The sequence below is a fragment of the Ferrimonas balearica genome, from assembly GCF_019802055.1.
Taxonomy (GTDB): Bacteria; Pseudomonadota; Gammaproteobacteria; order Enterobacterales; family Shewanellaceae; genus Ferrimonas; species Ferrimonas balearica_A.
This window is the reverse complement of sequence record NZ_JAHVHW010000004.1, coordinates 515,528-573,198: the sequence shown is the minus strand read 5'-3', so window position 1 is coordinate 573,198 and position 57,671 is coordinate 515,528. Positions and strand designations below refer to the sequence as shown.

At 60.6% G+C, this 57,671-nt stretch carries 51 protein-coding genes (2 of these 51 running past the window's edge); 29 read left to right on the top strand and 22 right to left on the bottom strand.

Annotated elements, in window-relative coordinates:
* The 3 genes from KUV52_RS03535 to KUV52_RS03525 form a co-directional block, all read right to left on the bottom strand.
* Positions 1–791, bottom strand: the 5' portion of a protein-coding gene (locus tag KUV52_RS03535; RefSeq protein ID WP_222524538.1) for a leucyl aminopeptidase. Its footprint begins 727 nt before the window's first position; 791 of the gene's 1,518 nt are visible here — the first part of the coding sequence; it begins with the start codon at positions 789–791; its stop codon lies beyond the left edge, outside the window.
* Positions 792–975: 184 nt separating this feature from the next.
* Positions 976–4,128 (bottom strand): efflux RND transporter permease subunit, encoded by a 3,153-nt coding sequence (locus tag KUV52_RS03530; protein ID WP_315900183.1) that lies wholly within the window; start codon positions 4,126–4,128, stop codon positions 976–978.
* Between the two features lie 8 nt (positions 4,129–4,136).
* A complete protein-coding gene (locus tag KUV52_RS03525; RefSeq protein ID WP_261389839.1) occupies positions 4,137–5,294 on the bottom strand; it encodes an efflux RND transporter periplasmic adaptor subunit in 1,158 nt (385 codons plus the stop codon).
* Between the two features lie 219 nt (positions 5,295–5,513).
* Here KUV52_RS03525 and xerD point away from each other — a divergent pair, with 219 nt between their 5' ends.
* From xerD to KUV52_RS03500, 5 genes are all read left to right on the top strand, one after another.
* Entirely contained in the window at positions 5,514–6,401 is an 888-nt protein-coding gene (gene xerD / locus KUV52_RS03520; protein WP_222524535.1) for a site-specific tyrosine recombinase XerD, read from the top strand.
* An 82-nt stretch (positions 6,402–6,483) separates the two neighbouring features.
* A complete protein-coding gene (dsbC, locus tag KUV52_RS03515; RefSeq protein WP_222524534.1) occupies positions 6,484–7,218 on the top strand; it encodes a bifunctional protein-disulfide isomerase/oxidoreductase DsbC in 735 nt (244 codons plus the stop codon).
* A gap of 70 nt (positions 7,219–7,288) precedes the next feature.
* On the top strand, positions 7,289–9,016 hold the full coding sequence (gene recJ, locus KUV52_RS03510; RefSeq protein WP_222524533.1) for a single-stranded-DNA-specific exonuclease RecJ: 1,728 nt from the start codon (positions 7,289–7,291) through the stop codon (positions 9,014–9,016).
* Between the two features lie 103 nt (positions 9,017–9,119).
* Complete coding sequence (locus KUV52_RS03505; RefSeq protein WP_222524532.1) at positions 9,120–9,917, top strand: SDR family NAD(P)-dependent oxidoreductase; 798 nt, start codon at positions 9,120–9,122, stop codon at positions 9,915–9,917.
* A 110-nt stretch (positions 9,918–10,027) separates the two neighbouring features.
* Positions 10,028–10,813, top strand: a complete 786-nt coding sequence (locus KUV52_RS03500; protein ID WP_222524531.1) for a ParA family protein — start codon at positions 10,028–10,030, stop codon at positions 10,811–10,813.
* On the opposite strand, the gene KUV52_RS03495 is transcribed toward KUV52_RS03500, so the two are convergent.
* From KUV52_RS03495 to KUV52_RS03485, 3 genes are all read right to left on the bottom strand, one after another.
* Entirely contained in the window at positions 10,787–11,266 is a 480-nt protein-coding gene (locus KUV52_RS03495; protein WP_222524530.1) for a dual specificity protein phosphatase family protein, read from the bottom strand. The genes KUV52_RS03500 and KUV52_RS03495 overlap by 27 nt on opposite strands.
* A 96-nt stretch (positions 11,267–11,362) precedes the next feature.
* Positions 11,363–12,517: a M20 aminoacylase family protein gene (locus KUV52_RS03490; RefSeq protein ID WP_222524529.1), complete on the bottom strand. Its 1,155-nt coding sequence runs from the start codon at positions 12,515–12,517 to the stop codon at positions 11,363–11,365.
* Positions 12,518–12,600: 83 nt separating this feature from the next.
* Complete coding sequence (locus tag KUV52_RS03485; protein WP_222524528.1) at positions 12,601–13,047, bottom strand: MarR family winged helix-turn-helix transcriptional regulator; 447 nt, start codon at positions 13,045–13,047, stop codon at positions 12,601–12,603.
* A 138-nt stretch (positions 13,048–13,185) separates the two neighbouring features.
* Here KUV52_RS03485 and KUV52_RS03480 point away from each other — a divergent pair, with 138 nt between their 5' ends.
* Both KUV52_RS03480 and KUV52_RS03475 read left to right on the top strand, forming a co-directional pair.
* Positions 13,186–13,602: an organic hydroperoxide resistance protein gene (locus KUV52_RS03480; RefSeq protein ID WP_222524527.1), complete on the top strand. Its 417-nt coding sequence runs from the start codon at positions 13,186–13,188 to the stop codon at positions 13,600–13,602.
* Positions 13,599–14,603 carry an NADP-dependent oxidoreductase gene (locus KUV52_RS03475; RefSeq protein ID WP_222524526.1) on the top strand — a complete coding sequence of 335 codons (1,005 nt, stop codon included), beginning with the start codon at positions 13,599–13,601 and terminating at the stop codon, positions 14,601–14,603. The genes KUV52_RS03480 and KUV52_RS03475 overlap by 4 nt, the downstream gene beginning before the upstream one ends.
* 612 nt (positions 14,604–15,215) lie before the next feature.
* Here KUV52_RS03475 and ggt read toward each other — a convergent pair.
* Together ggt and KUV52_RS03465 are read right to left on the bottom strand one after the other, a co-directional pair.
* Entirely contained in the window at positions 15,216–16,880 is a 1,665-nt protein-coding gene (ggt, locus tag KUV52_RS03470) for a gamma-glutamyltransferase (protein WP_222524525.1), read from the bottom strand.
* 116 nt (positions 16,881–16,996) lie between these two features.
* Complete coding sequence (locus tag KUV52_RS03465) at positions 16,997–17,428, bottom strand: Lrp/AsnC family transcriptional regulator (protein ID WP_222524524.1); 432 nt, start codon at positions 17,426–17,428, stop codon at positions 16,997–16,999.
* 113 nt (positions 17,429–17,541) lie between these two features.
* Between KUV52_RS03465 and yjeH the strand changes: the two genes are divergently transcribed.
* Positions 17,542–18,795 (top strand): L-methionine/branched-chain amino acid transporter, encoded by a 1,254-nt coding sequence (gene yjeH / locus KUV52_RS03460; protein WP_222524523.1) that lies wholly within the window; start codon positions 17,542–17,544, stop codon positions 18,793–18,795.
* 7 nt (positions 18,796–18,802) lie between these two features.
* Here yjeH and KUV52_RS03455 read toward each other — a convergent pair whose 3' ends face one another.
* The gene (locus KUV52_RS03455; protein WP_222524522.1) at positions 18,803–19,711 is read right to left on the bottom strand and encodes a cation diffusion facilitator family transporter; all 909 of its coding nucleotides are present in this window, start codon (positions 19,709–19,711) and stop codon (positions 18,803–18,805) included.
* Between the two features lie 123 nt (positions 19,712–19,834).
* Here KUV52_RS03455 and KUV52_RS03450 point away from each other — a divergent pair, with 123 nt between their 5' ends.
* The 4 genes from KUV52_RS03450 to KUV52_RS03435 all read left to right on the top strand — a co-directional run bounded on the left by KUV52_RS03450 (position 19,835) and on the right by KUV52_RS03435 (position 22,172).
* The gene (locus KUV52_RS03450) at positions 19,835–20,533 is read left to right on the top strand and encodes a pseudouridine synthase (protein ID WP_222524521.1); all 699 of its coding nucleotides are present in this window, start codon (positions 19,835–19,837) and stop codon (positions 20,531–20,533) included.
* Positions 20,534–20,676: 143 nt separating this feature from the next.
* Entirely contained in the window at positions 20,677–21,168 is a 492-nt protein-coding gene (locus tag KUV52_RS03445) for a YbjN domain-containing protein (protein ID WP_222524520.1), read from the top strand.
* Positions 21,169–21,312: 144 nt separating this feature from the next.
* The gene (locus KUV52_RS03440; protein WP_222524519.1) at positions 21,313–21,768 is read left to right on the top strand and encodes a YbjN domain-containing protein; all 456 of its coding nucleotides are present in this window, start codon (positions 21,313–21,315) and stop codon (positions 21,766–21,768) included.
* Positions 21,769–21,875: 107 nt separating this feature from the next.
* Positions 21,876–22,172: a hypothetical protein gene (locus KUV52_RS03435; protein WP_222524518.1), complete on the top strand. Its 297-nt coding sequence runs from the start codon at positions 21,876–21,878 to the stop codon at positions 22,170–22,172.
* Here KUV52_RS03435 and KUV52_RS03430 read toward each other — a convergent pair.
* From KUV52_RS03430 to KUV52_RS03405, 6 genes are all read right to left on the bottom strand, one after another.
* On the bottom strand, positions 22,162–22,905 hold the full coding sequence (locus tag KUV52_RS03430) for an NRDE family protein (protein ID WP_222524517.1): 744 nt from the start codon (positions 22,903–22,905) through the stop codon (positions 22,162–22,164). The two genes, KUV52_RS03435 and KUV52_RS03430, sit on opposite strands and share 11 nt — an antisense overlap.
* On the bottom strand, positions 22,896–23,336 hold the full coding sequence (locus tag KUV52_RS03425; RefSeq protein WP_222524516.1) for an acyl-CoA thioesterase: 441 nt from the start codon (positions 23,334–23,336) through the stop codon (positions 22,896–22,898). Before KUV52_RS03425 ends, KUV52_RS03430 begins: the two co-directional genes overlap by 10 nt.
* A gap of 85 nt (positions 23,337–23,421) precedes the next feature.
* A complete protein-coding gene (locus KUV52_RS03420) occupies positions 23,422–24,303 on the bottom strand; it encodes a hypothetical protein (RefSeq protein ID WP_222524515.1) in 882 nt (293 codons plus the stop codon).
* Between the two features lie 130 nt (positions 24,304–24,433).
* The gene (locus tag KUV52_RS03415) at positions 24,434–24,655 is read right to left on the bottom strand and encodes a hypothetical protein (RefSeq protein WP_222524514.1); all 222 of its coding nucleotides are present in this window, start codon (positions 24,653–24,655) and stop codon (positions 24,434–24,436) included.
* Between the two features lie 51 nt (positions 24,656–24,706).
* Positions 24,707–25,987, bottom strand: a complete 1,281-nt coding sequence (locus KUV52_RS03410; RefSeq protein WP_222524513.1) for a DEAD/DEAH box helicase — start codon at positions 25,985–25,987, stop codon at positions 24,707–24,709.
* 62 nt (positions 25,988–26,049) lie between these two features.
* A complete protein-coding gene (locus KUV52_RS03405; RefSeq protein WP_222524512.1) occupies positions 26,050–26,814 on the bottom strand; it encodes a ribonuclease H family protein in 765 nt (254 codons plus the stop codon).
* Positions 26,815–26,965: 151 nt separating this feature from the next.
* Here KUV52_RS03405 and KUV52_RS03400 point away from each other — a divergent pair, with 151 nt between their 5' ends.
* On the top strand, positions 26,966–28,051 hold the full coding sequence (locus KUV52_RS03400; protein WP_222524511.1) for a GGDEF domain-containing protein: 1,086 nt from the start codon (positions 26,966–26,968) through the stop codon (positions 28,049–28,051).
* Between the two features lie 3 nt (positions 28,052–28,054).
* Here KUV52_RS03400 and KUV52_RS03395 read toward each other — a convergent pair whose 3' ends face one another.
* On the bottom strand, positions 28,055–28,594 hold the full coding sequence (locus KUV52_RS03395) for a porin family protein (RefSeq protein ID WP_222524510.1): 540 nt from the start codon (positions 28,592–28,594) through the stop codon (positions 28,055–28,057).
* A 214-nt stretch (positions 28,595–28,808) separates the two neighbouring features.
* Between KUV52_RS03395 and KUV52_RS03390 the strand changes: the two genes are divergently transcribed.
* The gene (locus KUV52_RS03390) at positions 28,809–29,924 is read left to right on the top strand and encodes an alkane 1-monooxygenase (RefSeq protein WP_222524509.1); all 1,116 of its coding nucleotides are present in this window, start codon (positions 28,809–28,811) and stop codon (positions 29,922–29,924) included.
* 92 nt (positions 29,925–30,016) lie between these two features.
* Complete coding sequence (mltC, locus tag KUV52_RS03385) at positions 30,017–31,114, top strand: membrane-bound lytic murein transglycosylase MltC (RefSeq protein ID WP_222524508.1); 1,098 nt, start codon at positions 30,017–30,019, stop codon at positions 31,112–31,114.
* On the opposite strand, the gene KUV52_RS03380 is transcribed toward mltC, so the two are convergent.
* From KUV52_RS03380 to KUV52_RS03370, 3 genes are all read right to left on the bottom strand, one after another.
* A complete protein-coding gene (locus tag KUV52_RS03380) occupies positions 31,111–31,584 on the bottom strand; it encodes a methylated-DNA--[protein]-cysteine S-methyltransferase (protein WP_222524507.1) in 474 nt (157 codons plus the stop codon). The two genes, mltC and KUV52_RS03380, sit on opposite strands and share 4 nt — an antisense overlap.
* Positions 31,581–32,945, bottom strand: a complete 1,365-nt coding sequence (locus KUV52_RS03375) for an AlkA N-terminal domain-containing protein (protein WP_222524506.1) — start codon at positions 32,943–32,945, stop codon at positions 31,581–31,583. The genes KUV52_RS03380 and KUV52_RS03375 overlap by 4 nt, the downstream gene beginning before the upstream one ends.
* A 106-nt stretch (positions 32,946–33,051) precedes the next feature.
* Positions 33,052–33,465, bottom strand: a complete 414-nt coding sequence (locus tag KUV52_RS03370; RefSeq protein WP_222524505.1) for a hypothetical protein — start codon at positions 33,463–33,465, stop codon at positions 33,052–33,054.
* Positions 33,466–33,759: 294 nt separating this feature from the next.
* Between KUV52_RS03370 and KUV52_RS03365 the strand changes: the two genes are divergently transcribed.
* Positions 33,760–34,737: a zinc transporter ZntB gene (locus KUV52_RS03365; RefSeq protein WP_222524504.1), complete on the top strand. Its 978-nt coding sequence runs from the start codon at positions 33,760–33,762 to the stop codon at positions 34,735–34,737.
* 57 nt (positions 34,738–34,794) lie between these two features.
* Positions 34,795–36,018, top strand: coding sequence for a sodium/glutamate symporter (gene gltS, locus KUV52_RS03360; RefSeq protein ID WP_222524503.1), 1,224 nt, complete (start codon positions 34,795–34,797; stop codon positions 36,016–36,018).
* On the opposite strand, the gene KUV52_RS03355 is transcribed toward gltS, so the two are convergent.
* Entirely contained in the window at positions 36,015–36,380 is a 366-nt protein-coding gene (locus KUV52_RS03355; protein WP_222524502.1) for a cupin domain-containing protein, read from the bottom strand. The genes gltS and KUV52_RS03355 overlap by 4 nt on opposite strands.
* A gap of 220 nt (positions 36,381–36,600) precedes the next feature.
* Between KUV52_RS03355 and KUV52_RS03350 the strand changes: the two genes are divergently transcribed.
* Complete coding sequence (locus tag KUV52_RS03350; protein WP_222524501.1) at positions 36,601–37,488, top strand: class II glutamine amidotransferase; 888 nt, start codon at positions 36,601–36,603, stop codon at positions 37,486–37,488.
* 129 nt (positions 37,489–37,617) lie between these two features.
* Positions 37,618–38,265 carry a response regulator gene (locus KUV52_RS03345; RefSeq protein ID WP_222524500.1) on the top strand — a complete coding sequence of 216 codons (648 nt, stop codon included), beginning with the start codon at positions 37,618–37,620 and terminating at the stop codon, positions 38,263–38,265.
* Here KUV52_RS03345 and KUV52_RS03340 read toward each other — a convergent pair.
* Entirely contained in the window at positions 38,232–41,663 is a 3,432-nt protein-coding gene (locus KUV52_RS03340) for a PAS-domain containing protein (RefSeq protein ID WP_222524499.1), read from the bottom strand. The two genes, KUV52_RS03345 and KUV52_RS03340, sit on opposite strands and share 34 nt — an antisense overlap.
* Positions 41,664–41,885: 222 nt before the next feature.
* Between KUV52_RS03340 and KUV52_RS03335 the strand changes: the two genes are divergently transcribed.
* From KUV52_RS03335 to KUV52_RS03300, 8 genes are all read left to right on the top strand, one after another.
* On the top strand, positions 41,886–42,926 hold the full coding sequence (locus KUV52_RS03335) for a DcaP family trimeric outer membrane transporter (RefSeq protein WP_222524498.1): 1,041 nt from the start codon (positions 41,886–41,888) through the stop codon (positions 42,924–42,926).
* 73 nt (positions 42,927–42,999) lie between these two features.
* On the top strand, positions 43,000–43,794 hold the full coding sequence (locus KUV52_RS03330) for an ABC transporter ATP-binding protein (RefSeq protein ID WP_222524497.1): 795 nt from the start codon (positions 43,000–43,002) through the stop codon (positions 43,792–43,794).
* Positions 43,795–45,756, top strand: coding sequence for a long-chain fatty acid--CoA ligase (locus KUV52_RS03325; protein ID WP_222524496.1), 1,962 nt, complete (start codon positions 43,795–43,797; stop codon positions 45,754–45,756). It abuts the gene before it with no gap.
* Entirely contained in the window at positions 45,753–46,646 is an 894-nt protein-coding gene (locus tag KUV52_RS03320) for a branched-chain amino acid ABC transporter permease (RefSeq protein WP_222524495.1), read from the top strand. The genes KUV52_RS03325 and KUV52_RS03320 overlap by 4 nt, the downstream gene beginning before the upstream one ends.
* Positions 46,647–46,679: 33 nt before the next feature.
* Entirely contained in the window at positions 46,680–47,753 is a 1,074-nt protein-coding gene (locus KUV52_RS03315) for a branched-chain amino acid ABC transporter permease (RefSeq protein WP_222524494.1), read from the top strand.
* 85 nt (positions 47,754–47,838) lie between these two features.
* Complete coding sequence (locus tag KUV52_RS03310) at positions 47,839–49,071, top strand: ABC transporter substrate-binding protein (protein ID WP_222524493.1); 1,233 nt, start codon at positions 47,839–47,841, stop codon at positions 49,069–49,071.
* Between the two features lie 55 nt (positions 49,072–49,126).
* A complete protein-coding gene (locus KUV52_RS03305; protein ID WP_222524492.1) occupies positions 49,127–49,948 on the top strand; it encodes an ABC transporter ATP-binding protein in 822 nt (273 codons plus the stop codon).
* A gap of 9 nt (positions 49,949–49,957) precedes the next feature.
* Positions 49,958–51,187, top strand: coding sequence for a phenylacetate--CoA ligase family protein (locus KUV52_RS03300; RefSeq protein ID WP_222524491.1), 1,230 nt, complete (start codon positions 49,958–49,960; stop codon positions 51,185–51,187).
* Between the two features lie 545 nt (positions 51,188–51,732).
* On the opposite strand, the gene metH is transcribed toward KUV52_RS03300, so the two are convergent.
* A complete protein-coding gene (gene metH / locus KUV52_RS03295) occupies positions 51,733–55,425 on the bottom strand; it encodes a methionine synthase (protein ID WP_222524490.1) in 3,693 nt (1,230 codons plus the stop codon).
* Between the two features lie 182 nt (positions 55,426–55,607).
* On the opposite strand from metH, the gene KUV52_RS03290 reads away from it, so the two are divergent.
* On the top strand, positions 55,608–57,065 hold the full coding sequence (locus KUV52_RS03290; RefSeq protein WP_261389838.1) for an alpha/beta hydrolase: 1,458 nt from the start codon (positions 55,608–55,610) through the stop codon (positions 57,063–57,065).
* Between the two features lie 190 nt (positions 57,066–57,255).
* On the top strand, positions 57,256–57,671 hold the 5' portion of the coding sequence (locus tag KUV52_RS03285; protein ID WP_222524489.1) for a multiheme c-type cytochrome. It continues 1,423 nt past the right edge of the window; the window shows 416 of its 1,839 coding nt (coding positions 1–416); it begins with the start codon at positions 57,256–57,258; its stop codon lies off the right edge, out of view.

Here is a 57,671-nt window from a genome sequence, read left to right as displayed (position 1 = left end):
GGGGCGTCTTCGCTGCCCTGCCAGTGGGCCACCACCAGCTTGGGCTCGCGCTCACTGCCTTTGCCGACGCCAATCAGGGCACCCATATTGAGTTTCTCCAGATCGGCACGGTCCAGAACCTTTACCTTCACGCCCAGTTCACTAAGGCCTTTGGCCTCTTCCGCAAAGCTGCCCGGGTACATATCTCCGGCGGTGGCGTTGGTCATGTCACGGGCCATAAAGACGCCCGCTTCCACTGCCTGCAGTGCCTGGTGGCGCTGGTTCGCCACTTCGGCGTTGTCCAGAATCACCTGGTAGTGTTTGGCTTCACTGGTGCTGGGCTTATAGCGGGCGTAGCGATAGCTTTTCAGTTCGACCCCATGGGCAAACTGCGCGGCAAAATCGGCGCCATTCGGTACACCCTGGGCAAGGATGCCCACCTGTTGCTGGGGCTTTGCAGCCAGCTTGTCGGCCAACTTGCCACCCAGGGCGTTGATCTCACCTTCGGTGAGGGCATCGTCACCCAGACCGATCACCACCAGACGGCTGGCTTTCAGACCATTGGGGGCCAGGATCTCAAGCAGTTGTCCCTGCTTTCCGGTGAACTGGGCGGCCTCGGCGGCACGCAGGATCTGGTTGTTGGTGCTTTGGGCCAGGGTGTTCTGACTGTACAGCTCGCCATCCTGCTGCTGGAACAGCACCAGGGTCGTGGGATCGTCCTTCAGTTGGGTGTCGAAGTGAAAGGTCTCAGCGGCGGCGGGCATGGCCAGAGCGGCAGCCAGCAGGCTCAGGGCAAAGGGGGATTTTGTCATTTCCGTCGACTCTTTATTGTTATGAGTTTTATTGGGCTTTGCGTTGTTAGCGCGAGGCAGAATAGCAAAACTGTGTCGACCCGGTTAAGCAGAGGATGGTCTCATTAACAATGCGTTACAGTTTGAGAGGGCGCGCTTAACGGGGTACCAAAAGCAACGCCACCTTGCGGTGGCGTTGGCTCTGTCAGGGCTTGATGGTGGTCTCGGGTCGACGCAGCGGATAGGGCTGGCCACCAGGACGCCACCACCATTTCACCAGACGCTTAATGTCATCCAGGATGAGGTAGAGCGCCGGGATCAGCACCAGAGTCACCAGAGTGGCAAACAGGATGCCGAACGCCAGTGATACCGCCATCGGAATCACGATCTGAGCCTGCAGGCTGGTTTCAAAGGTGATCGGCACCAGACCCAGGAAGGTGGTCAGTGAGGTCAGTACGATGGCGCGGAAGCGCTCGGTACCGGCTTTAACCACCGCCTCCTGCAGCGCCATGCCATCGGCTCTGGCCCGGTTGATGAAGTCCACCAGAATCAGCGAGTCGTTCACCACAACCCCCGCCAGGGCGATGATACCGAACATGCTCAGCATGGAGAGGTCCAGCCCCAGCAGCAGGTGGCCGATAACGGCGCCAATCATGCCAAAGGGGATCACCGACATGATGATCAGCGGCTGAGCATAGGAGCGCAGCGGCACGGCCATCAGGGCGTAGATGGTGAACAGCGCAAAGAAGGCCCCCTGGATCATCTTCAGGTTGTTCTCTGCGTCCTCCTCAGCAGAGCCATCCAGTGCCGTGGTGATCCCTTCGTACTTTTCGGTCAGCTCAGGCATGAACTCCTTGTTGATCTCGCTGATCACCTTACCCGGCTCTACCCGTCCCTTGTGCGCATCCGCGCGGACGGTGATGGAACGCACGCCGTTGGTGCGGCTGATGGCGGCATAGCCCTGAGCCAGTTCAACCGTGGCAACGCTGGAGAAGGGCACCTCGGTACCGGCAGGGGTACGGATACGCATGTTCTCCAGATGGCCAATGGTGCGGCGCTGTTCAGCGGGGTAGCGCACCATCACCTTCACCTCCTCCTTGTCACGGAGGATGCGCTGAGCCTCGTAGCCATAGAAGCCCCAACGAACCTGACGGGCCAGATCCGACAAGGTGATGCCGAGGGCTTCCGCTTCTGGCTTCACCGCCAGACGCACTTCCTGACTGCCGGAAGTGAAGTTGTCCTGGATGTCGTACAGGCCATCGTAGGTGGCGAGTTTGGCTTTCAGCTCATCGGCGGCAGCCACCAGCTGCTCCAAATCTTTACCATTGAGACGGAACGCCACATCGCCACCGCCACCGTTGGTGGAAGCGTTGATTTCCAGCACCTTCACACCAACCAGCTCCGGCATGGCGTCACGCCAGCGGGCGGCGATCTCCACGCCATCGATGGGGCGTTTTTCGCCCTTGATCAACTCGATGGTCATGGACGCGTTGGTGCGTGAGCCAAGCCAGACAAAGCTGTGGCGTACCACATCGAGACCGATCTCTTCAGCGATGGCGTCGTTGGTGGCAAACAGCGCCTCCTCCATCTGCTGAACGGCGCGAAGGGTCTGCTTTTCGGACACCCCATTCTCCATCTCCAACTGAACATTGATGAAGTCAGAGGGGATATCCGGGAAGCTGACGGTACGGACCAGACCAGAGGCGATCAGACCACCACAGAGGATCATCATCCCTAGGAAGAAGGCGAGTACGCTGTAGCGCCATCTCATCAGCTTGCCGATGGTGGGCTTGTACTTTTCATGGATCACCCACTGCACCCCGTCATTAAAGCGGGTTTTGAGTCGCAGCCATGGCCCCCAGCCCTGACCAGGCTTCGGTGGCTTCATATGGGCCAGGTGAGCCGGCAGGATCAACTTGGATTCCACCAGGGAGAAGAGCAGACAGAGGATCACCACGCCAGCGATGGAGCCCATGATGGCGCCCATAAAGCCGGAGACCATCATCATCGGGATGAAGGCGGCGACGGTGGTCAGTACCCCGAACGTGGCGGGCATTGCCACGCGCTTGGCCCCCTTAATCACGGAGTCCGTACTGTGCCCATCCTTCTCTATCTGGGCATAGGACGACTCCCCAATAACGATGGCGTCGTCCACCACGATCCCCAGCACCAGAATAAAGCCGAACAGGGTGATCATATTGATGCTCAGACCCACCGGCGCCATCGGCATCACCATCAGGGCGGCAAGGAAGCAGATCGGCAGACCCAGCATCACCCAGAAGGCCACTTTCAGTTGCAGGAACAGGGCCAGGACCAGGAACACCAGGGCGGCACCCTGAACCATGTTGGTCAGCATCAGGTTGAGACGGTCGGAAAGGAACTGAGTCAGCTCACCCCAATACGCCACGGTGACGGTGTCCGGCAGGCTCTCCTGCTTCTTGGCCACATAGGCTTTAACGGTTTTGGCGATTGCCAGCGCGTTCTGGTTGTCCACGCTGTTGACCTCAATGCCAACGGAGCGCTTACCGTCAAAACGGGCATAACCCAGACGTTCCTCAAAGCCGTCAACAATGGTGGCAACGTCGGAGAGGTAGAGACGGGAACCGTCCGCCTGACTGCGCAGGACAATGCGCTCAAACTCTTCGCCGGTGTAAGCCTGACCGTCGCTTCGCAGCAGGATATCGCCATCTTCAGCGCGGATGGAGCCTCCGGGCAGATTGATGGAGGAGCGTTGCACCGCTTTCGCCACATCATCGAAGGTGAGGCGATACTCACGCAGCTTGCTCTCGGAGACCTCAATGGCGATCTCGTAATCCCGGTGACCAAACAGGCTGGCGCGGGTGACGCCGGGTAGGGCGGTAATCTCATCCCGGATGGTTTTACCCAGCTCCTTCAGTTCACTGAGGCTGAGTTCATCCCCGGTGATGGAGATCCACATCACTTCCGGAGTTGGCTTGAGTTGGTAGATGTTGGGTTGCTCAATGCTGTCCGGGAAGGTGGAGATGGCATCGACACGAAGCTTGATCTCGTCCAGCACCTCTTTCGGCTCGTAGTCATCCTTCACCTCAACGGTGACCGATGCGCTGCCTTCGGTGGCGGTGGCGCGGATCCGTTTGATGCCATCAATATCCCGGATCTGCTCCTCGATCTTAATCAGGATCCCCTCTTCAATCTCCTGGGGAGCGGCACCGGGGTAAGCCACCTGAACGATGACCCGGTTCAGTTCGAAGGTGGGAAACACCTCTTTATTGATGATAAAGCCGGAGATCACGCCCCCAATCATCAACACCCACATCAGCAGGTTGGCGGCCACACTGTTGCGGGCAAACCAGGCGATGATCCCTGTCTGGGTATCCACTCGTTCCATTATTGCGCTCCGCTAATCGCCAGTTGCGCGGCGCCATTGGCCTCAGGGTTGGGTTCTTCACCCAGCACTTTGACCTTACGGCCAATGTCCACGCTGTCCATGGCGTTAAGGCTGATGCGCTCACCCTGCTCCAGGCCACCCTGAATGTAGACGTGCTCCAGATCAGCACGAACCACATGCACCTGACGCAGTTCTACGGTGTTGTCCGCCTTGATGATGGTCACCCGATCATTGCGCACGGCGTAGCGGGGCAGGTTAACCAGGTCCTCAATGTAGCGGCCAGCAATGCTGGCATTAACGAAACTGCCGAACTTCAGGGGGTGGGGGCGATCCACGTTGATGCCGTAGGGATCGCGGATTTCAGCTACCAGATACACCATCCGGTTGTCGTCGTTGACCACACCCTCGGAGCGAACCAGTTTGGCCTTCCAGGTCAGTTCATGGTCGGCCAGGCTCTGGGTCAGAATCACTTCGGCGCCATTGAGGGAATCCAGGAACTCCAAATCCTCCGGCGGCACCGGCAGGCGAACCTCGGCGATATCGCTGCCCTGTACTTCACCCAGCTGGTTGCTGACATTGATGTACTGACCCAAATCCACACTGCGGGCCACGATCAGACCATCGAATGGGGCACGGATAACGGTACGTTCCAAATTGCGTTGAGCCCGGGCGAGAACCGCCTGGGCACTGCGGACATTGGCTTGCTCTTTGGCCAGTTGCGGCTTACGCAGACCCAACTCCGGCGGGATGCCGTCCAGCACGCCCTGCCACTCACGCTCCGCCACCTTTCCACGGGCGATCTCCTCCTGAAGCTGAGCCTCAGCCTGGGCCAGGTTGGCCTCCGCCTGCATCAGGTCGGCCTGGTAATCCGCCGGTTCGATGCGCGCCAGGATCTCCCCTCTGGTGACCCACTCTCCACGGACAAACTTGTCGGAAAGCTCCACCAGGCGGCCACTGACCTCAGCCACCAACTGAGTACGGTGCTTGGCTTGAACCACGCCGTAGGAGCGCAGTTGAACCTGAAGCGCGCTCTTCTCAATTGCCATCACCTCAACAATGGGCAGCGATTCGGTCTGAGCTTTCTTTTCAGGGGGTTGACGCAAACTGGCAAGAAACACCGCTGCACCAATAAACAGCAGCAAAATCCATAGGGGCATCGTGCGTCTCAGCAACAATGGCATAACAAAATCCTTATTGGTATGTGGGCGCCGGCCACCTTGCCAACAGCAAGACAACTCAGGGCTTTGATAGCGTAAGTTATCAGGCCGTGACCGAATGTTAATCAGTCAATTGTAAAGGGTTATATCCAAAATTGACATTGACCGGAATGGTCCGGGTAACTAGGGTGTCAGCAACTCTTTGATACGCTGATATTGATGGAAAACGATCAAATCATCGAGCGCTTTTGTGATGACCTTTGGGCACAGCGAGGGCTCTCTGACAACACCCTGGCGGCCTATCGCTCCGACCTTGCCCGTTTTGCCGAGTTCCTCGCTACCCGAGATTCTGTGCTGCGTGATGCGGACAGCGACGACATCCGGGCGTATCTGGCCCACCGAAAGGCTCAGGGTGCCGCAAAAACCAGTACCGCACGCTGCCTGACCTCCCTGCGTCGCTTCTACGCGGACCTGATCCACCGTGGTGAAAGGGAGCAGGATCCTATGGCGCTGATTGCCCAGCCCAAACTGAATCGCAAGTTGCCGGATACCCTGACCGAAGCGGAGGTGGAAGCGTTGTTGGAAGCGCCGGATATCGACGAGCCGATTCAGTTGCGCGACAAGGCGATGCTGGAACTGCTCTATGCTACGGGCCTTCGGGTCAGCGAATTGACCGGACTGCAGATGGAGCAGGTCAGCCTGCGCCAGGGGGTGGTGCGCGTTGTCGGTAAAGGGGGCAAAGAGCGCCTGGTGCCGATGGGGGAGCAGGCTCAGGCCGAACTGGAGAACTATCTGAAGCAGGGTCGGGCGCTGCTGCTGGGGCTGAACCGTTCCGATGTATTGTTTCCCAGTCAGCGGGGTGTGCAGATGACCCGCCAGACTTTCTGGCACCGCGTAAAGTACTACGCTCAGGTGAGTGGGATCACAAAACCCCTTTCACCGCACACACTTCGACACGCTTTCGCGACACACCTGCTGAACCATGGCGCGGATCTCAGAGTCGTACAGTTACTGCTTGGACACAGTGATTTGTCTACGACACAGATTTACACTCATGTGGCTCAGGCACGCTTGACGGCGCTCCATCGGGAGCATCACCCCCGTTAATGGCGTCGCTGCATGATTTGCGGTAAGTTTTTCCGGCCCGGTCGGGTCTAGCTGATAACGAATGTGAAACAGGAACCCCATAATGAGACTCTTTACCCCGCTGCTTGCTGCAGTGTTGCTCACAGTCAGTGGCGCCAGCCTGGCCAGCACGCCGGAGCAGGCGGTCACTGAAGCCCTGAAACAGAAACTGGGCATTACTGCAGATAGCGTTACCGTGTCTCCGGTGAGCGGACTCTATGAAGCTCTGACCTCCCAAGGGATCTTTTACGTTACTGCCGATGGCAGCAAGCTGATCCACGGTCAGATCTACGATCTCGACAGCGGCATGAAAAACCTGACCGAAGCGCGCATGAGCAAGGTGCGTCTGGACCTGCTCGATCAGGTGAAAGGCACCGCCATCGAGTTTAAGGCCAAGGATGAGAAACACGTTGTCTATGCCTTTACCGACATCACCTGTGGCTACTGCCGCAAGCTGCACAACGAGATTGAGCAGTACAATGATCTGGGTATCACCGTGCGCTACCTGGCGTTCCCGCGCGGTGGTGAGCGCAATCGCATGGGCCAGGTAAACCCGTCCTGGAAAGACATGCAGAACGTCTGGTGTGCCAAGAACCCCCAAGCCGCGATGACCGCAGCCAAAGCCGGTGATAAGGTGCCGGATGTCACTTGCGCCAGCGGTGAAACCGTGCAGCGTCACTACGCGCTGGGTAACACCATGGGTGTGACCGGCACTCCGGCTCTGGTACTGGATGACGGCACCATCCTGCCGGGCTACCTGCCGCCGAGCCGCTTGCTCCAGGCCCTGGAAACCCAGTAACCTCTCTGGTCTGCCACCGTATTCCCACGGCGCGGTTCTCCGCGCCGTTTTTATTGCCGGAACCGCCAAATTGCCGACTGTAAAGATTACCCGCCGTCCCTTGGTGGACGACAGCCACCTGCCTGAGCATCTGCCACCCCTGCTGCGCCAGATCTACGCCCGTCGTGGTGTGAGTGGCGCTACCGAACTGGTGACCGAGCTGAAAGGGCTGCTCAATCCGGCCACCCTAAGTGGTGCGGCGGAAGGGGCGGTGCTGCTGGCGGATGCGCTGGAATCCCAGCGACGGATCCTGATTGTCGGTGACTTTGATGCGGACGGGGCCACCTCCAGCGCCCTATGCATGCTGGCGCTCAGAGCCCTGGGCGGGCAGCACCTGGATTTCCTGGTGCCCAACCGTTTTGACTTCGGCTATGGCCTCAGTCCGGAACTGGTTGAGGTGGCCCAGGAGAGGGGCGCAGAGGTGCTGATCACCGTGGATAACGGCATCTCCGCCCATGCGGGGGTGGAGGCGGCCAAAGACGCCGGAATGACGGTGATCGTGACCGACCACCACCTGCCCGGCGAAACGCTGCCGGACGCCGATGTCATCATCAACCCCAACCGGGATACCTGCCCGTTTGCGTCCAAGTCGATGGCGGGGGTTGGGGTGGCCTTCTACCTGATGCTGGCACTGAGGGGAGAACTCCGCCGCCGCAACTGGTTTGCCCAACGGGGTGTGGCGGAGCCCAATATGGCCGAGCTTCTCGATGTCGTTGCCCTGGGCACGGTGGCGGACGTGGTGCCGCTGGATGCCAATAACCGACTGCTGGTGCATCAGGGGATGCAGCGGATCCGCTCCGGCCGGTGTCGACCGGGGATCCGGGCACTGCTGGAGGTGGCCAACCGGGAAGCTTCTCGTCTGGTGGCGTCCGACCTCGGCTTTACCGTAGGGCCGCGGCTCAATGCGGCCGGGCGTCTGGACGATATGGCACTCGGCATTGAGTGTCTGCTGACCGACAACATGATGGAAGCGCGGCTGATTGCCAGCCAGCTTGATGCCCTAAACCGTGAGCGGCGAGAGATTGAGCAGGGGATGCAGGAGGAGGCGATCCGGGTACTGGAGCGGCTCGATCTCGGTAAAGATCTGCCGTGGGGCGTAGCGCTCTACCAGAGCGACTGGCACCAGGGGGTGATCGGCATCCTGGCGTCCCGCATTAAGGAGCGTTACCACCGTCCCGTTATCGCCTTTGCGGATGCGGGTGGGGGTGAAGTGAAAGGCTCCGCCCGCTCCATTCCCGGCCTGCACATGCGTGACCTGCTGGAGCGCATCGATACCCAGAACCCCGGTCTTATCCTCAAGTTTGGCGGGCACGCCATGGCGGCAGGCCTCAGTCTGAAAGAGGCGGACTACGAGCGCTTCGCTCAACTTTATGATGCGGAAGTGCGGGTGCAGTTGGATGAAGCGGCCCTGACCGGAGAGCTGCTCTCCGACGGCGAACTGGGCGCGGCGGAACTCTGTCTGGATACCGCCCGGATGCTGCGGGAAGCCGGTCCCTGGGGACAGGGCTTCGCCGAACCCCTGTTTGATGGCCGTTTCCGGCTGCTGGACCAGCGTCTGGTGGGGCAGAAACACCTGAAGATGGCCCTGGAAACCGAGTGCGGGACGCGCCAGTTGGACGCCATCGCCTTTAATGTCGACCTGGGCACCTGGCCCAATGGCGCGGTGCAGTGGGTGGAGCTGGTCTATAAACTGGACGTGAACCACTGGCAGGGTCGGGACAGTGTGCAGTTGCTGGTGGAGCACCTGGTTCCCGCCTGATCATCACGCCACGTTATTAAAATCATCATCAGGAATCATTTCCTGCTAAGAGATCCGCCTCCTACACTCAGCCTCCAAATCCCTGTTCGAGTTTGGAGGCATGATGGATCTGGAACTGCAAGGTAAGCGGGTGCTGGTCACCGGTTCCACCGGTGGCATTGGCAAAGCGATTGCCACTCACTATCTCAATGAAGGCGCCGTTGTGATCATCAATGGTCGCGACCAGGGCCGCTGCGACGCCGTGGCGGCTGAGCTGGCCGAGGCCTGTAATGCTCAGGGTCGTGCCCTGGGGATGGCGGCGGATCTGGCGGATGCGGCTCAGTGCGAAGTGCTGATTGAGCGTCTGGCGGAGCAGGGTGGCGTGGACATTCTGATCAATAACACCGGGATCTTCGAAGTGAAGGCGTTTGAAGCGATCGAAGACCACGAGTGGATGCACTACTTCAACGTCAACGTCATGAGTGCCGTGCGTTTGGCCCGGGCCCTGCTGCCGGGGATGCTGGAGCGTGATTTTGGCCGCATCGTCAATGTCTCCTCCGAATGCGCCATCAAGCCCCTGGGCCAGATGGTGCATTACTCCGTCACCAAGACCGCATTGGTCTCCCTTTCCCGTGCACTGGCGGAGCTGACCAAGGGCAAGAACGTCACCGTAAACTCCGTGCTGCCGGGGCCGACCTGGACCGACGGGGTGGAGAACTACTTCGACACCCTCTCGGCCAAAGAGGGCAAGCCGGTGGGGGAACTGACCGAAAACTACTTTGCGGACCACGAGCCCACCTCGCTTCTGCAGCGCTTTGTCGATGTGAACGAAGTGGCGAAAGCGACGGTGTACCTCACCTCCAACCGTGCCATGAACGGTCAGGCACTGAGGGTTGAGGGCGGGATCATCCGCGCACTCTGATTGTTACCGCAATGGCTTCATCCCTAACAAGAATACAGACCACGGTCTGTATTTTTTTTGAGCTATTGCTCGGGTAAGGTGGGAGGGTGGCATCTCAGGGAGGGGGCAAAATGAAACGGGTGGTTTTCAATCAGAAGGGTGGCGTGGGCAAATCCAGCATCAGTGTGAATCTGGCCGCCATCAGCGCTGAACAGGGCTATCGAACCCTGCTGGTGGATCTGGATGTGCAGGGCAACAGCAGTCACTACCTGGGCTGGGATGGCGAAGGCCCGTCCGTGGCCGACCTCTTCAAGCATACGGTGGGCTGGTTCGGCAGTCTGCCGCAGCCGGATGAGTACCTCTACCAAACCGCATGGCCAAACCTGAGCCTGCTGCCTGCCAGCGACGCGCTGGGACCGTTGGAGCGGGAACTGGAGATGCGCTACAAGATTTTCAAGCTTCGGGACGCGCTGGCTGCCCTGGACGATCAGTTTGACCGGGTCTTTATCGACACCCCGCCAAACTTCAATTTCTACTCAAAAGCGGCGTTGATCGCCGCCGATTCTGTGCTTATCCCGTTCGATTGTGATGGTTTCTCCGCACAGGCCATTACCCGGCTGATGGACAACCTTCTGGAGCTTAAGAGTGATCACAATCCGGAACTGGCACTGGAGGGCATCATCGTCAACCAGTTCAATCCTCAGGCTCGCCTGCCCAGGCAACTGGTGGCTGAGTTAGTGGATAAGGGGTTGCCGGTGCTGAAACCGGAACTGGGCAGTTCGGTCAAGCTGAGGGAGTCTCATCAGGCGCAGCAGCCGCTGTGCCACAGCGCGCCAAAGCACAAACTGACTGAGCAATTTCGCGCGCTTTGGCACACCTTAGAAACGGAATCAGTGGTGGGGAGCGAGGCGCTCTAACACCGTCAGTGTCAGGGCTTCCCAGCCCTCGGCTGAGAAAGCGATGGGGCGCACCTGGCGAACCCGGGCCATGGCGGCCTTGGGGGAGAGCCCCTGACGCACCACCAGCAGATACGCCATCAACATGCCGGTGCGATCCTTACCACTGCGACAGTGGATAAGCACCCGCTCACCCTGCTTCAGGGCGGGGTTGAGCCGGGCCAGTGCCTGAGGAAGTCGCAGCATGCAGGCTTCCTCATCCTCCGCCCGGGGTGGGATTTCACCCGGCAGGGCCACATGGTGGTGATGAATCCCTGCCTGGGCCAGCGCCGCCGGATCCACATCGGCGGCGTCATTGAGGGAGAGTACTGTGCTGATACCCGCCTGCTGCAACTCATCGGTTGTCCAGGGATCCTTGTTGGGTCCACTTCGCCCTGCGATTTGGCCGGGCTCAAGCCAAAAAAGGTGTTCCATTTCTGTCACTTCCGTTCATCTCGCGCGCAGACTAACAGAGCAACACCGAGATTGCTAAGCCCATTGGTGTGAACGGCGCACCGATCGCAAAACCGCTTAACTCCCCAGTTCCCGTTTTACCAGTTCGCAGAAGTAGGCAACACCGGTCGGCAGGATGGCGTCATTAAAGTCGTAACGGGGGTGATGCAGGAAATACTGGTCCTGCTCGGTGCCCCGGTCGTTACCCAGCAGAACATAGCAACTGGGGACCTGTTCAGCGATAAAGCTGAAGTCTTCACTGCCGGGCACCGGATCCGCATCGGAATTGACACCGGCCGCGGTGGCCCGTGCAGCCGCCAAAGCGATCTCGGTCGCCTCCGGATCGTTGATCACCGCTGGGTAACCGATATGGGCGTCCTGGTTCAGCGCCACCTCCGCCGTGGCCCCGAAGGCTTGAGCGGTGTGGCTGGCCAGGGTGGCCATCTGTTCGCCGATGCGCGCCCGGTCTGCCTGGTCAAAGGCGCGGAAGGTGCCCTCCAGAACGGCGTGGTCGGGAATCACATTGGTTGCTTCCCCCGCCTTGAGGATGGTGCAACTGACCACGGCGGGGCGGATCGGGTTCTGGCTGCGGCTGACCAGGCTTTGCAGCGCCACGACGATGTGCGCGGCCACCAGCACCGGGTCCACCGCCAGATGGGGCATGGCGCCGTGGCCCCCCTTACCCTGAACCCGAATGCGGAATCGGTCGGAGCTGGCCATCATCGGGCCGGGACGCAGGTGGATGTGCCCCTGTGGAATGCCGGGAAAGTTGTGCAGCGCGTAGGCGCGCTTCATGGGGTAGCGCTTAAGCAGGCCATCTTCGATCATCGCCTGTGCGCCGCCGTGGCCTTCTTCCGCAGGTTGGAAGATCAGCGCCACCTCACCCCGGAACTGACGGTTCTGACAGAGCTGTTCAGCGGCGGCCAGCAGAATGGTGGTGTGCCCATCATGGCCGCAGCCATGCATTTTGCCGGCGTGGCAGGAGACGTGCTCAAAGGTGTTCTCTTCGGTCATCGGCAGGCAGTCCATGTCCGCCCGCAGGCCAATGCGTTCGCCCGGACCCAACGCCCCGCGAATGATGGCGACCACACCGGTTTTTCCCAGCTCGGTATTGATCTTATCCACCCCGCAGCGCTGTAGATGTTCCGCCACGATCCGTTGGGTGCGGTGCTCCTCAAAACCCAGTTCCGGATGGCGGTGAAGGTCGCGGCGAAGGGCGGTGTAGTCGGTCATGAGCGCTCCTGATAGTGGGTAACCGGTTCAGTCGAACAGCATAAAAGCCGGGCGATGGCGCATCAAGACTGAGAATTTATGGGTTATTTCATCAGCTTGTTGTTGATCTGATCCAGCAGGCTCAGGCACTGCTGGCGCAGAGACTCCAGCGCCTCCCGATCCGGGTCCATGCTCTCGTAAAGACAGCGATGTGCGTCGAACAACGGGGCTTTGATTGCTCTTCCCGATTCGGTGAGTTCCACCAGTTTGACCCGTTCGTCCTGAGCCGTGCCCTTGCGTTCCAGCAGCCCTTTTGCTTCCAGGCGTTTGACGATGGGAGTGATGGTGCCGGGGTCGAGGCGCGTGCGCTGGGAGAGCGCCTTCAGTGGCACCCCTTCCTCCTGCCAAAGGGCCAACATCACCAGGAACTGTGGGTAGGTGAGGTCGAACGGCTCCAGCAGAGGGCGATAGAGCCGGATCACGGCGTTACTGGCGCTATAAAGCGCAAAGCAGAGCTGGTTGTCGAGAGTGGGCGTATTGCGTTGAGTCATGGGGCCTCCGTATCTGGCGCCAGTATAGCGGTTTGGTGCCCTTGCCCAAATATTTACTCAAAAAATGTTTGCGCGCAAACAAAATGGCGGGTAAGGTGAATTTACTTTGCGCACAAATAAAACTGCAGGAGTGAATTCATGTCCCTATATACCGCCACCGCTCAGGCCTCCGCCGGGCGAAACGGGCAGGCTCGCAGCGATGATGGGTTGCTGAACCTGGCCCTGACTTACCCCAAAGCATTGGGTGGGTCCGGTACCGGTACCAACCCCGAACAGCTTTTTGCCGCTGGCTATGCCGCCTGCTTCTCCAACGCCATTCTTTACGTGGCCAAAGAGCAGGGCATCGCTTTGGCCTCGGCGCCGGTTACAGCCCAGGTGAGTTTGTTGCCTCAGAAAGTGGGCTTTGCCCTGGGCGTCTCGCTGGCGGTGGAGCTGGCTTTGCCCCAAAGTGAAGCAGAAGCGTTGGTGATGGCCGCGCATCAGGTGTGCCCCTACTCCAATGCGGTACGAAACAACATTGACGTGGCGATCGAGATTAAGGGGGAAGCGCAATGAGCGTACAGGCAACCGGTTGGTCACTGATTCACTATCCCCAGGGCTTGCCCAATGCCGACAGCGTGCGGCTGGAGCAGAAAACCTTGCCGGAGCTGGAGACAGGGCAGCTTCTTATCCGAAACCAGTGGCTCTCTGTGGACCCCTATATGCGGGGTCGGATGATTCCCGTTAAAAGCTATGTGCCCCCTTTTCAACTGGGAGAGTGGATGGAGGGGGGCGCCGTTGGGGAGGTGATCGCTTCCAACCATCCCGATTTTCAGGTTGGGCAGACAGTGCTGCACATGTTGGGTTGGCGCGATCTGGCCCTGTCTGATGGCACTGGCGTCACGCCAGTGGATCCCCAACTGGCACCGGCGCAATCTTATCTTGGTGTGCTGGGACTGACCGGTCTGACCGCCTGGGTTGGGCTGAACCGCATTGGCGAAGTGAAGGCCGGAGATACCGTCTTTGTCTCCGGTGCAGCCGGCGCGGTCGGCACCATGGTTTGCCAACTGGCCAAACTGAAAGGGGCTCGGGTTATCGGTTCGGTGGGCTCACCGGAGAAAGCCGCTTATCTGACTGAAACCCTCGGCGTTGATGGGGTGGTTCAGTACAAGACCTGCGGTGATCTCAGTGCTGCCGTAGCGGCGCTGGCTCCGGAGGGGATCAGCCTCTATTTCGATAATGTCGGTGGTGACCACCTTGAGGCAGCACTGGCCAATATGCAGGAGAATGGCCAACTGGTGATCTGCGGCATGATCGACCTCTACAACAGTGATGGGCAGCGCCCCGGGCCCCGCAACCTGACCGAGGTAATTCGCCGTCGCCTGCGGATCCAGGGCTTTATCGCCTCAGACCATATGGCGGATTACGGTGCCTTTGTCCGTGAAGTGGGCCCGGCTCTGGCCAGTGGTCAGGTTCGCGCTGAGGAGACCGTGGTTGAGGGACTGGAGGAGGCCTTCGAGGCGTTCCTGGGGCTCTTCAGTGGTGCTAATACCGGCAAGATGCTGGTAAAGCTGTAACCCGCTTTCCTGTGAACATAAAGAGGGGCCCGACGGGCCCCCTTTGTTTGTCAGTCTTAAACCACCTCCTATGGAGGTGGTGATCGTTTCCTCGGGGCTCTGCCCGTAGAGTTGGGATTTCTAAATATTTTCGTGTGAACGAATAAGTAAAAGTGCCGCGAAATCAAATCCATTTTGATGTTATCCGCCGGTCTTTCACGGCGAATGCCGTCCCCCTTCGCCGACTCGCGGCGCCGAGCGGGAGCGACTGGGAATAAAGCCGAGGGCCAGGGAAGGCCCGAGTGGCCAGCCGAGCATGGGTGAACGCCGATAGGCGTGAACGCGGAGCCATGGAGGGCGGAGCCGGCTTTTTGGAAAGGGTATGGATAGCCTTTTCCAAAAACGAGTCTGGCCAGAGCTGAAATGGAAAGGAGAGGGAGCGAGGGGCTTTCGTCGCGCCGGAGGCATAGGGTAGTCCAGAGGGGCGTTAGCCCTTCTGGCGGCCGCCGGGCCGCTCCCGGCAAAGGGGGTAATGATACCTCTGAAGTCACATGCCTGTGGCATCCCCATAAACCAAAAAGCCCCCTTGAAGGGGGCTAATCAAAGCCACCTGCTATGCAGGTGGTTTTTTACTTATTCGTTGAATTCGGTTTCAACCAGAATCACTGTGCCCCGTCCTCTTGGGTCAGCGGCGCCCTGCCAGCCGTTTTCCTGGCGCTGGAGCACCTGCACATCTCCCAGATCCCAGTCCTGAACCACCAACTTGTAGCCCATCCGTTCCAGCTGTTTCTGATCCTCCGGTGCCAGTGAACCATAGGGCTCCTGACGGATCTCATTGGCGGGCCAGAGTTGGTGATGGAAGCGGGGCAGCGCTACCGCCTGCTCGGGTGTCATTCCCAGGTCATAGAGGTTGCTGATTACCTGGAACACCGAGGTGAAGATGGTGGAGCCTCCCGGGGTGCCGATCACCAGCTCGACCGTCTTGTCCTTTACCAGCAGGGAGGGGCTCATGGAGGAGAGCATCCGTTTGCCGGGGGCGATGGCATTGGCGTCACCGCCGACGACGCCAAAGGCGTTGGGCACGCCCGGCTTGGCGGAGAAGTCATCCATCTCGTTATTGAGCAGAAAGCCCGCTCCCTCAACGACCACACCAGAGCCGAACTCCAGGTTCAGGGTGGTGGTGTTGGAAACCGCATTACCCCAGGCGTCCACCACCGAGTAGTGGGTGGTCTGGTGGGACTCCAGTCCCGGCTGGACCGACAGGGTGGGGGAGAGGCTGTTGGGCTTGACCTCCTGGGCGCGCTTGGCCAGATACTGCGGGTCCAACAGACGCTCAACCGGAACCGGGTGGAAATCGGGATCGCCCAGGTACTCGGCGCGGTCGGCAAACACCCGCTTCTCAATCTCCGCTACCAGGTGAACGTACTGTGCCTCATTGGCGGACAGCCCGGCAAAATCCTTCAGGCGTTCTGCCTTCAGAGCCAGCAGCTGGGCGAGGGCGATCCCGCCGGAACTGGGGGGCGGTGCGGTGACCAGCGTGAACCCCTGCCAGGGAAACTGAATCGGCTGACGCCATTTGGCGCGGTAGTTGACCAGATCCTCCAGACTGATCAAGCCGCCGCTGTGCCCCATCTGCTCCACCAGAAGCTCTGCCGTCGTTCCCTGGTAGAAGTCGTCCGGTCCCTGCGTGGCGATCCGTTTCAGGGTGGCCGCCAGTTGCAGCTGGCGGAACGGTTTATCCGCTTCCATTGAGCCGAAGTACCGGGCAAAGTTGGTGCGCTCGCCAAAGTGACTCAGCCCGTCCTGCTTAATCTGATACAACGCCTCGCCCGGCACAAACCCCTGCTCCGCCAGTTGAATGGCGGGAGCCAGCAACTGGGCCCAGGGCAGTTGGCCAAAGCGCTGATGCGCCTCCCACATCCCCATCACCGAGCCCGGCACCCCAACCGCTTTGCTGCCCACCAGACTGAGGTCAGGGATCACCTCACCCTGCTCATCCAGGTAGAGGTCTCGATGGGCAAGGGCGGGCGCGGTTTCCCGGTAGTCGAGAAAGTAGGGATGGCCTTCGAACCAGAGGGTCATAAACCCGCCGCCACCCAGGTTGCCCGCTTCCGGATAGGTGACGGCCAGGGTGAAGGCGGTGGCGACGGCGGCGTCCACCGCATTGCCTCCTTGCGCCAGGATGGCAGCACCGGTTTCGGCGCCGTAGCGGTCCGGTGCGGCGATCGCCCCCTGGCCGGCGCTTGCCGGCAGGGTGATAAGCAGCAGAATCAGTGTCAGAAGGCGTCGTGCCAGCATGGGGTAACCCTCTCCTTGGGATGACAGCCTTTTAACTTAAAAGGGTTATCCGGACATGAAAAGGCACAAACGGAGGCAAATGAGCGAGTCCGCAGAACACCCTGCTGCGCAGAGGGTCAGAACCACTCACTCATCACTACGTGGGTGACGATCTTGGTGATGGCTGGATTGGCTTCAATGCTCTCCCGGATCTGGTGAAGCCGCTGCATCGACTCTGCCCGTACCAGCACCAGCAGGTCGATCTCGCCGGTGATGCCATGGCAACTCTGCACCTCCGGGATCTGCTTCAGCTTGTCCGCCAGGTTTTTGCACTGCTTCTGGTTATGGCGGATCTCGAAATAGGCACTGACGTCCGTTCGGGCGCTGGGGCGGAGCAGCACTCGATAGCCGCGGATCACACCGCTCTGTTCCAGCCGTTTAATCCGTTCCGATACGGAGGAGCGGGAGAGATTAACCTGCTGTGCGATGGCAGAGATGGGCTGACGGGCGTTCTGGCGCAGGGCGGTGATGATCGCCTGGTCAAATTTATCGAGGTCCTGTGAGTTCATCCATGAGATCCGGTTGGGGGCGGATGCCGACGATCCGTCGGCCAATGGCGACGACCTGTTGGCCGTCCTGTGCGTACACTAACGCATCGGTGTTTTATGGCCAAGGAACTGCAATGACCACCCTGAATCCCTCCATTACCCGCTGGCAAGGCGTCGGCCTGCTGGCCACCGCTCTGTTGGGCACCAGTGTCTTTATTCTGCCCCAATTGACGGTGTCGATGGCGGGCGCCGGAGCCCTCTGGGCCTGGGGGTTGCTGATCCTGGCCATGCTGCCCATCACTCTGGTGTTTGCTCAACTGGGACGACGCTTTCCCAATGCCGGTGGCCCGGCCTATTTTGTCGCCAAAGCGTTTGGAGAGCGGGCAGGAGCCAGTGTCGGACTGGTGTTCCTGTTTGCTGCCCCTGTGGGGTTGCCCGCAGCGATGATGATGACCTTTGAGTTTGTGCATAGCCTGGTGCCGCTGGGGACGTTGGGCACTCTGCTGGCGCAGTTGGGGGTGCTGGCGGCGATGGTGCTGCTGAACCTCAAAGGGGTGCAGCTGTCGGGTCGGCTGCAGTTCGGGCTGACCCTGGTGATTTTGGCAGTGATGGTGGGGATTGCCGTGGTGTTGTTTGGCACCACAGAGGGCTCGTTTAAACCTCTGGCCGGGCCCTGGTCCTGGGACCCGATGCTGGCCGCCGCGGGCGTGGCGATCTGGAGTTATCTTGGTGTGGAGGCGATGAGCCACCTCTCCGCCGAATTCAAGTCACCTGAGCGGGACTTTGTGCCCGCCATGCTCTGGGCCACTCTGCTGGTGGGGGTGATCTACCTGTGCGGCACCGTGCTGATCCTGATGATGCCGGGGGAGAGCCGTCTGATGATGGTGGATCTGTTTAACGCTGCGGTCGGGGGCGGTGGCGCCTGGGTCATCGGGCTGTTGGGGATCCTGGCGGGCATCGCCACCATGAATACCTATCTGAATGCGATGTCCCGGTTGATCTGGAGCCTCAGCCAGCAGGGCTATCTTCCCGCCTCGCTGGAGTCGTTGAACCGCTACCGGGTGCCGCAGCGGGCGTTGCTCAGCCTGGCCACCCTGTTGGCCCTCTCCCTGATGGTGGCGCACTGGGCGGCATTGGATTTTGATCGGCTGCTGCCCTGGGTAAACGGCCTGTTTGTGGTGGTCTATCTGCTCTCCATGGCGGCCGGTTATCGCCTGTTGTCCCGCCGCTACCGCGCTCTGGCTATGACAGGCGCGGCCCTGACCGCCCTGCTGGGGTTCGCTCTGGGGCCCGCGCTGCTGTATGGCATTGGGGCCATCGTGCTGGTGCTGGGCTGGATAGCCTGGCTGCAGCGGCGGGCCTTGTCCCGCCCTCGCCAGCGAACCTGACGTCCTCTCAGTCCGCCAGATCCGGCTCGAAGAAACGCCAGACCACCTGGGGGAAGGCGGCCTTAAAGGCCGCTTCCACCTCGTTGATCTGACCCACCAGCGCTGCGGCGTCCCCCTGAGCGTTCATCTTGAGTTTTACCGCCACCATCACGTCTGCGCCCAGTTGCAGGGTCAGAAGATTGAACACCTTATCCACCCCCGGCTGGGACTCCAGAAAGGCCACCATCTCCGCCTTAATGCGGGGCTCCACTCCCTGACCGATGATCAGGGATTTAATCTCAATGCCGATAAAGAGGGCGATCAGCACCAAAAGAACACCGATGCTGATGCTGCCGTAGGCGTCCCAGGTGGGATCGCCGGTGATCATGGTCATCGCCACAAAGAAGAGCGCGAGTACCAGACCCAGAAGCGCCGCCAGGTCCTCACCAAAGATCACCAGCAGGGCACTGCTGCGCGTCTCCCGGAACCAGCGCCAGAAACTGCGCCCATAGCGCTCCTTATTCACCTCCTGGATGCAGCCGCGCAGAGAGAGGCCCTCGGCGATGATGGCAAACACCAATACCGCAATGGCGATCCAGGGACTGTTAAGGGGATGAGGGTCCATCAATTTGTGCCAGCCTTCATACAGGGAGTAGAGCCCCCCCATACTGAACAGCATGATGGCGACGATGAATGACCAGAAGTAGATGGTTTTGCCATAGCCCAGGGGGTGCTCCGGCGAAGGGGGACGGCGTGCGGTCTTAAGCCCCAGCAACAGCAGCAATTGGTTGCCGGTATCCGCAAAGGAGTGAATCGCTTCCGCCATCATGGAGCCCGAATGGGTCACCAATGCCGCCACCAGTTTGGCGATGGCGATGGAGAGGTTGGCCGCGAGGGCATAAAGAATGGAACGCAACGGGTTGGCGGCACTGGCCATAAGCTGACTCCGTCCTGTTGAGGCTTGCGAGCTTATAGGTCTAGGCGGTGATCCCGCTGAAAGCCATCGCCAGTCGGGAGAAAAAGCCCGATAATGGCGCAAATTTTCCGAGGTTCGTTTTCCATGCGTCTAGATAAATACCTGTGCAGTTGCACCGATCTCACTCGCTCCACGGCGAAAAAACTGCTGCACAAAGGGGAAGTACAGTGCAATGGCGAAGTCGTAAAGGACCCGGGATTTAAGGTAACCGATGAAACTCGGGTGGTGCTGGAAGGGGTACCGCTGGGACCGGTGGCCACCCGCTACATCATGTTGCATAAACCCGCGGAGTTTCTCTGCTCCAATGTGGATGAACTCTACCCCTCGGTGTTGAACCTGATTGAGTTGCCCAAACGGGAAGCGCTGCGCATCGCCGGTCGCCTCGATGTGGACACCACGGGCCTGCTGCTGCTCAGCGAAGATGGGCAGTGGTGTCACCAGATCACCTCTCCTCGACGTCAGTGCAGCAAGCGCTACCGGGCCTGGCTGGCTGAACCTCTTGTGGGGGACGCCGAGCAGCGCTTCGCCGAAGGGGTGCAACTGCATAACGAAGATGGGCTGACCCGTCCGGCGGAACTGGTGCGGATCTCCGATACCGAAGTGCTGCTGACCATCGAAGAGGGCAAGTACCATCAGGTGAAGCGGATGTTTGCCGCCTTAGGCAACAAGGTGGTGGCCCTGCACCGCGAAGCCATCGGCGCCATCGAGCTGGATGAGACGCTGGAAGCGGGTGAGTGGCGCATGCTGACCGAGGCGGAAGTGCAGTCCGTGCGTAACGGCTGACGGTTCGAACCGGCATCGCTGCGGGGTAGGTCACGGCGTCGACGGTGACCATCCACTATCATCCCATCGTTTTTGAACCGCTTTATCTATCAACCATTTAGTTGATGTCAAGGTGGTTTTTTTACTTGTCATAAGGAATGACCATGAAACTACCCCGCATCCTTCTCGGCCTGGCCGCCGCGCTTACCCTGGCCGGTTGTGCCAGCACCAGCAACGAGCCGGTGGAGGCCGCGAACGACCCGAAAGCCATCGTCGACGCCACGAACCCCGAGGTGATTGTTGAACTGGCCCGCGGCTTTGGTTCGGCCAATCTTGAGGTTGATAGCGAAGGCGATCCCATGATCGTGGGGCGCATCAACGGCACCCAGTACGTCATCTATTTCTACGGTTGTGAAGAGGGCCAATCCTGCCGCGAAATTCAGTTTGCTGCCGCATGGGCCGATGCCGAAATGGATAAAGATGGTGTCAACCTCTGGAACGAGGAAACCCGTTACGGCAAAGCCTATATCGACTTCGAAGGTGACCCGGTGCTGGAGTTCACCGTTAACCTGTTTGAGGGTGTGACTCGCGCGAACCTGGAAGACACCATCGACTGGTGGAAGGTGGCGCTCACCGCTTTTGAAGAGCGACTGTAAGCTCAGCAATACCGAGGGGCGTCGAACGGCGCCCCAAAAGAAAATTCTGAGTTGGGGTTGAATGGTGGTCGGACAGGTTTCACAATGGCCATGGAGTGCAGTTAACTCATTTTATTCAACTTTAACTTGACCAAGGAGCCGGTCATGACCCTCATCCGTGCCCTGGCCGCCACAGCCCTGTTGGCGACCGCCCCTGTATTGTCCGCACCTCTGGTGGACGCCACCGACCCGTCTGAAATCGTCAATCTGGCTCGGGGCTTTGGCTCTGCCAACCTGGATACCGACGGCGAAGGGGACCCGATGATCATTGGCCGAATCAACGGCACCAAGTACGCCGTGTACTTCTACGGCTGCGATGATGGCCGCCGTTGTCGTGAGATCCAGTTCACTGCCGCCTGGTCCGGCAGCGACGTGACCATGTCAGAGATCAACGAGTGGAACGTCACCACTCGCTACGGTAAGGCGTACCTGGACGAAGACGGCGATCCCAACATCGAGATGACCGTGAACCTCTACAAAGGGGTTAGCCGGGAAAACCTGGAAGACACCATCGATTGGTGGAAGCTGGCGATGGAGACGTTCGAAGAAAACATGCTTTGAACCGTTTCGCATCATGACAACGGGGCCGACTGGCCCCGTTGTCATTTCTGGCGGGGAGCCATTGATCCGTCTACCTTTTCTTCAGGTCACTGAAGGAGAATCTGTTCATGGCAACGGTCCGCTACTCCCCCCTATGCGCCGCGTCCATACTGCTGGCGCTGTCCTCTGTCGCTTCCGCTTCCGAAGCTCCCACGCTGCCCAAAGCCACCATTGCGGCTTGTGAGGGTATGAAAGCGGGTGACAACTGCACCATCGTTGGCCCCACCGGCATTGAGACCGGTGGTCTCTGTCAGCATCACCCCAAGACGGAGCAGCTTTTCTGTCAACCGGAGGGGATGCCGGAGAGCATCATTCTGGAGAAGCCGAAGCAGGGGCAGGAAACGCCGCCGGATCCTAACCAATAGGCCGCATTAACCGGCCCTGAAGTTGGGTTTGTGCCAGTGCGCCCTCCGGGCCATAGCCTTGCTCCAGCCAGTCGAATCGCCCATCCGACGTCAGGGTTAACACTGAACTGCTGCGGGTGCCGTAAAGGGGGCTCTGGATAAAGATGGGGCCCAGCAGGCGTTCCCACTCCAGGCCGATGCCGGTATCCGGCAGATCGGCATCAGCGGGTTGCAGCCGATCTCGCAGATAAGCCAGAGCGTCGGTCGATGCCACGGCGGGTGCCATCAGGGATTTGATCCGGTTCAGCTTGGGCCAGGGGGTATCCAACGAGGCGTTACTGAGCCCGTACCGGCCCGGCTCAAGAAGGCGCGACTCAACACTGCGGTTGGAGCCAAACACCAGCTGGTCGCCATAGCCGAGCAGCAGGTTCACGCCGCTGTAGTCTTCAGGCGACCACTGTTGAAAGAACGCCCGGGGCGTCAGGTCGCTCAACAGGAACTCGGTAATTAACTCCCCTCTGGAACGTGGGCCGGGCGGTGTGCCCGGCTCACGAACATTGGTGAGCGCCGCCCAGGCTCCCCGCTCCGATAACCCCAACCAGGTACCTCCAGCCTGCAGATCGCGGCCTGCCCACAGGCCGTTATCCCAGCGATGCAGCGGCTCGGTGGGCCGGGCATAGAACTCGTCCCGGTTGGCCCACAGCCGCAGAGGGGTGGAGGAGCCGGGGCGCCAGTCAAAGGCGATCAGGCACATTCAGGGGCCGTCAGGTAAGCCGAGAGCTGCTCCCGCAGCGCATCGGGAATGGCGCACTTGCCACCGGCCCGGGCGTCAAACGCCACGATCTCCGCTTCGCCCAATGTGGTGACGGTTTGCTGCTGCTGGCTGAATACCGCGTACTCCATGGTCAGCCGGTCTTCCGCCAGGCGGGTGATCCGCGCTCCCACCAGCAGGGAATCGGGAAAGGTCACCGGGCGGCGGTAGCGGGCACGGGTTTCGCTGAGCACCGGGGCAATGCCCGCTTGCTTGAGCGATTCCATCAGACCCAACTGCTGGAAAAACGCGATACGCGCCGTCTCGAAGTAGCGGAAATAGACCACGTTATTGACGTGCTGAAGGGCATCCATCTCCCCCCAGGCCACGGTGATGGGGGTATGGAAGGGGTAGGCTTGCTGAAACGACTCCATGTTCAAACACCTGTTTAGATTTGGTGCTTCAGCGTAGCAGGGCGGTTGATTGAGGACAACCGCCCCGAAAAAGGTCTCAGAAAGGCTAACTGGCCAGGAGTTTGCGGCGATCTTTCGCCTCTGCTTTATGCTGACGGATCTTATTCAGGTTTTTCAAAGACCACCGAAGTCGATGGTAGTGGATCACCCGTTGGGCTTTCTTGGAGTTGCGGCGCCTGGCCGCATTCTTCATCTGCTGAAAGTAGATATACAGGGTGCGCCGTTTCCGAAGCTTGCTGAAAAATGCGGCCCGATCAATCCGGCCTGCGGCAAATTCCAGGCAGACCGATTTCAGCATATTGAGTTTTAACAATGACTCCGGAACGGAGTGGCCTATGCCAGGCATTGGCATCAGATCGAGCTGAAGTTGGTGCTCAAAGCGCCGCACATGGCGCCTGTCCAATTCATACAGTGGGTCATAAAGAATGGTGAGGGGAACCCGGCAGTGGATGCTGTCGTTCATCGGCCCAAGCCAGTCCAGTCCGCGTTCGGCAGTTCGTGACCGGGCCTTGGTATCCCACTCAACAATCCGGGGATCCGTGCTGGTTGCCGGTGCAAACAACATGGCGTGGTCCAGCCCCAGTTGGTTGCCGTAGGCTGCAACGCCGAAACCGCCCATGCTGTAGCCGTATCCAAGCCGCTTGGGGAAGGGGGCCAACCAGCCTCTCAACTGATCGCAAAAGTCAGACAGTGCTTCGGACTGGTACCAGTTTTCTTCGTCAATTGACGCAAAAGCCACGACGTTGATGCCGTTTTTTTTCCAGAAGTCGTAGGACCAGGGAGAGTGCCCTGCGGCGATCTCAGAGTGGCTCAGAGAGCTTGCCGCACAGGCAAACGAAACGATCACCGGTTGGCTGAAGTCGGTGATGAAGTATTTGACGACAACATTGTCGACGATCGTGACCACCTCTTGGTGTAACTCAAACACAGCTAACTACCACCATTGACTCATTACAGACTGCGATTTTAAGTCCGGGGCCAGGAGATGATCAGTACCAGGCTCAGTTTTCGGATTAATGATTCCAGAAGTTGAAGGTTACTCACAAAAAAAAGCGGGCTCAGGAGGGGGATTCCGGCATCTCACTCCAGCCGCTGTCCATGATGATGCCACTCATATGGCGCAGGACATGGCCGCAGTTGTCGCAGCGGAATTCATGCTCGGAGAAGCCACCGTCTACGGTGCTCGCTTCGTGATAGGCCACCTCATGAAGTTGCTCATGGGGCTGGTCATTCTGATTTTTCAGCAGGCTTTGGCACTTTTGGCAAAGGGGTTGGCGCATAACAATACTCCCAAGGGTGGTGGCCTTGGGAGTAAGTATAGGAGGTGAGGATTAGCGCTGTTTCAGACGGGCTTTGACCGCCTGACGCAGGCGCAACTGACGCTCGGCGCTGGACTGGTCTGCGCCACGGTTGGTGCGGCTCTTGCGGTCACGGTAGGTGGCTTTGTTGTGCAGCTTATCCACCAGTTGCTCCCGCTGTTTGGCCTCGTAACCGGGCTGCTCAATACGGCGAATCCGTTGGCCGATCAGTCGCTCAATCTGCAGTGCGGTCAGTTCATCCTCCCGCCCAACCAGAGAGACGGCGTGACCCTGCAGACCGGCGCGGCCGGTTCGGCCGATGCGGTGCACATAGTCTTCCGCCAGGAACGGCAGGTCGAAGTTGACGACATGGGGCAGCCCCTGGATATCCAGGCCACGGGCCGCCACATCGGTGGCCACCAGCACCCGCAGGGCGCCCTCTTTGAACTCCTTGAGCGCCCGACGGCGGTTGCCCTGGCTGCGATCACCATGGCATACGCCGGTGGAGAGGCCGTCTCGGTTGAGCTCCTCGGCGATGGCGTCGGCGTGCTCCTTGTAGTTCACAAACACCAGCACCTGTTGCCAGTTCTTGCGCCCGATCAGTTCCGACAGCAGTTCGATCTTGCGATCCTCATCCACCGGGTAGAACACGTGCGCCACGGTATCCGCAGTGCGGTTCTCTTCACCCACTGCCACGATCTTGGGCTTTTTCAGCAGTTCCGCCGCCAACTGCTTCATCTTGGGCGGGTAGGTGGCGGAAAACAGCATCGATTGGTGGGGCAGCTTGATCTGGGCGCGGATCCGCTCGATGTCGCCGATAAAGCCCATATCCAGCATCCGGTCCGCTTCGTCCAGCACCAGGTATTCCACCTTGGCCAGACTCACCATGTTCATCTCCATCAACTCCTGAAGACGACCCGGCGTGGCCACCAGAATATCGACACCCGCTTCCAGCGCCTTGGCCTGGCTGGTCATCTTGACGCCACCGTACGCTACCGCAGAGGTGAGCGGCAGGAACTGGTGGTACAGGGCGACGTTGTCTGCCACCTGCTGGGCCAGTTCACGGGTGGGGGCCAGGATCAGACCACGGACATGGCGACGGCTGCGCGGCTGGGGATGATCCACCATGCTCTGGATCATCGGCAGCGCAAAGGCGGCGGTTTTACCGGTGCCGGTCTGGGCGTTGGCCAGGATGTCGTGCCCTTTACGGGCCAGGGGGATCGCCTTCTGCTGGATGGGGGTCATCTTCTGATAACCGCACTGCGTCAGCGCCTGAACGATCTCGGGGCAAAAGCCCTGTGAGGCGAAACTCATGAGTTGGGTAACCTTGGAAAAAATCTTTGCAGATTATAAGGGATCCGCGGGGCCGGGGCACCTTAACCGGCGCGCATCGCCAGCACTTCGGTGAGATCGATGGGGTCGGGGTAGCGGATAAATCCCGTCTCCTTCCGGTCCACCGCGTAGACCGACATCCGGTCCGCCAGTTCGTTGCCTTCGATCCCGGCATGACCGGGCACATGGCCCAGGGTGATGCTGCCCTTTAGCGTCTGCCACAGCGCGAAAGCGGTCTGGATCAGCGCCAGGTTTTTGATCGGGTCGCCTTTGCGGGTCCAGCCGTTGGCGGCCCACCCTTCGGCCCATCGGCTGACGCAGTTGATGGCGTACTGGGAATCGCAGAGTACGGTCACGGAGGCGCCCTGCTGCTGCCCCTGTTGAGCCAGTCTGAGGGCTTCGATCAGGCCGTTCAGTTCGGCGGTGTTGTTGGTGCCCTGCGGGTTATAGAGCCCATACCACAGCTCGGCGATCTGCCCTTTACGGTAGAGGGCCAGACCGGTGCCCGCCTGCCCGGGGTTGGGATCGCAGGCGCCGTCAGCGTAAATCACCCAGTCGCTGTCGGGGAACGGCATCGGCTCCGGGCGCGTGGCAGGGCGCTTTGCGGTTGCGGGTTTGGCCGGGGTTTTCCCCGCCGCCAGCGCACGCTGGTAGCCCATTTTCAGGGCGGCCTGCGCCTCCGCTTCGGTGGCGTAGCCCTTGTATTTGGCCCCGGCAACGCCACTGACCGCCGCCTGGGTGCTGGGCCAGTCGGTGAAGATGCCGGTCTGGCGCCCTTGCCATACCACGTAAAAATGTTTCTTGGCCACGCTGGCGTTTCCTGTGCAATTGCCGTGGCACGATGATACGGCAAAAGCGATTCAGATCGAAAAAGCTGAGCCGGTTTCTTCCCCGTTACCGTTTTACTCCAACAGAAGCGCCAATGAAGGCGATATCGGTTAATGGAAAAGGACTCTTCTCATGCGTCACCTGGCCTGGGGCCCCGCGAGACGGCTGGCCCGTTCAGCACCTCATACGCCGCTTTGGGCTGGCGCGGTGCTGATGATCTCTGCGCCGTTGGCCTTTGCTGCCGTTGCCCCTGAAACCACCGGGCAGGGTTGGGGCATCGGGCTGCCGGTGCTGGCGCTGACTGTGCTGCTGATGTGGTGTCGCAATCTTCAGCTTAAGCGCCAGGGCGCCATGATGACCCAACTGCTGGACCACACCCCGACGCCGCTGATGGTGCTGGATGCCATGGGGCGTATCCAGGGCTGGAATCAGGCCGCTGCCCGGTTGTTCGGCTGGTCCGCTGAGCAGGTGATGAATGAGCCGATGGCGACGTTGCTGTTTGCTGAGGTGGATCAGCGTCCGCTCGGGCGGATCCTCTCCCGCTTGTTGAAGGAGGGCACCAGCTTGTCGCTGGAGCAACCCAATCACACTCAGGAGGGGCGCCTGCTGGTGTGCCAGTGGCAGTTTCAAGTATTGGCGGGACAATCCGGTGGTCAGCCGCTGATTCTGGCGACCGTCAACGACATCACCCAGCAGAAAGCGTCAGAACTGAACTGGGCCCGCCTCGCCTCTACCGACCCCCTGACCGGTCTGGCCAATCGCCGTCATTTCCAAAGCCACTGCAGCGAGGCGTTAACGCGTAGCCGGGAGAACGGCACTCCTCTGACCCTGCTCTACCTCGATCTGGATGACTTCAAACGGGTCAATGACCGTTATGGTCATGAAGCGGGAGATGCGGTGCTGGCGCAGGTGGCCAAGCGTTTGCAAAGTTGCATGCGAACCCAGGATCTTCTGGCCCGCATCGGCGGTGATGAGTTCGTGGTGGTATTGGAGAGCACCGATTTTGAGCAGGCCGAGTTGCTGGCACAGCGGATTGAAGAAGCGATGTCGCAACCGATGTCACTGCCCAAAGGGGACAACGTACGCCAGGGAATGAGCATTGGCGTGGCCAGCTATCCCCAGGATGGCAGCGATGCGGAGGCCCTGGTCAACTCGGCTGACCGACAGATGTATCAGGCCAAACAGAGCAAAGTGGTGGCGCTGGTTCAGGTCAACTGAGCCTTAGCGCAGCCCCAGACTGATCACCGCCGATTCAGTGGCCCAGTTGTACCCCGCGCCAATCACCAGGTGCTGTCCCAGATTCAGCCTCAACCCCAGTTCCGCACCCCAGGTGTAATCCTTATCTTCGGTCCAGACCGGACCACAATCAGTGCACAGCGGTGTAATGCCGTTGGTGTATCGGGTTTCGGTCATGTGGTAGGTGGCGCCACCGTAGAGGTAGATTGACTGGGTCAGGCCGTAGCTCAGCCCGAACCGCCCCAGATACTGGGAGACTTTGCCCTGTTCCGGTTCCGGCAGATCCAGCCGTTCACTCGGGCCCCAGGCAAAGCCCGCATAGTAGCCCCAGGCCGGGTAGGCCGGATCGTAGTGCGTGGGCGCCAGTGTCACGCCCCAGAGCGCTTGTTCCGCAGCAATATAGTCCAGGGTCAGAGCAGCATGAGAGGCCGCTTTGGGGCCGGCTGTACCTGGTTGCGCAGCAGGAAACTGAGCCAACGCCGGAGCGCAAAACAGCAGGGGAAACAGGGCGATAGTCAGGCGCATTGATTGGGCCAAAGTAGATTAAGTGTGCAGATTCTGACTTTCTGGCTGTTTACGCTCAAAGCGGAGAAGCGGAACTGCCGACACGATCACAGCGTGCGCCCAAAGCCGTATGGAGGTGGCGGGGGTTCAGCTTCGGTTTTGCCTGCATCAGTTAGGCTGGCAGCGGACCGAGGGGCTGCAATACTTGAGATCAGATTAAGTGGGAGTGAACGGAATGCACTACCTCAAATTTTCTCTGATCTATCTCCTGGCCCTGCCCCAGTGCATCGGGTTACTGATGGGTGGAGAGGGTCTCTATCTTGGCCTGACGGCGATTCTGATTGTGCTGGTTGGCGGAGATGCTCTGCTTGGGGATGACACCTCAACCCCCCAATATCACCACCCCCAATGGCTGGACCGGATGCTCTACATGGCAGTGCTGCCGGTGGGACTTGTGGTGCTGTTTCAGATTTGGAGCCTCGCTTCGGGAGATCCTATCGGCATCGGTGCGGCGATTCAGAGCCTGACCGGCTACGATGCCGTGTCGGCAAAAGCAAACAACAGCGCGCAGCAAGTGATGATTAGCCTGGTGGGGAGCGGTCTGCTGGTGGCGGCGCTAGGCACCATCGTAGCTCATGAACTGGTCCATCGAACCTGGGATCCCCTGGCGCTGTTTATCGGTCGTCTGCTGCTGGCGTTCTCCTGGGACACCGCCTTCGCCATCGAGCACGTGTATGGCCACCATCGTTATGTGGCGACGCCGGAGGACCCCGCTTCAGCACCTCGGGGGCGTACCGTTTATCGCCATATCTGGCTGTCGACCCTGAGGGGCAATCGCAGCGCCTGGCAGATTGAGGCCCGGCGTCTGGCGCTTCAACGCCAGCCGCTGTGGAGCCACCACAACCGCTTTCTGACCGGTCAGTGCTACTCCCTGGCCCTGACCCTGCTGGCATTCTGGATTGGCGGTATGGCGGGGGGGCTGGGCTTCCTTGCCTGTGCGGGAATCGCCAAATGCTTTCTCGAGATCGTTAATTACATGGAACACTATGGGTTGGTGCGGGCACACAACTGCCAGGTTCAGCCCCGTCACAGCTGGAACAGCAACCGACGAATCTCCAGTTGGGCCAGCTTTAACCTGACTCGCCACTCCCACCATCATGCTACGGCGCAGAGACCTTTTCAGGCGCTGGAGCCGATGCCCGAAGCCCCGACCATGCCTTCAGGCTACCTTTCCACGATACTCCTTACCCTCGTGCCCCCTTTGTGGTTCCGCTTGATGGCACCACGGTTGGCTCATTGGGACGCGCACTTCGCCAGTGAGGAGGAGCGGGCGCTGCTCACTCAGAAGTGACGCTGTTTTTTAATCGGAAACAGAGGGGATAGGGTACACTGCGAGCCTGAATAAAAGGCTGCCATACCGGCGGTCTGCCAACGCCCGATACCATGAGATCCCTGCTTCGAGTTCTTCCCTTTGCATTGCTCACCCTGCTGGTGGCCTGCAGCACCGCGCCTTCGCCTGTCGAGTCCGCCTCTCACCAAGCACCCCAGCGGGATGAGCAGGCGTTTGAAGCCCTGATCCAGCAGTTCTCCGCCCAGGTGAAAGCGCAGTGGGGGGAGGGGGATTACCTGGAAGCGGGCAAGCACGATTACGTAAAGTACATCGACGGTTTTCGTACCCGGGCCCACATCAACTTCGATGAGGGCAAGATCTGGGTCAGCACCCTGGCTCAGAATCAGCCTAGGGAAAAGCTGAAACAGGCGATCGTGGAAACCCTGTTGATGCCGGCCGATCCCAGTTCTGTGCATATGTTCAGCGATGAACGGGTGGAGCTTAAGGGCAAGCCCTTCCTGCTGGGCCAGGTGGTGGATCAGGACAACCAGCCCATCGAATGGGCATGGCGGGCCAACCGTTTTGCTGAGCACCTGATCGCCACCGAATTGAAGGAGGAGAGCCGGGCTCGGGGGCGCACCTACTACGTTGAGATCGACATGGTGGCCAACCACCTGAGTCAGCGGGAGTACCAGTATGCGCCTCTGATCCGGGCTGCGGCGCAGCGTTACAACCTGCCGGAGGATCTGCTCTACGCCATCATCAAAACCGAGAGCAGCTTCAACCCCTACGCCGTCAGTCATGCCGGGGCGTATGGGCTGATGCAGGTGATCCCCAAAACCGCCGGCGCCGACGTGTTTCGTCTGGTGAAGGGGCGTAACGACATCCCAACTCAGGCGTACCTGTTTAATCCCGCCAACAATATCGACACCGGCGCGGCCTACTTCCATCTGCTAAAAACCCGCTATCTGCGGGAGGTGCGTCATCCCACCACGCTGCACTACGCCATGATCTCCGCCTATAACGGCGGTACTGGCGGGGTGCTGGCCACGTTCGACCGGGACCGCAAACGGGCGATGCGGGATCTGAACAGCCTGCAGCCGAACCAGGTCTATTGGGCATTGACCAACCGTCACCCCAAGGCCGAGGCGCGCCGTTACCTGCAAAAGGTGCTGGCGTTCCAGCAGGCCTTTAACGAGGGGCAGCTTTAGGGCTGGATCTGGCCCTGCTCCAGCGCCAGCAGCCAGGCTTTGCGATTCAGCCCCCCGGCATAGCCGGTCAGTGAACCGTTTTTACCGATCACCCGATGGCAGGGGATAAGAATGGCGATGGGGTTGGCGCCGTTGGCTGCGCCGACCGCCCGGACCGCCTTGGGGTTGCCCATTCGGTCCGCCTGCTCGGCATAGGAACGGGTTTCGCCGTAGGGAATGGCGCACAGCGCTTGCCAGGCGGCCTGGCGAAACGGTGTGCCAGTGGGGGCGAGGGGCAGATCAAAGGCCTGTCGATGACCCGTAAAGTACTCCTTCAACTGGGCCCGCGCCCGCTGAGTCAGGGCACTTTCCGGCAGGGATGAGGGCGTGGTGTCGTCAACAAATTGCACCGCCTGGATCGCGCGCTCATCCGCCATAATCGCCAGCGGCCCCAGCGGGGTCTCCATCAGGCTCAGGTATTGAAAGCTCATAGCAGGTTCCACAGTTGAAAAGTCAGGTAGCTGCGCCAGGGCGCAGCCTGCTCCGGGTCCAGATCCAAACCTCTCTGGACCAAAGCCTTTTTGACCCCGAGATCGCTGCCCAGAAACACATCGGGCTCCGACAATCCCCGCAACCGCACATAGTCGACGGTCCAGGGGCCGATACCCTTTAGGGCCAGCCAGGAGGTGGGGTCGGTCTGCTCCCCCTGCTCCGCAATGTGAGCGGCAAACCGGCGCAGAGTCTGGCGACGGCTGTCCGGCATCCGCAGAGATTCCAGTGAGGAGGCCGCCAGAGTCTCTGCAGTGGGAAACTGGCGCAACTCCCCATCATGTTCACCATGCTCATGCACCAGTTGTTGCACCAGGTTATGGGCTGCAGCCACGCTGACCTGTTGCCCTAATATCGCCCGGACACCCGCCTCAAACGGGCGCCAGATCCCCGGCAGCCGCAGGCCCGGAGTCAGGTGTTCCGCCAGTCCGGGCAGGGAGGTCAGGTGGGCGTCGATGGTGGCGATCTCCGCGTCCAGATCCAACACTCGCCGGATCTGCCGGATGATAGGCAGCAGTGGTACCGAACGCGCCATCTGCAACTGCACCTGGAATCCGTGCTTCTGTGGCTGATGCACTGCGGTAAAACGGCCTCGGATGCCGTCCGCGGTGATCAGGGTACGGCCATAGTGGTCGGTGCCGACCCACTCCAGTCCCGGGATCCGCCGTAACGCCAGAAAGTCGCGCAGGGGCTGCCAGGCGTAGGGGGGACGATAGCTGAGAAACAGGGAAAGCCCCTCCTGAGGATCTCCACTGGCGCGGCGGATCTGGCTCGGCGTGAGTTGCAACTGACGGGCAAAACAGTCGTTAAAGCGTCGCACACTGCCAAAACCCGCGGCCGCGGCCACCTCTGCCATCGGCAGTGCGGTATCGTGCAGCAGCTGCTTGGCCAGCATCAGTTGCTGATGAAGCGCATAGTGCTTGGCGCTGGTGCCAAGGCGGGATTGGAACAACTTGTTGAGGTAGCGGGAGGAGATCCCGAGCCGCGCCGCCAGGGCCGGGATGTTGCCATCCACCAGTGCGCCCTCGTCGATCAGACGGATCGACCGCTCCAGCGTCGTGTCGGTGCCGCGCCAGGCCCAGGAGCCGGGGGCACTGTCCGGGCGGCAGCGCAGACAGGGACGATAACCGGCATTGGCCGCCGCAATGGCGCTGTCGAAGTAGGTGACGTTCTCCTCTTTCGGAGGCGTTGCGGGGCAGATCGGGCGGCAATAGATCCCGGTGGTACGCACCGCCACGAAAAAGCGACCGTCAAAGCGGGGGTCCCGGGCCAGCCGGGCTTGTCGGTATTGGTCGTGTTCCATGGCGAAGATTCCGGGTCAGTGATGGCGCCAGTGTAACCTGCCCACGCCATCGGATTCGCCATTTTCGGAACTCAATGCTGACAGAGCCCGGTTCGCCCTCCTGAGGCTACTGGCATTGCCCCTGGATCAGGACGCCGCGCTCAGTGGGGCGCCACTGGGTGATGTGGTAGCCCTCGGGACACAACTGGCGCTGGTCCAACTCCTGCTCCAGCAACGCCAGCAATACGCTGTCCTGCTGGGGTGGGGTGGATGCAGAGGGGGTGGAGTCTGCTGGCCGCTCCCCCCGCGATTTGCCGGCACGCTGCCCGCCGCCGCGCTGGCCTTTTGCCGGGCGCTCCCCGTTGGGAGCCCGTTGTACACCGGGCGTCTCATCCGCCTCGTTAAAGTGCACCAGGGTGAATGTCATGCCCTGCTCGCCGGTTTCCGTATAGAAGCGATGGTCCGGTGTGGGATTGCTGGCGCAGGCGGTGAGTAGGGGCAGAGTGGTCAGGGGAAGAAGCCAAATTCGAGTGAGTCGCATAACACCTCCAGGTTGTGTTTTGCTGCTTGTGAGTGGTGAAGCGGCCATAAGGTTGCGGGCTTTACCTGGCTTTACCCGGTTTGACGAAAGCTGAAAAAACGCGTCGTTTATCGGGGCGCTGTCGTCCGTTCCTGAGGATTGAGATATCAATGCGTTAACTGAGTGCAAAAGCATCAATGCGGTGTACTATCAAAACAGTTTGTTGGCTGAACTGGCGCGGTTTTTTGTCGACCTTAACCCACCTTGATGGAGCCAGTGACTTCCCCGCGTTTCCGCCTGATTAAAGGAGACACCATGACCGACGCATTACCCGGATTGTTGCACGCCCTGCTGCTGGATGGACGCGGCGGTGCCCGTGCGCTGAGCTGGCCTGAGGTGGAGGCCTGGCAACCGGCTCAGGGGGTGCTTTGGATCCACCTGGATTTCTCGGTGCCGGAGGCGCGAAACTGGATACTGGAGCAGGGGGGATTGCCGCCATTGGCCGCGGCTGCCCTGGTGGCGGAGGATACCCGCCCCCGCTGTACACCGATGGAGGAGGGGATCGTTCTCTCTCTGCGTGGCATCAACCCCAATCCCGAATCCGACCCGGAAGATATGGTGTCACTGCGTCTCTATCTCTCTGAGTACCGATTGGTCAGCGCCCGGCGCCGGCCTCTGGAAACCACGGCCAACATCATCCGCCAGCTGGAGAAAGGGAGTGGTCCCAAGGGCAGCATGGCCTGTGTGGTGGCGCTGGCCCAGGGGATGGTGCAGCCGCTGGAATCATTGGTGGACGCTTTCGAAGAGCAGATAGACGACATCGAGGAAGCGCTGGTGAGTGTTCAGGGCGAGGTGGATCGCAATGCCCTCACCGGGTTGAGGCAACAAGTGATTGCGCTGCGCCGCTATCTGGCGCCCCAGAGGGAAGCGCTCTCCCGACTGGCGACGGAGCGCCAGTCCTGGATCCCGCCCAAGCACCAATTGTGGCTGCGGGAGGTGCTGGACCATCTGACCCGCCATATTGAAGGGATTGATGAGGTACGGGAGCGAGCGGCGGTGGTTCAGGAGGAGTTGCTGGGCCGGGCGTCGGAAGAGCTGAATGGCCGCATGTACATGCTCTCCATCGTCGCGGCGATCTTCTTGCCGTTGGGGTTCTTTACCGGCCTGCTTGGAATCAATGTCGGAGGGATCCCGGGCGAGGGTGAGCACTGGGCCTTCTGGGCCGTAGTGGGCGGCATGTTTCTGGTTGTCGTCCTGCAACTCTGGTTACTGCGCTGGAAGCGCTGGCTGTAAAAATGGCTTAATTGGTCTAGGGTTAACGGAGATTTCTGGTCCTCCAGGGGGGAAAGGATGCCATCCACACCCATCGTTATTCAGATAGAGGGGTTTGTCGCATTCACCATCGCCATCCTGCTGCTGTTTGTGGGCAAGGCGATCACTCAACGCTCCTCGCTGCTGCGTCAGTACTCCATTCCGGAGCCGGTGATTGGCGGCTTTGTCTGCGCGGCGACTGTCGCGGTGCTCTATTACGGCTTTGGCCGCCAGGTGATGTTCGATCTGGAAGCCCGCGACGCTCTGTTGCTCTATTTCTTTGCGGGCATCGGGCTGAGAGCCGATATCGCCACCCTGATAAAAGGGGGGCGACCGCTGTTTGTGCTGCTGATACTGGCCTCCAGTTTTATTGTGTTGCAGAACCTGCTGGGCATGGGGGTGGCGGGTGCCTTTGGGATGGATCCGAAAGCGGGGCTGTTGTCCGGCTCCATCAGTCTGACGGGGGGCGTGGGCACCACGCTGGCCTGGGCTCCCACCTTTGTTGAGGAGCTGGGCATTGCCAATGCCATGGAGTTGGGGGTCGCCTCCAACACTGTGGGGCTGATCGCCGCCTGTGTGATTGGTGGTCCTATCGCCCGCTACCTGATGCAACGCCACAAGATCCAACCCTCCGGCGATGCGGATCTGGACATCGGTGTTCGGCATGATGCCGACCACACCACTACGCTCTCCTACTATGGCGTGCTCTGGGCCTGGCTCTGGCTGAATGTCTGCCTGATCCTGGGCTACAGCCTGAATGAGAGCCTGGAGGAGGCGGGGGTCAAGTTGCCGATGTTTGTCAGCTGTCTGATTGCCGGGATCGTCGTGGGCAATCTGGGACGCTGGTTGGGTCGCAATCGTGAGCGGCGATGGGAAGCGGAGGGGCAGCAGGGCCTGGCGCTGATCTCTGACATCTGTCTGGGGATGTTCCTGACTATGGCGTTGATGGGGCTGCAACTGTGGGAACTGGAGGGGTTGTTAGCGTATCTGTCTGTGGCGATGGGGCTGCAGATCACCCTCTCTATTCTGTTCACCCTCTTTCTGGTTTACCGCCTGATGGGGCGGGACTATGACGCGGTGGTGGTCAGTGCTGGTTTTGGCGGCATTACGCTGGGGTCCACCGCCACAGCGATCGTCAATATGACCGCCGTGACCCAGCAGTATGGGGCCAGTCACCAGGCGTTCATCATTGTGCCGCTGGTGTGCGGCTTCTTTATCGATATCGTGAACGCGCTAGTGATCGGCTTCTTTGTGGGGCTTTAGGTTGCGGGCTCAAAGATCACGTAGATCTTCTGGCAGGTCTCCACCACTTCCCACTCTCCCTCGAACCCGGCGGGCACCACGAAACGGTCGCCCGCTTTCAACTCCTGCTCGTTGCCATGCCGATCGCGCACGATGGAGCGGCCCTCCAGGATCTGGCAAAACTCGTGCTCGCTGTAGCTGACTTTCCAGCAGCCCGGCTCTGAGCGCCACACCCCGGCATGGAACTGGTTGCTGGGGTCGGAGTAGTGATTCCAGAGTTCATTGACCGGGGCGCCTTTGATCCGCTTCTCCTCCGCAGGCTGGTAGCGCTCGTAGTCCCCCTCCTGGCCATCAAAAAAGACCCATTCCCTGAGTGTGCTCATCGTTGCTCTCCATGATTAAAATACTAAACGCATGGTTAATATAGCGGCTTATTGCAGTGAGATGCCATGCTGTTGTTTATCCCCGCTGTTCCCACTGATTTGGCTGCAGGATTCAGCGGAAAAAACCGCTTGCCGGTGCGGTATGAGTGGGGCAAGCTTTCCGCACCGGCGCAGCCGGACCTGTACTGTGCGGGGCACAGTCCCCTGGAGAGCTCAATTCGTGTGTCGCTTTATTCTTTATCGGGGTGCCGAGACCCTGATGTACCCGCTGCTTTACGACGCGGAAAACGGTCTGGTCGCCCAAAGTAAAAATGCGCAGAAGCGCAAAAAACCACTGAATGCCGACGGTTTTGGTCTGGGCTGGTACACCGGCCATGGCGATCCGGAACCGGCCACCTTCGTGAACGTGGATCCCGCCTGGAGCAACCGCAACCTGGCGATGATCGCGAGTAAGGTGCCTACCCATCACTTCTTTGCCCATGTTCGGGATGCGTCGGTGGGGATGCCGGTCAGTCAGGCCAACTGCCACCCTTTCAGCCATGGTCGTTACCTGTTTATGCATAACGGCCGACTCGATCGGTTCGACACCTTCAAGCGGGCGCTGCAGAAAGAGCTGTCGGACGAGGCGTTTTCCCTGATTGAGGGCAATACCGACTCGGAGCACGCCTTTGCCCTGTTTATGGATACCATCGGGTTTAAAGAGCAGTGCACGCCGGAAGAGATGGAGCAGGCCTTGCTGCACACCATCGAGAAGATCATGTGGCTGCGCCAGCGTGCGGGTGCCGACACCAACGCCTTTATCAACTTCGCCGTGTCAGACGGGGAACATATGCTGGCCACCCGCTTCAACAGCAACCATTCGGTTCAGCCCGCCTCCCTCTTTATGGCGGGGGGCGTCAGCCTGGCTGCGGGAGAGGAATTTGCGTTGCGACCCGCAGAGGAGGGGGAGGTACCCTCGGTGCTGATCTGCTCCGAACCCCTGACGATGCAGAAGTCCCTGTGGCAAAAGGTGGAGCGTAACCACCTGGTCCGCACGCTGCCGGATGGCAGTGTGGAACAGGTGCCGATGACGCTGCCACAGCAGTCGGATCTGCGCCGTTACTGGTAAGCCGACCGACAGCGGACAAGCGCCAGTGTCTCTCTCCCTTTAGACCAAGCGGGGATTGAGGCGCTGGCGCTTTTGTTTTAGGTTCGTGGCATGAACCGGGGCGGGACGCCCATCAAGGACAAGGAATTCATGCATCAACCGGAACGCATTGTGATCGCCGACGATCACCCGCTCTACCGCCAGGCGCTGGCGGATCTGCTGCGTCGCCACTATCCGGAATGCACTCTGGATGAGGCGGAGGGCACCGAGGCGCTGGAACAGGTGCTCAGCAGCGGCGTTGAGCCGGACCTGCTGCTGCTCGATCTTCATATCCCCGGTGCTCAGGGCTTTCATACGCTGCTTCAGATCCGCCAGGATTATCCGGCTCTGCCGGTGGTGGTGATCTCCGGGCAGGAGGATGAGGCCACCGTGGGCAGAGCCCGTCAGTGCAGTGCGGCAGGGTTTGTCCCCAAGTCCCGTCCCGTGACCGCGATTCTGGAGGCGGTCTCTGCGGTGTTGCTGGGGCAGCAGTGGTGGCCGGAGTCCCTCGGCCCGGACAGCAACGATGAGATGGCGGGACGCATCGCGAGCCTTTCGCCCCGCCAGCATAAGATCCTGATGCTGTTTGGTGAGGGGCTGCTTAATAAGCAGATCGCCCAGCAACTCGGGGTGTCCGAGGCCACCGTCAAGGCACACGCCAGCGCCATCTTCCTCAAGCTGGGCGTGCGTACCCGAACCCAGGCGGTGATCGCGCTGCAATCCCTTCAGCCGGAGCGGTTGGAAGGCTCCGCCACGTAGTTCTGTTTCCACTCCCGCACCAACAGCGCGCTCATCGTGGCGCGCAGCGCGGCGGGTTTGATCAGTTTGCGCAGAAAGCCGTATCCCTGTGAGCGAGCCTGGCTCACCACTTGTTCATCGGTGGTGGCGCTGATCAGAATGCCGGGCATCGGGTGGCCCACCTGAGCCTGCAGCGACGCCATCAGACTGAGCCCGTCGTCCCCCCGGTCCAACTGGTAATCCACCAGCATGATGTCCACCTCGCGGTTGCGGCACCACTGTTCGGCAACGGCCCGGTCCGGCGCGCTCATCACTTCACACTGCCAGCTGTTCAGCAGTTCGGTCATTCCTGCCAGCACTTCCGGATCGTTATCCACACAGAGCACTTTTACGCCCTGCAGCGTGATGGGATCCGCCTTGACGGGGGCCGCCTTCGGCACCGGCGCCACCTCCTGCAGTGTCAGAGTAAAGCGGCAGCCCTGACCTGCGGCGCTTTGCAACCGCAAACCGTGGCCCAGCAGATCCGCCAGTCCTCGGGCGATATTGAGGCCCAGTCCCAGCCCGGTGCTGGCGCTTTCGTCCAGCCGGGTGAACTGTTCAAACACCATTGTCTGCTTCTCTTCCGGAATGCCGGGGCCGTTGTCGATCACCTCAATGGAGAGCGGATCGCCACGGCGACAGCCCAACAGCAGGGTGCTGCCCGGTGCGTGGCGCAGCGCGTTGGCCATCAGGTTTTGCAGGATGCGCCTCAGCAGGGCCCGATCGCTGTGGACCCAAACCCGGCTGCGCACACAACGGAAATGCACCTGACTGGCGGGGGCCAGTGCGGCGAACTCCTGGGCCAGATCATCCAGCAGCGCCTGCAGCGGGAAGGGCTCCGGCTTGGGGGTGATGGCACCGCTCTCCAGCCGGGCGATGGCGTTCAGGTCCAGCAGCAGTTCGTTGGCCACCTGAAGAGAGCGGTCCACCCGCTCTATCTGGGCCCGTTGTTGCGGCTTCAGCTCCTTGTCCTCCATCAGGGTGGAGGAGAACAGCCTGGCGGCTGACAGGGGCTGCAGCAGGTCGTGGCTGCACGCTTTCAGGTATTGGCTCTTTTGCCGGTGTGCCGCTTCAGCTTGCTCATGAGCAGCGGCCAGTTTGGCGTTGGAGCGGGCCAACTGGGCATTGGCTTTGGCCAGCTTGTCGCTGCGCTCCGACACCAGTTGCTCCAGGTCCAGGTTCTTCTCGGTCAGCAGGGCTTCCGCCTCCCGGTAGACGGTGATGTCGGTAAACAGCATCACAAAGCCGCCACCGGGCATCGGGTTGCCTTCAATGCGGATCACCGTGCCATCGGGCATCTGCCGCTCCGAGCTGTGGCGACTGCCCTGACGCAGAAACGCCAGCCGGCGCGCCACCTGGTGCTCAATCTCCGCCTCGTCATCCAGGGTCTGCGCCAGGTTGTAGGCGATCAGATCCGCCACCGGGCAGCCGGGGTAGAGCAGGGAGGTGGGGTATTGAAACAGCTTGAGGTAGCGATCATTCCATGCCACCAGGCGCAGATTGTGGTCGGTGACCGAGATCCCTTCCGAGGCGTTCTCAATGGCGCTTTGCAGCACCTCCCGGCTCAGGGCAGTGCGCTGGCTGGAGGCGTCCTCCACCAGCTGAGCCACCTCCTCCAGCGCGATATTGTGTCCCTGCAGGGCGCAGGAGATCACCAGTCGGGCAGAGGCGGAGCCCATCACCGTCGCCAGCAGTTTTTCGGTGTGAAGCAGCAGAGATTCCGCGTCACTGTCTGCGGTTGTTGTGGCAAACGCCCGTTGTGCTTTCTCCTCACCGACAAAGCGGGCGGCCAGCAGTTCCAGCTCCTTCGCATCAACCCGGCGGGGGAGTGGGGTGCCACCCGGCCCCCGCTCCGGTCGCTCAAAAAAGTGCGCCATCTGGATCTGCTCCCGCACCGAGGGGCGGCGGGCCACCGAGATCCCCCACATTAGGGTCGCGTTCACCGCCAGTCCCAGCAGGGTGGAGACCGTGGTGGGGGTAAAGCCACTGTTGGCGAAGGGATGGCCGTAGAGCCCCAATTGCGGCAGCAGGTTCAGCACCAGCCAGAGGGAGAATCCGGCACTGATGCCACTGAGTACCCCCGCGAGGGTGACACGTCGCCACAGGAAAGCGGCGAACAGTGGGGGGCCAATTTGGGCGATGGCGCCAAAGGCCACCTCTCCCAGCGAGGCGAGGGTATGGGGTGGCGCCACCAGAAACATGCCATAGGCCAGGGCGATGACCGCCACTACCAGCGCTTTTCGCACGCCAAGCAGTTGAGTGCGGAAGCGCTGGAAATGGGTGTTTTCCAGATCGCTGTGACGGAACAGGGTGGGGAAGATCACCTCGTTGCTCAACATGATGCTGAGGGCCATGGTGGAGATGATCACCATGGCGCTGGCGGCGGAGATGGCACCGAGAAAGCTGAACAGACTCAGCCAGTCGTGGCCATGGGCCGCTGGCAGAAACAGCACATAGGCGTCGGTGGCCACCGAGTCGCCGTAGAGCAGTTTGCCCGCCAGCCCCAGAGGGGCGGCAAACAGGGCAAACACCGCCACGTAAGCGGGGAACAGCCAGCGGCTCAGCCTGGCCTGCTGCGGCGATTTGAGCTCCACCATGGTGACCTGGAACTGGCGCGGCAGACAGAGAAAGGCGCACACCACCACCACTGTCAGCCCCGCCATGGAGATCAGGGCATTGGGCGTTGGGCTCAACAGGGCGGGGTCGGCAGCGCGGGTTTGGGCGAGGATCTCGGCGGGGGAGTCAAAAGCCACAAAGCAGACAAACAGCCCGACCACCAGGTAGGCCACCAGTTTGAGCAGGGACTCAAAGGCGATGGCCACCATTACGCCGGGATGGCGCTCGGTCACATCGATGGTGCGTACCCCAAACACGATGGTAAAGCCCGCCAATACCAGGGCCACCACCAGCCCCAGCTGCCAGGGGGTAAGCATCGGGTCCTGCCGGAGAATCAGGTAGGAGTTAACGATCGCCTTCAACTGCAGGGCGATATAGGGCAGGGTGCCGATCAGCGCCACCAGAGTCACCAGCAGGGCGAGGCGTTGGGATTTACCAAAGCGGGCGGCGAGCAAGTCGGCGATGGAGGTGATGTTAAGTCTCAGGCTGACCCGGATGATGCGCTGAATAAAGGGCCAGGCCAGCAGGAACAGCAGGATGGGGGCCAGGTAGACCGGCAGGTAGGAGAAGTCCCCCACCGCGGCTTGTCCGGCGGTCCCAAGAAAGCCCCAGGAGGTACAGTACACGCCGAGTGAGAGGGCGTAGATCAGACGCTGGGTGTGCTCCGCCAGACGGTGGCGGAAGCGATCCCCGAGAAAGGCGATGAGAAACAGCAGGCCAATATAGCCCAGGCTCACCGCGACCAGCAGCCAGTTCGCAAACATAACATCCCTGTTGTTTGGTTCCGGGCGATACGGCTGCCCAAGGAGAAGCCAGTGTACCCAAGCGGTCGGGCTGGTGGGCAGTGAATTGTGCCTGCGACCTTGGTCGTAATCCCTTTGGTCTACCCCCTGCGAACTAGGCCCTCAGACCTAGGTCCCTTTGCCAATTGTCCGCTTGTCACGATTTGCCGATGTTGGCCCCCAGGCACAACTGAGGGACACATCATGTTCGCTAACCACACCAAGGCCCTGATGGCCGCCGGATTCACCCTGGCTATGGCCGCGCCAAGTCAGGCCGGCTTCGAGATCGACATCACCGAAAACGACAAGCTGATCTTTGGGGGTTATATCAAGCTGGACGCCCGCTACGTGGACGGTGATATCGCCTACCGGGATTTCTGGATCGGCTCCGGGACGCCACTGGAGGAGGACGCCACCCAGTTTCGTCTGTTCGCCAACGAGACCCGCTTCAACACCAAGTACATCCACGGTGATGTGACCGGCTTTATCGAGATGGATTTCCTCGGCGGTGGCGGTAACGAAGTGATCTCCAACTCCTTCCATCCCCGTATTCGCCACGCCTTTATCAGCTACAAAGGGGTCACCGCCGGGCAGACCTGGTCCACCCTGATGAACACCAGCGCCATTCCGGAAACCGCGGACTTTGCCGGGGCCACCGTGGGCCTGGCGTTTATCCGTCAGGGGCAGATCCGCTACAGCACCGGCGGCTTCGCGGTGTCGATTGAGAACCCGGAATCCTGGGGCGGCGACACCAGCAACGACCGACTGCCGGATGTGATCGCCAAGTACACCCTGAAAGGGGACTGGGGCAACGTCTCTCTGGCGGGGATTGGTCGCGAACTCAACACCCTGGGCGGCAACCGGGAAACCGCGTTTGGTGGCTCCCTGGCGGCCAAAATCAACACCTTTGGTAAAGACGACCTGCGTCTTCAACTGCACCTGGGTGAACTGGGCCGCTACATCAGCGTGGGCGCGGCACAGGATCTGGTGGGCGAAGAGGTGGAGAGCGTTACTGCTTATCTGGCCGCTTACCGCCACTTCTGGACCGACACCCTGCGCAGCACCTTCCTCTATGGCCGGGTTGAGACCGATGAGAGCAACGCGGACAACGACCAGTGGAGCGTCAACCTGTTCCAGGACCTGAACAAGTACCTCTCCGTGGGCGTTGAGGTGGGCAACTTTGCCATGAACGAGGCGGACGCCGACTCCTTCTATGGCCAGTTCTCCATGCGCTACGCACTGTAATCACCCGGCGACGTAATGCGTCGCCGCTCTTCTTTCCGGCTGCGGCGGTGGCCGGTGAATCAAGGAGCGGGTAATGACCGATTCCATCCTCAAGGTAGAGCACGTCTCCCTCGCGTTCGGCGGGGTCAAGGCGCTCACTGATGTCAGCTTCGAGGTACCGCGGGGAGCGGTGTTTTCCATTATCGGCCCCAATGGTGCCGGCAAGACCTCGATGCTCAACTGCATCTCGGGACGCTACCGTCCCCAGGCAGGCACCATCCATTTTGACGGGCGCAATGTGACCCGGCTTCGCCCCAATGATCGGGCGGATCTGGGCATGGGGCGCACCTTTCAGAACCTCGCCCTGTTCGGCCATATGTCGGTGTTGGACAACATCATGGTGGGACGCCACCACCTGATGAAAAACAACTGGCTGACCGGCCCCCTCTACTGGTTCTCGCCCGCTCAGAAGGAGGAGTTGGCCCATCGTCGCGAGGTGGAGGAGATCATCGATTTCCTGGAGATCAGCCACGTTCGCAAATCCGTGGCGGGCACCCTTTCCTACGGCCTGCGCAAGCGGGTGGAACTGGCCCGGGCGATGGCCCTGAAACCCAAGCTCATTCTGCTGGATGAACCGATGGCGGGGATGAACCTGGAAGAGAAAGAGGACATGGCCCGCTACATCCTCGACCTCAACGAGGAGTTTGGCATCACCGTGGTGATGATCGAGCACGACATGGGCGTGGTGATGGACATCTCCCATGAGGTGATGGTGCTGGACTTCGGCAAGAAGCTGATCAGCGGCGATCCGGACACCGTGATGGCGGATGAGCATGTGAAGCGGGCCTACCTGGGTCTGGAAGATGAACAACTGCAGGAGGCGGGCTGAATGACGGCACAGCACGACGTGGCCCAGCCACCCTTTAACACTGGCTCGCTGGACACCTTCCCCAAACTGCTTCGTCACAATGCCATGCACTGGCCCAGTGACGTGGCGATGCGGGAGAAGGAGTTCGGGATCTGGAACGAGTTCACCTGGGCTGACTACCGGGACCGGGTCAAATGGATGTCCCTTGGCCTGAGCAGTCTGGGCATCGGCAACGACGACACCATTGCCCTGCTGGGGGATAACCGGCCGGAGTGGGTGTGGGGCGAACTGGCCGCACACACCCTCGGCGGTTTTTCCATCGGCATCTATCAGGACTCCCTGCATGAAGAGGTGGCTTACCTGATCAACCGCAGCGGCACCAAAGTGGTGATTGCCGAGGATGAGGAGCAGTGCGACAAGCTGTTGGAGCTGGAGGACCAGATCTCCGATGTGCGCTACATCGTCTACTGCGACCCCCGGGGCATGCGCAAATACGACGATGAGCGTCTGGTGGACATAGAGGATCTCTACCGTTTGGGACGGGAGCTGGAGCATCGCGATACCGGGGCGTTTGACCGGTTGGTGGATGCCACCGACCCGGACAAGGTGGCGATCTACTGCACCACCTCCGGCACCACCTCCAAACCCAAGATTGCGCTGTTGCAGGGGCGTCAGTTTCTGGCCCACTGCAGCGCCTATCTGCGGGCGGACCCGCGCCAGCCCGGCGACAACTATGTCTCTGTGTTGCCACTGCCCTGGATCATGGAGCAGGTGTACGCGGTAGGGCAGGCCCTGATCGCCCGTCAGGTGATCAACTTTGTTGAGGAGCAGGAAACCATGATGGCCGACCTGCGGGAGATCGGCCCCAGCTTTGTGCTGCTGGCCCCGCGGGTATGGGAGCAGATCCTTGCCGATGTTCAGGCGCGGATGATGGACTCCACGCCGCTTAAGCGCGCCCTGTTCGATTTCGCCATGAAGCGGTCGGAGCAGCGGCTGGCACAGGGGGGCAAATCCCGGCTGGCGGACTGGCTGCTGATGAAGGCCCTTCGGGATCGTCTCGGCTTCTCCTTCCTGAAATCCGCCGCCACCGGTGGTGCGGCCATGGGGCCGGACACCTTCCGCTTCTTCCAGTGCATCGGCGTGCCGCTGCGTCAGCTCTACGGCCAGACCGAGATGGCTGGCGCCTACGTTATCCATCCGGCGGACGATGTGGACTATGACAGCGTCGGGCTGCCGTTCGATAACGCCGAAGTGAAGGTGATCAACGCCGACAGCGAAGGGCTGGGCGAAGTGGTGGCCAAAACCGAAGGGATGTTCTGCGGCTATCTCGGGGATGACAAAGCCTACGCCGAGGATGTGCGTGAGGGCTGGATGCACACCGGCGACGCGGGCTACTTCAAAGCCTCCGGTCACCTGGTGGTGATCGACCGCATCAAGGACCTGGCCAACACCAGCCACGGGGTGCAGTTCTCCCCCCAGTACATCGAGAACAAGCTGAAGTTCTCCAGCTTTATCGGTGAAGCGGTGATTCTGGGGAACGAACGCCCCTGCCTTACCGCCATTCTCTGCATCCGCTACGCCATCGTTTCCAAGTGGGCTGAGCGGCAGGGGCTGGCCTTCACCAACTACACCAACCTGGCCAGTCTGCCGGAGGTCTACAACAAGCTCGCCGAAGAGGTGGAGAAGGTGAACGCCACCCTGCCTCCGGCTCAGCGCATCGCCAAGTTCGTGCTGCTCTACAAGGAGCTGGATGCGGACGATGGCGAACTGACCCGTACCCGCAAAGTGCGCCGGGGCGTCATTGCTGAAAAGTACGGCGACATCATTGAGGCGATCTACGGCGACGCCGAGAGCGTGGACATCGATACGGTGATTCGCTTCCAGGATGGCAGCCAGACCCGGGTACAGACCCAGTTGCCGGTGAAAACGCTGGATCCCAAAGCGACCCGCAATCAGGACAAAGGGCTAAGGAGAGCGTCATGAATTTCGAACTGCTGCTGCAGCTGGTCATTAACGGCCTGATTGTTGGCCTGCTCTACGGGGTGGTGGGGATGTGCTTTGTGCTCGTCTACAAGTCCACCCAGATCGTTAACTTTGCCCAGGGGGAGTTCCTGCTGGTGGGGGCCTGGGTCTGCTGGGCGCTGCTGGTCTATCTGGAGCTGCCTTTCTTCCTGGGGTTCCTGCTGAGTCTCGCCTTTATGGCGCTGTTCGGTGTGGCGCTGCAGATGATTGTGCTGAGGCCGATGATCGGCGAGCCCATCATCTCAGTGATTATGGTGACCATCGGTCTCTCCATCTTCTTCCAGTCCCTGGTGAAGTGGATCTTCGGGGTGGCCCCGGCCAACTACCCGCCCATCTTCGAGACCCACAGCGTGGCGATCTTCGGGCTGCATATCGAGCTGGCATATCTGCTCAGCACCGTAATTGCGCTGTTCATCATGGTGGGCTTCTACCTCTTCTTTAAGCACTCCAAGCACGGTCTGGCGATGCGGGCCACCGCCTTTGATCAGCAGGTGGCGCAGAGTCTGGGGATCTCGGTGAAGCAGGTATTCGCCATGAGCTGGGGCATCGCTGCCACCGTATCCGCTACCGCAGGGGTGGTGATCGGCATGGTGAACGGGGTCTCCGATGCCCTGTCGGTGATGGGGATCAAGGTGTTCCCGGCGGTGATTCTGGGCGGCCTGGACTCCATCGTCGGCGCCATCATCGGCGGCATGGTGATCGGGGTGCTGGAGAACCTGGCGGAGTTCTTCGACAGCCAGTACTTCCACCTCGGCAACATGTACGACATCGCGCCGTTCTACGTGCTGCTGGTGATTCTCTGGTTTAAACCCTACGGCCTGTTTGGCACCCGGGATATCGAACGGATCTGACCGTAACCCGCATCCATCAACAAGGAGAGTTTTATGTCGAGCCTGGCGATGCGTCCGTGCGGCGATTTCCGCACCAGTTACAAGCAGGACAACACCATTTTTGAAACCCGCACCATCCGGGCGATGGCCGTGGCGTTTATCGCCCTGGCCTGTACCGCCCCCTGGCTGCTGGACGCCTACTACCTGACGCTGTTCATCCAGATCAGCTACCTGGGCATTGCGGCCCTGGGGCTGAACATACTGGTGGGCTTTACCGGCCAGATCTCCCTGGGCCATGGGGCGTTCTTCGGATTTGGGGCGTTCGCCTCCGCCTGGATGAACACCCGCTTTGGCATCCCGGTGGTGTTCTGCATCCCGCTGGCGGGGTTCCTCACCATGGGGGTGGGGATGCTGTTTGGCATGCCCGCCGCCCGGATTAAGGGGCTGTACCTGGCGATCGCCACTCTGGCGGCGCAGTTCATCATCGAGGACTTCTTTGCCCGTGCTGAGTGGTTCTCCGGCGGCAGTGCCGGGTCGATGGCGGAACCGGTAAACCTGTTCGGCTTCGCCTTCGATACCGATGAGTCCTTCTACTTCATCGCCCTGTTTGCCCTGGTGTTTATGTACCTGTGGGGCAGCAACCTGATGCGAAGCCGGGATGGCCGGGCCTTTGTGGCAGTGCGTGACCACTACCTCTCCGCCGAGATCATGGGGGTCAAGCTCAACAAGTACCGTTTGCTCTCATTCGGCATCTCCTCCTTCTACGCCGGGATTGGTGGCGCGCTCTATGCCCACTACCTGGGCTACGTGTCGGCGGAGGGCTTCACCATTCTGATGTCGGTGCAGTTCCTGGCGATGGTGATCATCGGTGGTCTTGGCTCCGTCAAAGGCACCCTGATGGGCTGCGTCTTTATGGTGTTGCTGCCCGAGGTGCTTGAGGGGGGCGTGGGTCTGATGAAGGAGACCGAGTGGGGCAACATCCCGATGGTGGTGGATGGGCTCGCTTACCTCAAGGAGATGGCGATTGGTCTGGTGATCATCCTGTTCCTGATCTTTGAACCGCAGGGACTGGCTCACCGCTGGCAGCAGATTAAGAACTACTGGAAGTGTTACCCCTTCGCCTACTGAGGCGAAACCGCAATCGGAGCGCCAACCGGTGCTCCGGCCTGAAAACCCGGGGCCGGATGGCCCCTGAACCAAAGGGAACAAGACGATGCAAAAAGGATGGATGATCGCGGCGGCCGCGATGCTGAGCCTGCCGGCCCAGGCCGAAGATGCGGTATTCGTAGGCCACCTGGCGGACATGTCCGGACCCACCGCTTTCGTGGGCAAGCAGTACGCGGACGGGGTGCGGGATGCGATGGCTTACATCAACGCCAACGGGGGCATCAGCGGCACCCGGCTGGAGTTTGAAACCATTGACTACGCCTACAAAGTGCCTCAGGCCATTGCCTCCTATAAGAAGTGGGTCTCCCGCAAGGATATGGTGGCGATGCAGGGGTGGGGCACCGCCGATACTGAAGCGTTGATCGCCTTTGCCGCCAAGGATGAGGTGCCGGTGTTCTCCGCCTCCTACTCGGCGCACCTGACCGATCCCAAGGGGCTGAATCCTAAGACTCAGAAACCGGCGCCCTACAACTTCTTCTACGGCGCCTCCTACTCCGACACCTGTCGTGGTCTGGTGCAGTGGGCCGCAGAAGACTGGAAAGCCAAGGGGGGCCAGGGTAAGCCCAAGTTCACCCATATCGGCGCCAACCACCCCTATCCCAACGCGCCCAAGGCTGCCTGCGCCGCTTACGCCGAAGAGCTGGGTTTCGAGGTGATGCCGCCGGTGGTGATCTCCATGAAGCCGGGTGACTTTAAGGCCCAGTGCCTCAGTCTGAAAAGCTCCGGCACCCACTACGGCTACATCGGCAACCTGGGCAGCTCCGTGCTCTCGCTGGTGAAGTCCTGCAACACCGTCGGCACCGAAGTGCAGTTTATGGCGAACATCTGGGGTGGCGACCGCCAGGTGTTTGAAGCCGCCGGTGACGGCATTAAGGACTACATCTTCCCCACCATGACCCCCTTCTGGGATGACCCGGCACCGGGCATGAAACTGGTGAAAGCGGTATCCGGCATGTCCGATCCCGATGGTGAACTGTCCCGCCCCCATCACTACATCCGCGGCGTGTGCTCCGTGTATTACATGAAAGAGGCGATGGAGTGGGCCAAGGCCAATGGCGGCATCACCGGCGACAACATCAAGGCGGGCATGTACGCCCGCAAAGACTGGGTGCCTGCCGGTCTGGAAGGGGTCTGTCTGCCCGCCACCTGGAGTGAGGATGACCACCGTGGCGTCAGCCAGGTCAACATCTACAAGGGCAACTACAACGGCGGTGACATCCTGATCGAGCCGGTCAGCCAGATGACCCTGGAGCGCCGTGCCGACTGGCTTGGGTTCTGAGACGTAACGGACGGGGCCCGGATGCCGGGCCCCCAATTTGGCAGAGGGAGAGCCGATGACACAGTCAGCCGCAGTGGCGCAGGAGACCCAACCGCTCCTGACCATCAACAACATCGAAGTGGTGTACGACGAAGTGATTCAGGTGCTGCGTGGTGTCAGCATCGATGTGCCCAAGGGGCAGATCGTCACCCTGCTGGGCCCCAATGGCGCAGGCAAGTCCACCACACTGAAGGCGATCTCGGGCCTGCTGAAAACCGAGGACGGCGAGGTGACCCGGGGCGACATTCACCTGCTTGGGGAGCGGATCGACAACGCCCCCCCGGAGCGCATTGTTCGCAGCGGTCTGTTCCAGGTGATGGAGGGGCGCCGCATCGTTGAGGACATGACGGTGATCGAGAACCTCAAACTGGGTGCCTATACCCGCCGGGACAGTGAAGTGGCCGCCGACATTGAGATGGTGCTGAACTACTTCCCCCGTCTGCGTGAACGTACCGGCCTGGCAGGCTACCTCTCCGGCGGTGAGCAGCAGATGCTGGCCATTGGCCGCGCCCTGATGGCCCGTCCCCAGATGATTCTGCTGGATGAGCCCTCCATGGGGCTGTCCCCGCTGCTGGTGAAAGAGGTGTTTGGCATTATTGAGCAGATTAACCGGGAGCAGGGGATCACCATGCTGCTGGTGGAGCAGAACGCCAACTACGCCCTGAAAGTGGCGGATTACGGCTACATCATGGAGTCGGGGAAAATCGTGCTGGATGGCACCCGGGAGCAGCTGCTGGCCAACGAAGATGTGAAGGAGTTCTATCTCGGCGGTGGCAACGAGGAGCGCAAGAGCTTCAAAAATCTCAAATCCTACAAGCGCCGTAAGCGCTGGTTGTAAGGGGGCATTATGGAGGCGTATTTCGAGGCCCGGGAGCTGAGGCCACCGAGCCAGAGAGAGCAGACTCTGCTCGCCAGTCTTCGGGAGTTGGTGGAGTATTCCCGTCGTCAAAGCCCCTACTATGGGCAGACGCTGGCGGCGGTGGATATCACCTCCCTGACCAGCCGGGCTGCGCTGGCGGACCTGCCGTTGCTGCGCAAATCGGACCTGAGTGCCCTGCAGGAGGTGAGTGGGCCGCTGGGTGGCATTGCCGCGGAATCGGCTCAAATCGACCGCCTGTTCCTCTCCCCCGGCCCCATCTGTGAGCCGGAACACTGCACCGACGACTGGTGGCGCATGGGACGGGCATTCCATGCAGCAGGCTTCCGACCCGGTATGAAGGTGCAGAACTGCCTCTCCTACCACCTCTCGCCCGGCGGTTTCATTCTGGATTCCGGCGCCCGAGCCTGTGGTTGCAGCGTGATTCCCGCCGGACCGGGGCAAACCGAGTTGCAGCTGGAACTGAACGCCCGCCTTAAGCCGGAGGGCTATTGTGGTACTCCCTCATTCCTGGCCATCCTGCTGGACCGGGCGGAGGCATCCCAGCAGCCGCTCTCCTTCCGGGTGGCACTGGTCACGGGGGAGGCGCTGCCCGCCAGTCTGCGGGCACGGTTTGAAGCGGCGGGGATCCGGGTTCGTCAGGCCTATGCCACCGCCGATGTGGGATTGATCGCCTACGAAACCGAGCCGGATGCGGGCCTGGTGGTGGATGAGGACCTGCTGCTGGAGGTGGTGCGTCCGGGAAGTGGCCAGCCGGTGGCAGAAGGGGAGATTGGCGAGGTGGTGGTCACCAGCGTGAACCCCGATTACCCGCTGGTGCGGTTTGCCACCGGGGATCTCTCCTCCGTTATGATCGAGCCGAGCCCCTGCGGTCGCACCAATATGCGGATCCGGGGCTGGCAGGGGCGGGCGGATCAATCCACCAAGGTCAAAGGCCTGTTTGTGCACCCCGGCCAGATTGAGCAGCTGCGTAACCGTATCCCCGGTTTGGCCCGAATCCGCGCGGTGATCACCCAGTCGGAAGGGCAGGACAGTCTGACGCTGCTGTGCGAACCAGAGCAGCTTCCTACCGTTACCGAAGAGGAGGTGGTGGCACAGGCCAGAGCTTTGCTGCGTCTGGGCACCAGCGCCTGCTGGGTGGCTGCTGGAGTGCTGCCCCGGGATGGGGTGGTGATCGAAGATACCCGTCCCACCCCCTGAATCTCTCCCGCTTGGGGTCCCTTCCCAACGGATTTGTCGGTGCTCTGCGCCGACTTTTTTTGCGTTCAATTCAGGGCTTCCTGCCATCGTGTCGCGTGGGCTTACCCCCCGAAGGTCGCAGATAATCAGGAGCAATATCACCGTGGGTTCAAAACCCACGCTACGAAGTGGCTGGTTTGCGCTTCCTTGTAGCTGGCCTTACCGCCCACGGGCCGCAGGTAATGCGGAGCAATACCACCTTGGGTACAAAACCCACGCTACGAAGTGGCGGGTTTGCGCTTCCTTGTAGCGTGGGCTTACCGCCCACGGGCCGCAGGTAATCCGGAGCAATATCACCGTGGGTTCAAAACCCACGCTACGAAGTGGCGGGTTTGCGCTTCCTTGTAGCGTGGGCTTACCGCCCACGGGCCGCAGGTAATCCGGAGCAATATCGCCGTGAGTTCTAAACCCACGCTACGAAGCGGCGGGCTTCAGCCTAGGGGCCCTCCGCATCCCTAATAAAAACGGCCTCCATCGGAGGCCGTTTCACGGTGGATGCCTGAGACTCAGGCGCTATAGCCAAGGATGGGCGCCAGCCACTTCTCGGTTTCCGCTACGCTCAGACCAATACGCTCGGCGTAATCCGCCACCTGATCCCGGTCGATGTCGGTCACCCCGAAGTAGCGGGATTCCGGGTGGGCGAAGTACCAGCCGGACACGGCGGCGGTGGGGTACATGGCGAAGTTCTCGGTGATGCGGAGGCCGATGTTCTCTTCCGGCTTCAGCAGTTGCCACAGCAGCCCCTTCTCGGTGTGGTCCGGGCAGGCGGGGTAGCCGGGCGCGGGACGGATCCCCTTGTACTTCTCACGGATCAGCGCCTCGTTATCCAGCGCCTCGTCGGCGGCGTAGCCCCAGAACTCCTTGCGCACCCGCTCATGCATCCGCTCGGCAAAGGCTTCGGCCAGACGATCGGCCAGGGCCTTGATCATGATGGCGTGGTAGTCGTCGTGGGCCTTCTCGAATCGCTCAATATGCTCTTCGATGCCAATGCCTGCCGTGACGGCAAAAGCGCCCATGTAGTCGGCCTTGCCACTGCTGGCCGGGGCCACAAAATCGGACAGGGCGAAGTTGTCGTTATCGACCCGCTCTATCTGCTGCCTCAGCATATGCAGGCGCAGTAACTCCTCACTTCGCGACTCGTCGGTGTAGAGCGCGACGTCGTCGTGGTTGTCGCAGGTGTTGGCGGGGAACAGGCCGATCACAGCGGCAGCGGTGAGCCACTTCTCCTGAATGATCTGCTTCAGCATGATCTGGGCGTTGTCGTACAGCTCCTTCGCTTCCGCCCCCACGGTGGGGTTCTTGAAGATCTGCGGGTACTTGCCATGGAGGCCCCAACTGCGGAAGAAGGGGGTCCAGTCGATGCGGTCGATCAGGTCGGTCAGCGGGTAGTCGTTAAACACCTGCACGCCCAGCTGTTTGGGCACCGCCGGGGTGTAGTTGGCCCAGTCGATCTGGTTGCGGTTGGCCCGGGCGGCCTCCAGCGGGATAAGGGTTTTGCGGTTGCCCTGGGCTTCCCGCTTCGCCTTGAGGTCGGCGTACTCCCGGTAGGTCTGCTCCACAAAGGCGTGGCGATCCGGGCCGATCAGTTTGGCCACCACCGGCACGGTGCGGGACGCGTCCGCCACATAGATGGCGCCGTGCTCGTAGTGTTCGTAGATCTTCACCGCAGTGTGGATCTTAGAGGTGGTGGCGCCGCCGATGATGGCGGGGCAGGTGAGCCCCGCTTTGCTGAACTCTTTGACGTTGTGGATCATCTCGTCGAGGGAGGGGGTGATCAGGCCGGACATGCCGATCACATCCACTTTCTCCGCTTTGGCCACTTCGATGATCTTCTCCACCGGCACCATCACGCCGAGGTCGATCACCTCGTAGCCGTTGCACTGCAGCACCACCCCCACGATGTTCTTGCCGATGTCGTGAACGTCGCCCTTCACCGTGGCCATCAGCACCTTGCCGTTGGACTGGCCCTCGACCTTTTCCGCCTCGATATAGGGGTTGAGGTAGGCCACCGCCTTTTTCATCACCCGGGCGGATTTCACCACCTGGGGCAGGAACATCTTGCCTGCGCCAAACAGGTCGCCCACCACGTTCATGCCGTCCATCAACGGCCCTTCAATCACGTCCAATGGGCGATCGGCGGCCTGGCGGGCGGCTTCGGTGTCCTCTTCGATAAACTCGGTGATCCCTTTGACCAGCGCATGCTCCAGCCGCTTGTTGACAGGCCAGCTGCGCCATTCGGCATCCTTGGGGTCTTCCGCCTGCTTGCCACCACCCCGGTACTCTTCCGCCACCTCCAGCAGACGTTCGGTGCCGTCATTGCGGCGGTTCAGTACCACATCCTCAACCCGCTCCAGCAGTGGCTTGGGGATGTCGTCGTAGATCGCCAGCTGACCGGCGTTGACGATCCCCATGGAGAGGCCATTGCGGATGGCGTGGTAAAGGAACACGGCGTGGATCGCCTCCCGCACCGGGTTGTTGCCACGGAAGGAGAAGGAGACGTTGGAGACGCCGCCGGACAGGCGGGCGTGGGGCAGGGTGTCGCGGATGGTGCGACACGCCTCGATAAAGTCTACGGCGTAGTTGTCGTGCTCTTCGATGCCGGTGGCGATGGCGAAGATGTTGGGGTCGAAGATGATGTCTTCTGGGGCAAAACCCGCCTTTTCGGTCAACACCTGATAGGCGCGGGTGCAGATCTCCACCTTGCGCTCGTAAGTGTCAGCCTGTCCGGTTTCGTCAAAGGCCATCACCACGGCAGCGGCGCCATAACGGCGGATCAGCTTGGCCTGATGCAGGAAGGCCTCCTCCCCCTCTTTCAGGGAGATGGAGTTCACCACCCCTTTGCCCTGAATGCACTTGAGGCCCGCTTCGATCACCTCCCACTTGGAGGAGTCGATCATGATCGGCACTTTGCTGATCTCCGGCTCCGAGGCGATCAGGTTCAGGAACCTCACCATTGCCGCTTCGGCGTCCAGCATCCCCTCATCCATATTGATGTCGATGATCTGGGCGCCACTCTCCACCTGCTGGCGGGCCACCTCCAGCGCGGTCTCGTAATCGTTCTCCTTAATCAGACGGAGAAAGCGGGCGGAGCCGGTGACGTTGGTGCGCTCACCCACGTTGATAAAGAGGGAGTCGGCGTCGAAGTTGCACGGCTCCAGCCCGGACAGGCGGGTGGCCACATTGTTGCCGTCGGTCAGGTGGGCCGGGGGCGTACGGGGCGCATGGGGGCGCACGGCGTCGGCGATGGCGCGGATGTGATCGGGGGTGGTGCCGCAGCAGCCGCCAACGATATTGAGCCAGCCGTCCGCGGCCCATTGGCCGATGATCGCCGCCATCTGGGCGGGAGTCTCATCGTACCCGCCCATCTCATTGGGCAGGCCCGCGTTGGGGTGGGCGGAAACCGCGCACTCGCTGATGCGGTTCAGTTCGCTGATGTAGGGCACCAGCTCCTTGGGGCCCAGCGCGCAGTTGAGGCCGATGGCGATCGGCTTGATGTGGCGCAGGGAGTTGTAGAAGGCTTCGGTGGTCTGGCCGGTCAGGGTGCGTCCTGAGGCGTCGGTAATGGTGCCGGAGATCATCACCGGCCAGCTCTGGCCGCGGGCTTCGAATACTGAGTCGATGGCAAACAGGGCGGCTTTGGCGTTGAGGGTATCGAACACCGTCTCCACCAGAATCAGGTCTGAGCCGCCATCCAGCAGCGCTTCGGTGGATTCGGTGTAGGCCGCCACCAGGTCATCAAAGTGGACATTGCGGAAGCCCGGGTCATTCACATCCGGGGAGATGGAGCAGGTGCGGTTGGTGGGGCCCAGCACTCCGGCCACGAAACGGGGGATGCCGGTTCGGGCAGCAACCTCATCGGCCGCCGCACGGGCCAGTTTGGCCGACTCGAAGTTGATCTCCCGGGAGAGGGATTCCATCTCGTAGTCCGCCATGGCGATGGTGGTGCTGTTGAAGGTGTTGGTTTCGATGATGTCCGCGCCCGCCTCAAGGTAGGCGGTGTGGATGGCGGAGATGATCTCGGGCTGGGTCAGAGAGAGCAAGTCATTGTTGCCTTTCAGCGGCACGTGCCAGTCAGCAAAGCGTTCGCCCCGGTAGTCGTCCTCGTCCAGTTTATAGCCCTGGATCATGGTGCCCATCGCCCCATCCAGAATCAGGATCCGCGCTTTTAACTGCTGTTCGAGTGCCTGTTGCGTCGACATACCGCCACTTCCTTACTTGCTGTTCGCTGGCCCGGTTATGGCCTTTTATCCGTATAGACGTCTATTTAAACAGAGGATGGGGTGAAAGACCAGCTTCGAAATCCGGTTGGGGAAAAATCCCTTACGGCCTTGGAATCGACGGGCTAAACTGCTCATTCCTATCGGGATTTATGGTGGTGGTTATGGTGCGTCGCAAGGTGATTGGCGTCAGCAAACATCTGGGACTGGCGCTGATCTACGGCAGTTTGGGTACGACGGTAGCGGCGTTGGCCGCCGGGATCATGTGGCTCAACAGCAAGCCGGACCTCTCCCTTTGGCACACCACGGTGCTGAAGCAGGAGTTTCGCCACGACGACGGCATCGACAGCTTTGAGCGCTACCTGGCCCAGGAAAATATCCTCTTTGATGAGCTGGAGCGGCGGGTCTATCGACGCACCGAAACCCTGCCGGTTGAGCCCTTCAACCGCTACTTCCACGGCAGCCTTTCCGACCCCTCACAGTGGGATCCCAATTGGAACCGCAGCTTTGAGTGGCCCAACGCGGATGCCGAATTCGGGGTGCTGCTGATCCACGGCATGTCCGACTCCCCCTACTACATGACCCATCTGGCCCGTCACTTCGCCGAGCGGGCGCATGTGGTGGCCCTGCGTCTGCCCGGACACGGCACCGTGCCCTCCATGCTGACCACCCTGGAGTGGCAGGACCTGCAATCCGCTACCCGACTGGCCTCGGACTATCTGGCGAAACAGGTGGGGGATAAGCCGCTGATGCTGGTGGGTTTCTCCACCGGCGCAGCGCTGGGGTTGAATCACACCCTGTCGAGGCTGGCTCAGGGCCAGGCCCCGCAATACGATGCCATGGTGTTTCTCTCGCCTGCGATGGGCCTGGATCCCATCGCCCAGGGTGCCTGGTGGCAGAACCGCTTTGGCCAGTGGCTGGGACTGGAAAAACTGGCCTGGGAAAGTCTGGCGCTGGAGTACCACCCCTTTAAATACGGCTCCTTTGCGGTGAATGCCGGTGATGTGGTGTATCAGCTGATTCAGGCCAACCAGGCGCTGATTAAGCCCCTCTCGCCGGAGCAGATCGCCACCATGCCGCCGATTCTCACCTTCAACTCGGTGATCGATGAGACGGTGGATACCCAGGCTCTCTTTGAGTCCCTCTATCTCACTCTCGGCAAACCAGAGGATGAGCTGGTGCTGTTTGACATCAACCGCACCTGGCTCGACTACCGACTGCTGACTCAGGACCCCATTGAGGATTACACCCTGTTTCTGGATGCCAGCCAGACCCGCTTCAGAACCACTATTGTGGAGAACATCGGTCCGGGACAACCGGAGGTGCAGGCGCGGGAGATCCAGAGCGGCGAGGCAGTGCCACTTGGGATCGCCTGGCCCCGGGAAGTCCACTCCCTGTCACACGTGTCACTGACCATCCCGGAGGCGGATCCACTCCTCGGGCCGCACCGGGACCGGCAGCGCGCGCATATCCATCTTGGCGGCCGGGCGGTGCGGGGAGAGCGGGGCATGTTGGCGATCCCCTCGGACGAACTGCTCCGTCAGAAATGGAACCCCTTCTACCCCTATCTGGAAGCCAGGCTGGACCAGTGGGTAGAGCGAATGCTAGTCAAAAATCGGTAGCCAAAAACTTTCATAAAACCTCATCACAAAGCCTGAAATTTGAACCAGATCAGACATTTGAACTGACTGGAAAGAGAGACCTTATCGTTAGTGAGGCTAATGATCCTGGTCAAAGTGTTGCGAAATTGTTGGTGTGAACCTGTAGGGGATTGGAGGGGCTTTTCTCCTCCGCAACACTGCAGGGATAACGATGAAAAACCGACACTTATGGATAGTACTGTTCGGCCTGGCGCTTCCCGTTTATGGGGCATGGGACGCGGATAAGGGATGCCTGACCTGCCATCAGGGCATTGAGCAATTTTCGGATGTGGCCGAGATGGCAGACCTGAGCTGCACCGACTGCCACCAGGGCAACCCGGACGCGACGGAGCTGGCGGCGCACCAGGGGATGTGGGCCAACCCCACGGACCTTCGTGTTGTTGATGAAACCTGTGGCAGTTGCCACTCCGACGAGGTGGATAAAGCCAAGACCTCCATCCACGCCACCATGGCAGGGGTGATCTCCGGCACCCGTTATGACTTCGGCGCACAGGGCAAAGACGCCATCTACGCCACTTACGACGTCAAAGCGCTGCACGATGATCTGCCTCCCGGCACGGTGGCCGA

Bases quoted from the DNA above. Each gene is read 5' to 3' on its own strand.
- KUV52_RS03400 (WP_222524511.1), top strand. From the start codon at position 26,966: ATGCGTCACCTGGCCTGGGGCCCCGCGAGACGGCTGGCCCGTTCAGCA.
- KUV52_RS03300 (WP_222524491.1), top strand. From the start codon at position 49,958: ATGGAGGCGTATTTCGAGGCCCGGGAGCTGAGGCCACCGAGCCAGAGA.
- KUV52_RS03325 (WP_222524496.1), top strand. From the start codon at position 43,795: ATGACGGCACAGCACGACGTGGCCCAGCCACCCTTTAACACTGGCTCG.
- KUV52_RS03500 (WP_222524531.1), top strand. From the start codon at position 10,028: ATGAAACGGGTGGTTTTCAATCAGAAGGGTGGCGTGGGCAAATCCAGC.
- KUV52_RS03485 (WP_222524528.1), bottom strand. From the start codon at position 13,047: ATGACTCAACGCAATACGCCCACTCTCGACAACCAGCTCTGCTTTGCG.
- KUV52_RS03435 (WP_222524518.1), top strand. From the start codon at position 21,876: ATGGCAACGGTCCGCTACTCCCCCCTATGCGCCGCGTCCATACTGCTG.
- KUV52_RS03525 (WP_261389839.1), bottom strand. From the start codon at position 5,294: ATGCCCCTATGGATTTTGCTGCTGTTTATTGGTGCAGCGGTGTTTCTT.
- KUV52_RS03495 (WP_222524530.1), bottom strand. From the start codon at position 11,266: ATGGAACACCTTTTTTGGCTTGAGCCCGGCCAAATCGCAGGGCGAAGT.
- KUV52_RS03305 (WP_222524492.1), top strand. From the start codon at position 49,127: ATGACACAGTCAGCCGCAGTGGCGCAGGAGACCCAACCGCTCCTGACC.
- KUV52_RS03355 (WP_222524502.1), bottom strand. From the start codon at position 36,380: ATGAGCACACTCAGGGAATGGGTCTTTTTTGATGGCCAGGAGGGGGAC.
- xerD (WP_222524535.1), top strand. From the start codon at position 5,514: ATGGAAAACGATCAAATCATCGAGCGCTTTTGTGATGACCTTTGGGCA.
- KUV52_RS03395 (WP_222524510.1), bottom strand. From the start codon at position 28,594: ATGCGCCTGACTATCGCCCTGTTTCCCCTGCTGTTTTGCGCTCCGGCG.
- KUV52_RS03365 (WP_222524504.1), top strand. From the start codon at position 33,760: ATGACCGACGCATTACCCGGATTGTTGCACGCCCTGCTGCTGGATGGA.
- KUV52_RS03375 (WP_222524506.1), bottom strand. From the start codon at position 32,945: ATGGAACACGACCAATACCGACAAGCCCGGCTGGCCCGGGACCCCCGC.
- KUV52_RS03335 (WP_222524498.1), top strand. From the start codon at position 41,886: ATGTTCGCTAACCACACCAAGGCCCTGATGGCCGCCGGATTCACCCTG.
- KUV52_RS03450 (WP_222524521.1), top strand. From the start codon at position 19,835: ATGCGTCTAGATAAATACCTGTGCAGTTGCACCGATCTCACTCGCTCC.
- gltS (WP_222524503.1), top strand. From the start codon at position 34,795: ATGCCATCCACACCCATCGTTATTCAGATAGAGGGGTTTGTCGCATTC.
- KUV52_RS03480 (WP_222524527.1), top strand. From the start codon at position 13,186: ATGTCCCTATATACCGCCACCGCTCAGGCCTCCGCCGGGCGAAACGGG.
- KUV52_RS03320 (WP_222524495.1), top strand. From the start codon at position 45,753: ATGAATTTCGAACTGCTGCTGCAGCTGGTCATTAACGGCCTGATTGTT.
- KUV52_RS03445 (WP_222524520.1), top strand. From the start codon at position 20,677: ATGAAACTACCCCGCATCCTTCTCGGCCTGGCCGCCGCGCTTACCCTG.
- KUV52_RS03345 (WP_222524500.1), top strand. From the start codon at position 37,618: ATGCATCAACCGGAACGCATTGTGATCGCCGACGATCACCCGCTCTAC.
- KUV52_RS03465 (WP_222524524.1), bottom strand. From the start codon at position 17,428: ATGAACTCACAGGACCTCGATAAATTTGACCAGGCGATCATCACCGCC.
- KUV52_RS03340 (WP_222524499.1), bottom strand. From the start codon at position 41,663: ATGTTTGCGAACTGGCTGCTGGTCGCGGTGAGCCTGGGCTATATTGGC.
- KUV52_RS03310 (WP_222524493.1), top strand. From the start codon at position 47,839: ATGCAAAAAGGATGGATGATCGCGGCGGCCGCGATGCTGAGCCTGCCG.
- mltC (WP_222524508.1), top strand. From the start codon at position 30,017: ATGAGATCCCTGCTTCGAGTTCTTCCCTTTGCATTGCTCACCCTGCTG.
- KUV52_RS03475 (WP_222524526.1), top strand. From the start codon at position 13,599: ATGAGCGTACAGGCAACCGGTTGGTCACTGATTCACTATCCCCAGGGC.
- KUV52_RS03415 (WP_222524514.1), bottom strand. From the start codon at position 24,655: ATGCGCCAACCCCTTTGCCAAAAGTGCCAAAGCCTGCTGAAAAATCAG.
- KUV52_RS03425 (WP_222524516.1), bottom strand. From the start codon at position 23,336: ATGGAGTCGTTTCAGCAAGCCTACCCCTTCCATACCCCCATCACCGTG.
- KUV52_RS03410 (WP_222524513.1), bottom strand. From the start codon at position 25,987: ATGAGTTTCGCCTCACAGGGCTTTTGCCCCGAGATCGTTCAGGCGCTG.
- yjeH (WP_222524523.1), top strand. From the start codon at position 17,542: ATGACCACCCTGAATCCCTCCATTACCCGCTGGCAAGGCGTCGGCCTG.
- KUV52_RS03440 (WP_222524519.1), top strand. From the start codon at position 21,313: ATGACCCTCATCCGTGCCCTGGCCGCCACAGCCCTGTTGGCGACCGCC.
- KUV52_RS03290 (WP_261389838.1), top strand. From the start codon at position 55,608: ATGGTGCGTCGCAAGGTGATTGGCGTCAGCAAACATCTGGGACTGGCG.
- metH (WP_222524490.1), bottom strand. From the start codon at position 55,425: ATGTCGACGCAACAGGCACTCGAACAGCAGTTAAAAGCGCGGATCCTG.
- KUV52_RS03430 (WP_222524517.1), bottom strand. From the start codon at position 22,905: ATGTGCCTGATCGCCTTTGACTGGCGCCCCGGCTCCTCCACCCCTCTG.
- KUV52_RS03370 (WP_222524505.1), bottom strand. From the start codon at position 33,465: ATGCGACTCACTCGAATTTGGCTTCTTCCCCTGACCACTCTGCCCCTA.
- KUV52_RS03330 (WP_222524497.1), top strand. From the start codon at position 43,000: ATGACCGATTCCATCCTCAAGGTAGAGCACGTCTCCCTCGCGTTCGGC.
- KUV52_RS03315 (WP_222524494.1), top strand. From the start codon at position 46,680: ATGTCGAGCCTGGCGATGCGTCCGTGCGGCGATTTCCGCACCAGTTAC.
- KUV52_RS03505 (WP_222524532.1), top strand. From the start codon at position 9,120: ATGGATCTGGAACTGCAAGGTAAGCGGGTGCTGGTCACCGGTTCCACC.
- KUV52_RS03455 (WP_222524522.1), bottom strand. From the start codon at position 19,711: ATGGCCAGTGCCGCCAACCCGTTGCGTTCCATTCTTTATGCCCTCGCG.
- dsbC (WP_222524534.1), top strand. From the start codon at position 6,484: ATGAGACTCTTTACCCCGCTGCTTGCTGCAGTGTTGCTCACAGTCAGT.
- ggt (WP_222524525.1), bottom strand. From the start codon at position 16,880: ATGCTGGCACGACGCCTTCTGACACTGATTCTGCTGCTTATCACCCTG.
- KUV52_RS03490 (WP_222524529.1), bottom strand. From the start codon at position 12,517: ATGACCGACTACACCGCCCTTCGCCGCGACCTTCACCGCCATCCGGAA.
- KUV52_RS03380 (WP_222524507.1), bottom strand. From the start codon at position 31,584: ATGAGCTTTCAATACCTGAGCCTGATGGAGACCCCGCTGGGGCCGCTG.
- KUV52_RS03390 (WP_222524509.1), top strand. From the start codon at position 28,809: ATGCACTACCTCAAATTTTCTCTGATCTATCTCCTGGCCCTGCCCCAG.